Raw genomic sequence first — 54,067 nt, 5'->3', positions numbered from 1 at the left:
GGAGCCCCGTACGACTGAGCCCCAGGGCCGGGAGGCGGCATGGTCGCACCGGGCGGCGCACTCGGCGCGGCCGGCGGCTCAGGAGCGGGAGGCGGAACGGGCGCCCCGGGGACGTCGGGCTGTGCAGCGGCTTGCGCCTCGGGCGAAGTCGGCGCGTCGGAGCCTGCCTGCTGCGGCCGCTCGTCCGGATCCGGCGTGAGCGGCGGGGGAACGTTCGACATGATTGTGGCCTCCTCGGTGATGGGCTCAGTAGCTCGACATGGCCGCACCGGCCAGGATGAACGGCAGGAACGCCAGTACCAGGATGACGCTGAGCACGATGCCTGCATAGCCGATGATGGTTCCGGCCAGCGCGAGACCCCGGCCGTTCTCGCCGGTGCGCTTGATCTGCGAGAGCGCGATGTGACCAGTGATCACGCCGATGAGCGACATGCCGATGATCGAGGTGACGAGGGAGACGATCGCGAGCACGTTCGTCTTCTGTTGCTGCGCAGGAGCCGAGTAGTACGGCGTGGGCTGCGGGGCAGGCGTGGTCATACGAGGAATGGGTCCTTCCGGGGATTATTGAGCCGAAGTCGGCAAGGGCAATGCAACCAGTGCTGCTTTCAGGTGTCAATCAGCATCGAAAGTCGGCCAGTCACCAGGACGCCGCCTCGGAGCGGGTTTCCCTCCCCGGAGACAGCAGGAACTCTGGCCCAGGTGGCGAACCGGGAGTGGGCGCGTCGGCGGGAGCCGCAACCCGGGGTGGCTGCCGGCCGGCCTGGCGAGAAATGCCGAGCTGTGGCCCGGGTAGAACACCGCAAGGTGTTCGAGTGCCTCGTCCCTAGCACTGGAGAGGGAGGGCGGTCACCTCAACGGGATGCCGAACTCAGCAAGCAGCCTTGCGAACTTCGGCGCCGCGATGGCATCAGCCCAGGTCCAGCGGTGGAACGCGGCGACTCGGCGTCGCAGCGCGTCTTCCCGCCGCTTCTCCCGCACCACCACGTCAGCGGCGGTTCTCCCCTCGAGTTCCAGCGAGCGCGAGTACTTGACCATCCCGTCGAACTCGCCGATCGCACGGAGGCCCTCCCAGTAGAAGTCCACGATCGCGCTTCCGCCCTCGATGTCGCCGAAGCGCACCTGCAGCTGCGGTATGACGAACCCCAGTTCGATCATTCGACCGCGGCTCAGCGATTCACCGGCGCTCTCGGCCAGCGGGTCCCCGGCTTCGACAGCGCGCAGAGCACGCTGAGTTCCCAATCTCCGTGACGAGGTCGCAAGCTCGGCCAGAAGCTCCGCGCGGGAAACCGGTCTCCGCGGCGGCGCGGCACCCGCGAGCACGCCGCGAGCACTGTTGCCGCGATCGCCCCGGAGCGCCGCGTCGACCACGGCGAGCGCCGACGCGAATGGCAGAATCCGTGCGAGGTCGACCACTGTTCGTGACAGCGGCGTTGCGAGCATCCCGTCGATGTCAACGGGTTCGACTTCTTCGCCCGCTCGGTGCGTGACCCGGCCGGGCCATCCACTGCCTCCGCGGGCGCCGAAGTCGGCCACATGCACAGCATCGGGCCACCCGTCGATGATTGGAAGTCCGTGCAGCGCCGCCGCAGTGAGGTGCGAAGCGACCGGGGCCGACCTCATCGACAGAGCTTCCGCCCGGAAGCGCAGGACGTGGCGCTCGCGCGAGTCGAGCTGCGAGAACGTCGCGAAGTCGGCGAAGACGCCTCTGCGCACCCTGGCCAGCACCTTGTTGGCCACGCAGCGTTCGATGTCGCGGTCGGTCAAGCCGAAGTCGTGAAGCCGGCGCGTGGTGGTGAGCCCACGGCCCGCCGTGAGCAGCGCTGTGAGTGCCATCGCATCGTGAGTCATGCCGCATCCGACCATGTGAAGGCGAGTCGAAACCGCCGAGGGGTCGCACCCTGAGGCCGATCCTCGGCATGGCCCACCTGTGAAGGAACCGCGCGGTTTCGCGAGCGCCACCTCGGGCCGCCCGGTTCCACCCACCGGAGAGAGTCAGCCACGCCGGGCCCGGGTTCCCGCGCAGGCTCGGCTTCGCGGCCCGGGCCCGGCTGGCCGCGCGGGCCAGAGTTCGCGACGCTGGCCAGAGCAACAACTCTGGCCCAGGCGGACAACAGCACCCCGAACCGACGAAGAGCCGACTGCGCGACGGGGTTCATCCACTGCGGCGAGAGTTGGCCACGCCGGCCAGAGCAGCAACTCTGGCCGAGGCGGGTAACGGTCACCGGAGACGGGTGAGGTCCGGCCTGAGCGGTAGAGGGGCGGCGAGAGGCAGGGGAACAGGCGGCGGTGGGCGACGACCGCCGGTTGGGGTCAGGCCTGGATGTCGGTGACCGGCAGTGTGGAGTCGGCGGCGAAACCGAGGCCTGACGGCGGGCGCCCTCCCGCGACCAGTTGGGCCCCGAGCGCGGCGATCATCGCGCCGTTGTCGGTGCAGAGCGACAGGGGCGGAATCCGCAGCGCGATGCCGGCGGCATCCGCTCGTTGCTCCGCGAGCGCTCGCACTCGAGCGTTGGCCACCACCCCGCCGCCGAGCAGCAGCCTCGGCACTCCGAGATCGTTGCAAGCGGCGATGGCCTTGGTGACCAGCACGTCGGCGACCGCTTCGCGGAAGCTCGCGGCGACATCGGCCACGGGCACCGGTTCACCGGCATCCTGTCGCTGCTCGACCCACCTCGCGACGGCGGTCTTGAGTCCTGAGAACGAGAAGTCGTAGCGGTGCTCCGCCATGTCCTTCGGCAGGCTGAGCCCGCGCGGGAAGCGGATCGCGGTGGGGTCTCCGGATGCCGCGGCCGCGTCGATCTGCGGACCGCCCGGGTACGGCAGCCCGAGCAGCCGAGCCACCTTGTCGAATGCCTCGCCGGCAGCGTCGTCGATGGTCTCGCCGAGCAACTCGACATCGGAGATGAGGTCGCGCACGAGCAGCAGCGAGGTGTGCCCTCCTGACACCAGCAGGGCGATGGTCGGATACTCGACCTCAGCGCCGCCATCGTCGCCGGTGCTCAGCACATCGGCGCCCACATGTCCGACCAGGTGGTTCACGGCGTAAAGGGGCTTGCCGGTGGCGACGGCGAGCGCTTTCGCAGCTCCCACGCCCACCATGAGCGCGCCCGAGAGCCCCGGTCCGCTCGTCACCGCGATCGCATCCAGCTCATCGAGCGTCACCCCGGCTTCGTCGAGCGCCGTCGTCAGCGTCGGCGTGAGCGCTTCGAGATGCGCGCGAGCCGCGACCTCGGGCACTACGCCGCCGTACCGCGCGTGCTGCTCCATCGAGCTGGCGATCACGTTCGCAAGCAGTCTCGTGCCGCGGACGACGCCCACTCCGGTCTCGTCGCAACTCGTCTCGATGCCGAGCACGAGTGGGGCTGCCTCGGTCATGCCTCGCTCCTCTCCGCCCGGGGGTCTTGTTGCGCGCGATCACTCGCGGAATCAACGACGGCACTGCGCTCTGTGAACTCCATGCGCGCCTCGGGGAGCTGGAGTCGCATGACGATCGCGTCGACGCCGTCGGGCTGGTAGTAGCGCGGACGAACGCCGACCTGCGCGAAGCCCAGCGCGTCATACAGGTGGCGGGCCGGCGGATTGTCAGCGCGCACCTCGAGGAAGAGCTCGCGGATGCCGCGCCTGCGCGCTTCAGCGATGAGCGCGTGCATGAGCAGCCGTCCCAGCCCCTTGCCCCGCGCGCGCTCCTCGACCGCGATGGTCTGGATGTCGCCCTGCGCCGCACCGGGTGGTGCGAGCAGACCCGCGTAGGCGTCGACGACCTCGGTCGAGGCTCGGGGCTCGGCGGAGGCGTTGGTCTCGCTCGTGGCGGGAGTGCCGCCGGCATCCGTCGCGATGGCGACCAAGTAGTAGCGGTGCGCTCCCACGAGCTCGGCGTGCATGCCCTCGCGCGACCATGCATCGGTCGGGAAGGTGCGCTGCTCGATGCCCATGATGGCGTCGAGATCGTCGACCGAGGCGCGGCGCAGCAGCCAAGGTCCGCGGGCGCGCGGCGACCCGGCGTCGGTGTGCTCCGTCATCCGGTCACCCGCTTTGGGGCCTTGGCGAGCGTCACGTCGGGTGAGCGCAGGTACAGCGGCTCGGATGCCGCGAACTCTCGGCCGTGCGGGTGCATCGTCTCGGCGAGCATGCCGAGCGCACCCGCTGACACCTCGGATGCGTCGACTCGGCGGTACTCGTCGAGCCGGGTGACGGCGTCTTCGAGGCCATCGGGACGGGTCAGTGCCGGACCTTGCACACGCTTCGGAAGACCTTCGGAATCGGGCGCGGCATAGGTCGACCAGTACACCTCGCGCCGACGCGCGTCGCTCACGACCAGCACCGGATCGCGCCGGCCCGCTCGGAGCTCGGCGAACGCGACCGCGTCGTGGCTCACGACGCGCACGACCGGGCGGCCGATGCCGAAGGCGAAGGCGTTGGCGGCGGCGATGCCGACCCGCAGCCCCGTGAAGGGTCCGGGCCCCATGCCGATCGCGACGGCTGAGAGAGCGGATGCCGCCACCTGCGCTTCGCCGAGGCACTCGTCGATGTACGCGCCGATCACTTCGGCGTGCGAGCGAGTGTCCGAAGTCGCGCGTTCGGCGAGCACGCCGCGGTCGCGATCGACCACTGCGACGCTCGTTCCTATGGAGGTGTCGATGGCCAGCAGCACGGCATTCAGCCTACGCGCGGCTGCGGCCGCCGAATTCGGCCAGGAAACCGAGATCGCGCCAGCGTGGGCCGTGGCCGGTGACGGTGACGACCCTCGGCCGCGGAGCGTCGAGCTCGCCCTCATCGCTCATCGGCCTGTTCACGAGCCCAGGTGGCATCTCGGGCCCCGAACGATCAGCGGGGCGCTCAGCGGGGCGCTCGTGGGCGTCCGGGTCGCCCACCAAGGCATCTTCGTCGTCTTCGTCGTGCTCGTCGGCGGCCTCGCCTGCGGCGGCATCGCCCCAGCGCGCATTGCTGTCGAGTTCGAGCGAGGCTTCGACGGCCTCACCACGGCGGCTATCCCCGGCATCCGCACCGCCCATCGGCCGCACGATGTCGAGTTCGAGCCAGGAGTCGCTGATGCCGTCGAGCATGCCGGCGCCCCACTCGACCACGACGATCGATGATTCGAAGTCGATGTCGAGGTCGTCGAGTTCGACCGCGCTGCTCAATCGATACGCGTCGACATGCACGAGCGGAGGGCCGCCGTCGCCTCGCGGGTGGGTGCGCGCGAGCACGAACGTCGGGCTCGTGACGGTGCCACGCACTCCGAGTGCGGCACCGAGCCCCCGGGTGAGCGTGGTCTTGCCAGCGCCGAGCTCGCCGTTCAGCGCCACCAGGTCGCCTGCCCGCAATCGACGCGCGAGTGCGGCGCCGAGCTGCTGCATGCGCTCGGGCGTCTCGACCGTGAAACGCGTGATCACCGCTTCGCCCGTCACTGCACGAAGCTCCGCCGGGTGCGACCGCCGATGCGGGTGACGATCTCGTAGTTGATGGTCTCGCAAGCCTCCGCCCATTCCTCGACCGGTGGGTCGCCCGCGTTCTGGTCGCCGAACAGCACGGCGCGATCCCCGACGCGCACGGGGTGATCACCCATATCGACGACGAACTGGTCCATCGCAACCATCCCGGAGATGGTTGCGCGGTAGCCGTTGATCGATACCGGCGCGCGATTGCCGGCTGCCCTCGGGATGCCGTCGGCGTACCCGAGCGGTACCAGCGCGAGAGTCGTCGGCTGCTGGGTGCGATAGCTGTAGCCGTACGAGACACCGTGACCGGCGGGCACGGTCTTCGTCGCGACGACCTCTGCTGAGAGCCGCATGGCCGGTCGGAGTCCGAGCTCCGCCGAGGTCACGCCTTCCAGCGGCGAGAGCCCGTAGATCGTGATGCCGAGGCGCACCATGGTGCACTCGCCGAGCGGCATGCGCAGCGCACCCGCGGAGGCGTGCAGATGCACGAGCTCGGGATCGAGGCCGAACGAGCGCGCGGCGGCGAGATGCTTGGAGAACCGAGCGGCCTGGTCGGCGTCATCGGCGTCGCTCGTGCCCGACAGGTGGCTGAACAAGCCCCGCACACGCAGGCGGCCGAGTCGCTCGAGCTCGGCGGCGCGCGAGAACACCCGCTCGGCGCGTTCGGCAGGAATGCCGTTGCGACCGAGACCGGTGTCGACCTTCAGGTGAACGTTCGCGACAGCGCGCGCGGTCCCCGCGGCGGCCGCCTGCTCGAGCTGGTCGAGCGAGTTGATGCCGAGATCGATGCCCGCCTCGATCGCCGGCGTGAAGTTCACGTCCGGCGCGTGCAGCCAGGTGAGCACCGGATGCCGCAGCCCCGCGTCGCGCAGTTCGAACGCCTCGTCGAGATCGACCACGCCGAGCCAGTCCGCGCCGCCGTCGATCGCCGCCCGGGCGCTCTGGATCGCGCCGTGCCCGTACGCCTGCGCCTTGACCACGGCCATCACGTGGTCGGCACCGACGCGCTGCCGCATCGCGCTCGTGTTCGCGCTGATCGACCCGAGGTCGATGCGCGCCTCGCGAAGGCTCACGACTCCGCCACCACGTAGGCGATGGCCACACCGGCGTCATGCGCCATGGAGAGGTGCGTCGCGCGGATGCCGCGGTCTTTGGCGATCTCGGCCGCGCGCCCGCTGAGCTCGAGCCCCGGGTTGCGCTCGGCATCCGAGACGACCCGCATGTCGTGCCAGCGGATGCCGTCGGTCTCCCCCAGCGCCTTCATGAGCGCCTCTTTCGCGGCGAAGCGGGCCGCCAGTGAGCGCAACGGGAGCGTGCGTTCGCTCTCAGCGAACAGCCTCTCCACGAGGCCCGGAGTACGGCTCGTCGCGCGCTCGAATCGCGCGAGGTCGACGATGTCGACACCGACTCCCACGATCACGCGCGCGCTCTCTCCACTGCAGCCTTCTTCACGGGGTCTCTTCCCGGCCTCATCCATCACAACCCAGTCTGACGGGCCGGGGCCCGGAACGGACTACTCGACAGTGACCGACTTCGCCAGGTTGCGAGGCTGGTCGACGTCGAGGCCCTTCGCGGTCGCGAGGTCGCGAGCGAAGATGTGCAACGGCACGACGGCCAGCATCGGCTCGAAGAACGGTCCGGCGAGCGGGATCTGGATGACCTCGTCGGCGAACGGGAGCACGGCGGCATCCCCCTGCTCGGCGATCGCGATCACGCGCGCACCGCGTGCGCGGATCTCCTGGATGTTCGAGACGACCTTGGCGTGCAGCGATCGCTCGTCACGCGGGCTCGGCACGACCACGAAGACGATCTGACCGGGCTCGATGAGCGCGATCGGGCCATGCTTCAGCTCGCCCGCGGCGAATCCCTCTGCATGGATGTACGCCAGCTCCTTGAGCTTCAGCGCGCCTTCAAGAGCGACCGGGTACCCGACGTGGCGACCGAGGAAGAGCACCGATCGGGTGTCTGCCATCCAGTGCGCGAGCTCGCTGATGCGCTCGCTCGTATCGAGCACGAGATCGATCTTCGCCGGAACGTCCGTCAGCTCGGTCACCAGGTCGCGGTGGGCACGTTCGTCGAGCGAAGCGCGGAGCCGTGCGAGGTGCAGACCGAAGAGGTACAGCGCGGTGATCTGCGCGACGAAGGCCTTCGTCGAGGCGACTGCGACTTCAGGGCCGGCGTGCGTGTAGAGCACGGCATCCGACTCGCGGGGAATCGTGGCACCCTGCGTGTTGCAGATCGACAGCGTCTTCGCACCGTGCTCGGCCGCGTACTTCACCGCCATGAGGGTGTCCATGGTCTCGCCGGACTGGCTGATCGACACGACGAGAGTGCGTTCGCTCAGCACCGGCTCGCGGTAGCGGAACTCGTGGGCGAGCTCGACCTCGACTGGCACCCGCGCCCACTGCTCGACGGCGTACTTGCCGACCATGCCGGCATAGGCGGCGGTTCCGCAGGCGACGATGGTCACGCGGTCGATATCGCGCAGCGTCTGATCGAGTTCGGCGAGCTCGTCGAGTTGCACGAGCCCGTCGGTCACGCGACCGAGCAGCGTGTTCGCGACCGCTTCGGGCTCCTCGCTGATCTCCTTCGACATGAAGTTCGGCCAGCCGCCCTTTTCGGATGCGGAGGCGTCCCACGCGACCTCGAAGGGCTCGAACTCGGCCACGTTGCCGTGGAAGTCGGTGATGGTGACCTCGTCGGGGCGGATGGTCACGAGCTGGTCCTGGCCGATCGCGACGGCCCGGCGAGTGTGCTCGATGAAGGCCGCGACATCGGAGCCGAGGAAGTTCTCGCCCTCTCCCAGGCCGACGATGAGCGGAGAGTTGCGGCGGGCACCCACGACGACGCCCGGCTGGTCGCGGTGGATCGCGAGCAGCGTGAAGGCGCCGTCGAGCCGGTTCACCACCTGCTGCATGGCGGCTGTGAGGTCGCCCGTCTCGCGATAGGCGCGGCCTACCAGCAGCGCCGCGACTTCGCTGTCGGTCTCGCTGGTGAAGGTCTCGCCCGCGTCGAGCAACTCCTGCTTGAGCGCGGCGAAGTTCTCGATGATGCCGTTGTGGATGAGGGCGAGCTTGCCGTCGTCGCCGAGGTGCGGGTGCGCGTTCTCATCGGTCGGACCGCCGTGGGTCGCCCAGCGGGTGTGACCGATTCCGGTGCCGCCGTTGTCGAGGGGGTGGCGCTTGAGGTCGTCGGCAAGCACCTTGAGCTTGCCCGACCGCTTGCGGGAACCGAGGTCGCCGTCGCCGTCGATGACCGCGACTCCCGCCGAGTCGTAGCCACGGTACTCGAGCCGGCGCAGGCCGCCCATGAGCACTTCGATGCTCCGGTCACTGCCGACATAGCCCACGATTCCACACATGCGCTCGATTCTAGGGGGCGCTTTCCGTGCTGTTTCCGAGCGGATGCCGGGGCGGCGGCGCTCCGCCGCATGGCCCGGCCCGCGGGCGGTTCGCGCCACCGCGGCGCGGTGTGCCCGGACCGCACCGCGGATCGCGGCATCCGAAGTTCTTCTCGTATTAACTACGCTGACTGGAATGGGTTCCGCGAACGCCTCGAACGGCCAGCTCACCCCGTTCGTCGAGATCGGGCGTGATCGCTGGTCCGAACTCGCGCCCGCCGCCGCGATGCCGCTCACGGAGTACGAGCTCGTGCAGCTGCAGGGCCTCGGCGATGTCATCGACATGCGCGAGGTCGAAGAGGTCTACATCCCGCTCAGTCGGCTGTTGAACCTGTACGCCGCGGGCGCGCGTCGCCTGCACCGCGACGTCAGCGCGTTCCTCGGAGAAAAGGCCGGCACCACGCCGTTCGTGATCGGCGTCGCCGGATCGGTGGCGGTGGGCAAGTCGACCATCGCGCGCCTGTTGCGCGAACTCCTCGCGCGCTGGGATGACACCCCTCGCGTCGAGCTCGTGACGACCGACGGGTTCCTGTACCCGAACGCCGAACTCGAACGGCGGGGGCTGATGGAGCGCAAGGGGTTCCCGGAGAGCTACAACCGGCGGGCGCTGCTGCGGTTCGTGTCGCAGGTGAAGAGCGGCGCCCCAGAGGTGCGTGCCCCGTTCTACTCGCATTTGAGCTACGACATCGTGCCGGATGCCGAGGTCGTGGTGCGGCGCCCCGACATCCTGATCGTGGAGGGGCTCAATGTGCTGCAGCCGCCCACGCCAGGAGCGCGACTCGCTGTGAGCGACCTGTTCGACTTCACCGTGTACGTCGATGCGCGAACGGGCGACATCGCCGAGTGGTACACGCGCCGGTTCTTGAAGCTTCAGCGCGGAGCCTTCGCCGATCCGAAGTCGTACTTCCACCGGTATGCCACGCTCACCGAAGAGGAGGCGCGAGCGCGCGCCAAGCGGTTCTGGACCGAGATCAACGAGCCGAACCTGCTGCAGAACGTGCTGCCGACACGAGCACGCGCCTCACTCGTGCTGCGCAAGGCGAGCGATCACACCGTGTCGAGCGTCTTGCTTCGCAAGATCTAGCGGCGCCCTCGCCCGCGCTTCACTGCGGGGCGTCGGCCCGCGCGAGGATGCGGTTCGCGTGGGCGAGCACCGGGGCGTCGACCATTGCGTCGCGGAAGCGGAAGGCACCCGGCTCCCCCTCTGCCGCGACCAGCACGGCCCGCGCCCACTCGACCTCGTGCGCAGCGGGCCGATACGCCTGCCTGATCACCGGGACCTGGCTCGGGTGGATGCACGCCGACGCCGCGAAGCCCGACGCCGCGGCATCCTCCGCTTCTGCCGCGAGCCCGCCCAGATCCGCGAGGTCGACGTACACGGCGTCGATCGCGGCACGACCGTGCGCCGCCGCAGCGAGCAGCACCGTCGACCGCGCGTGCCGCGCCACGTCGCGGTAGCGCCCGTCAGCTCGACGGCTCGAGGTGCCGCCGGCGGTCGCCACGAGATCCTCGGCTCCCCAAGCAAGCCCGACGGTGTTGTGCACCGCCGCGAGCTCCGGCGCAGCGAGCACCCCTCGCGCCGTCTCGCACATCGCGATGACGGCATACTCCGAGAGCCACGCCACCTGCTCGACCGACTCGGCCTTGGCGAGCATGACGGTACGGTAGGCGGTCTGCGCGAGCAGTTCCAGGTCGGCTTCGAACGCGCCGCTGCTGCCGCCGTTGACGCGCACGATGGTGCGGTCTGGATCGAGCGGATGCCGGAGAACCGCATCGCGAGCCGCGGGCTTGTCGGCCGGGGCGACGGCATCCTCGAGGTCGAGGATCACCGCATCGGCCCGCGCGGCCGCCTTCTCGTAGCGATCCGGTCGATCGGCCGGGCAGAAGAGCAGCGCTGGCCCCATGGAGAACGACACGCTGCGAGCCTAGCGCCGCCCCGACCGACGATCAGGCCGGTCGCTCGACGAGCGGAGCGGGCTCGACGAGTGGAGCAGCCTCGACAAGCCGAGCCCGAGCCGCCTCGACGAGCCGAGCAGCGGGGTGCGCTCGTGCGCGCGTCAGTCGCGCATGGCGCACGCACGAGCAGTCATCAGGGCGCCGCGGAGTCAGCCGGCACCCGGGAGCCTCAGACCGCCGCGGCCTGCCGGGTCGCGGCGATCTCAGTGAGGGCCGCGTCGATGCCTGCCCCGATGTCGACCTGCATGCCGAGATCCCGCAGCCCCTGCCCCATCGCCGCAAGGCCGACGATCGGGTACATGCCCCGCGCCGAGGGGCCCATGTGCGCCAGACGCAGCAGGTTGCCGGCACCTTGGCCGCTCGAGAGCATGACGCCGTAGTTGTTGCGGATGTGCGTGCGCGCCTCGACATGGTCGACAGAGTCGGGCAGCCTCACCGACGTGACGCAGTCGGCCGCGATCTCGTCGGATGCCGCCCACAGCTCCAGCCCCATCGCGCGCACCCCCGCCCGCGTGGCACGCGCAGCGGCGGCATGGCGGGCGATCGCCTGCTCGAGCCCTTCTTCGAGCACCTGGTCGAGCACCGACTCGACGCCGTGCACATCAGAGACCGAGGGCGTGTACGGGAAGGCCTCGTTCTGCTTCCACTTGAGCTTCCAGTCGACCAGGGAGACGTACGAGTCACGCGGGGAGTTCGGGTTGTCGAGAATGCGCTCCCAAGCCCGATCGCTGATCGCGAGCAGTGCGATCCCTGGAGGGCCTCCGAGGCATTTCTGAGCACCGGTGACGACCACGTCGATCTGCCACTCATCGGTCTCGAACTCGAGCCCGCCGATCGACGACACCGCATCGATCAGGGTCATTGCGCCGTACTTGGCAGCGATCGGGCCGATCTTCGAGCAGTCGGTGACGGTACCCGATGGCGTCTCGGAGTGCACCGCGGTCACGAGTTCGATACCCGGGTTCTGCTGAAGGTATTCCTCCACCGCTTGGGGCGAGACGGCCTCGTTGTAGGGCACCTCGATCTCATGCAGTTCGGCGCCGAAGCTCGTGAGCCAGTAGCCCATGCCCTTGCCGAAGACGCCCTGCGCCAGGTTCAGGACTTTCATCCCGGGACGGGTCATCGCGCGCGCTGCGGCTTCGAGACCGACGATCGCCTCGCCCTGCATGAGCACGATGTCGTTGGTCGTCTTGAAGACCTTCGCGGCTTTCTCCTCCGCACGGTGGAAGGTGGCGATGAATTCGGGGTCGTAGTGGTACACGATCGGCGACCCGAGCGCCGCAAGCGTTCGCGGCGTCGCCATCGTGGGGCCGGCTGAGAGGGTGAAATCGAGTGGTGCTGTCGACACAGTGACTCCTTAAATCGGTGCTTCGATGCCGGGGTGGCTCAGCGAGCGCCTCGAGTGTACGGAACCGCCAGCGCCGGCGGGATGTACGCGCTGCGGGCGAACACGATGAGCGTGATCATCACGATGATGAACGGCAGCATCTTGATGACGTCGTTCGGCAGGTTGATGTTCGTCAGCTGGATGGCTGTGCCCACTGCGACCGAGGCCCCGTAGACGAGCGAGGCCACGACCACCCAGGAGATGCGACCGCGGGCGAGCATCGTGACGACGATCGCGATGTACCCCAGTCCGTGCGTCATGAAGGGCGTGAACGCCCCGGTCGAGAGCAGCGCGAGATACGCGCCACCGAGACCGGAGAAGGCTCCGCCTGCCAGCACCGCGAGCGAGCGGGTTCGCAGCACGCTTCCGCCGGCGGCATCCAGGGAGGCGGGTTTCTGTCCGGCCGCTCGGAGCCGGAGTCCGGGGTTCGTCTTGTGCAGCCACCAGGCGACCGCCGCCGCGATGAGCAGCGCCACGGTGAACATGCCCGGTTGCGAGAAGATGCTCGGGCCCACGACGGGGATGTCGCTGAGGAACGGGATCTTCCAGGGCGTGTCGAGACCGAGTCGCGGGTTGGTCGAGCCGTAGTTCTGGGTGTGCAGCACGCTCGTGATGCCGGATCCCGCGAGCGTGATCGCGATACCGACCACGATCTGGTTCAGCCCCAGCCACACGCTCAGCACGAGCATGATGAGCGAGCTCGCCACGCCGGCGAGCGTACCCACAAGGAGACCGAGCCAGAACGACTGCGTCATGAGCACTGCGACGAAGCCGAAGTAGCCTCCGATGAGCATGATTCCCTCGATACCGAGGTTCAGCACGCCAGACTGCTCGCCGATCGTCTCGCCCAGCGCCGCGAGCATGAGCGGCATGCCGGCGGCGATCGTGCCGATGAGGAATGCGACGAGGATCGCCTCGGTCATTGCTTCTTCCTTCCAACCGAGCCCAGACGAAGCGACTGGCGGAGCCCCTGTGGCAGGTAGCTCTGGCCGAGATCGCGCTTCATGCCGATGTACTCGATGATCGTCATGAACATCAGGATCAGCGCGACGATCACCAAGAGGAAGTCGACTGACAAGTTGCTCGCCTGCGCGGCGATCGTTCCACCGGTGGCCAGCACCGCGTAGAACGCGACGAGCGGGATCGATGCGAGCGGGTTGAGCCGGGCGAGGAACACGAACGGCAGGATCTTGTCGCCGTACGCAGGGTTCCAGTTGGTGCGCAGGTAGCCCCACAGGCCCATGATGTCGATGGCCGCGGCGAGCGCGATCATCGCGCCGCTGAGCACGAAGATGACGATCGTCATCCTGCGCGCGTCGATGCCCACGTGCTTCGCCGACTTCGTGCTCGCGCCGAACACGTCGAGCCGCAGGCCGAACGAGGTGCGCTTGAGGATGAAGTGGAAGGCGAGCACCATCAGGATCGCGATGATGAACCCGATGTGCACCTTCGTGCCCGGGATGTACGGCAGCATGCCGTCGAACGGCAGTTCACGCGTCTGCGGCACCGCCACACTCGCGTCTTGGAACGGCCCCTTCACCAGGATGTTGGTGACCGAGACGCCAATGAACGACATCATCAGCGTAGTGATGATCTCGTTCGTGCCGTACTTCGCTTTGAGCAGCGCGGGGATGATCGTCCACGCGGCGCCCACGACGATGGCCATGATGGCGAGCAGCGGGATGCCGATCGCCAGCGGGAACGAGACCAGGATGTCGGGACCGAAGCCCGCGACGATGGCCGCGCCGAGCAGGTACTGGCCGTTGTAGCCGAGGTTCCACAGCTTGCCGCGGAAGGCGATGATGAGGCCCAGTGCGATGAGCAGCAGCGGCGCCATCGCGATCATGCTGTTCTGCCAACCGTTGCCGGCGAGGCCGTAGTAGACGATGTCGCCGTAGAACTGCAGCGGGTCCTTGCCCAGCATGAGCAGCACCAGTGCACCGGCGAGCAGCGCGAGCACCACCGGGGTGATGGTGCGCACGAGCACGTCGACTGCGGCGCGGCCTCGGCCTCGTTGCTTGGGCTGCGGGACCGCATCCGTGGAGGGAGCGGGTTGCGGCGCACCGGTGGAGGGTGCGAGTTGCATATTCGTGGTCATGGATGGTCCTTGGGTCGCGGACTCAGGCGAGCGAGGGCTCGCGGGTCGAACCGGTCATGAGCTCGCCGACTCGCTCGCTCGTTCCCGACGAGTCGTTCGCGACCTCTCCGACGATGCGGCCCTTCGAGATGACGGCGATGCGGTCGGAGAGCTCCACGAGCTCGTCGAGGTCGGTCGAGATGAGGAGCGCGGCCCCGCCTTCCGCTGCGAAGCGGCGCACGGCCTCGCGAACACGGTGCACGGTCTTGAGGTCGAGACCGTACGTCGGCTTGTGGAACACGACGACCTTCGGGTCGTGCGACAGCTCGCGCGCGAGCAGGATCTTCTGGATGTTTCCGCCGGAGAGCGTACCGGCGCGCGTGTCCGCTCCCGGCGTGCGGATCTCGTACTCCGCGATCCGCTCGGCCGCTTCGGCCTGAACCGCCGAGCGGTTGATCTGCCCCCGCTTCCAGAAGGGTGCTTGGCCGATGCGCTTGAGCACGAGATTCACCGCGACCGAGAGGTCGCCCACGATGCCCTCGTGCAGCCGGTCGTCGGTGACGTACCGCAGTCCCAGCCGCTGGCGGGCGCGAACGCCGAGCTTGGTCACCTCGCGGCCCTCGAAGAGCACGGCGCCCTTCTGCGCCGAGCGCTGACCTGCGATGGTCTCGGCGAGCGCGCTCTGGCCGTGGCCGTCGATGCCTGCGATGCCGAGCACTTCGCCCGCGTGCACGGCGATTGAGACGTCTTCGATGCCGATCTCCATGCGGCCGGCGTGGCTCGAGACTCCGCGGAGTTCGAGGACGACAGGGCGGGATGCCGCGGCATCCGCGTCATGGTCCTGCCCGGCGCGCGTCGCACCGGCGAGCTCCTCCGCCTGGTCGGCGCTGACGTTGTCGATGTCGTCGCCGAACATCGCCTCGAGGATGCGCTTCTTCGCGGCCTCTTCGTCGTACTGGCTCAGCTCTTCAGGACTGATGTACGCGGCCATGCGGCCGCCACGAAGCACAGTCACGCAGTCGCCGATCGCGTATGCCTCGCGCAGCTTGTGCGTGATGAAGATCACGGCGAGCCCCTCGGCCTTGAGGCGGTTGACGCTCTCTTCGAGCTCGGCGATCGCCTGCGGTGTCAGCATCGAGGTGGGCTCGTCGAGGATGAGCACCTTCGATCCTTGCCACATCGCCTTGGCGATCTCGACCTGCTGCTGCTGCCCGAGACCGAGGTCGCCGGCGAGAGCATTGGGGTTGATGTCGGCGCCGAGCTTGGCGCTGACCTCCTTGAGCCGCTTCATCGCGCCCTTGCGATCCAGCGGGAGTCTGCCGGTGTCGCCGAGCATCAGATTCTCGAGCACCGTGAGGGTGGGGATGAGGGTCGTGTGCTGATAGACGACCCCGATGCCGTGGTCCATGGCGACGCGCGGAGAGCTGATCGCGACGCGCGCGCCGTTGATCTCGATGTGGCCGCTGTCGGGTTGCTGCATGCCGGCCAGGATGCTGATGAGCGTCGACTTGCCCGCGCCGTTCTCGCCGAGCAGGCAGTGCACCTGCCCGCGGCGCACCTCCAGGCTGATGTCGTCGTTCGCGACGACCCCTGGGAACACCTTGCCGATGCCCTCGAGCCTGACGAGGACCTCGTTCTGCGCGCCTTCCACCGGAGCGTGAAGGTCTGCACGATTCATGACTTGCTTCTCTCTCTGGAGCCGCGTCCCTGTTCGGAAACGACGTCGTCTCCTGATGTCGGGCGGCGTCCCGGGGAAGGCGTCTGAGCGCCCGCCCCGGGACGACCCGGTGTCGAGTGTTGCTGCGCGCGAGCGGCTTCGCGCCGATCAATCGGTGTCGATCGGCGCGGGCCGGCCGCGCTCGATGGATCAGTGGGCGTCGATGACGGCCTGGACCGCGTCCTTCGTCGTGGTCTTCTCGACCTTGACCGAGCCGTCGATGATGCCCTTCTTGGCCTCTTCGACCGCGGCGAGGATCTCGTCGGTGAGCTGGTCGCTCTCCTGCAGCGTGAGACCGCCGTTCTCGACCGTGAGCGAGTACGACTTCTCACCGAAGGTGCCGGCCTCGATGTCGGCGATCGCCTGCTTGTACGCGTCGGCGAAGTTCCAGAGCACCGAGGTGAGCACGATGCTCGGGTCGGTCACGGCCTCGGTCACGTCGCCGATGGTGGCGATGTAGCGCACCGGGTAGCCGGTGTTGGCGGTCTCGATCGCCTGCAGGTAGCCGACGGTCGCGCCGTCGCCCATGCCGAAGATGACGTCGGCGCCGGCCGCGATCACCTGAGCGGCCACGTTGCGTCCACCGGCCGAGTCGCCGTACTCAGCGGGGCCGATGTAGGCGAGCACGACGCTGATGGACGGGTCGACGCTGTAGACGCCCTGCGCGAAGCCACCCGACATGGTGAACCAGTTGAGGTCCTCCGCCGAGACCACGACGCCGACGGTCTTGGTCGTGGTGCTCATCGCAGCCGCGACGCCGGCGAGGTATGCGCCCTCCTGCGCTTCGGTCATGACGGTCGCGACCTTGCCGGGAACGTTCTGGTCGTAGTCGACCACGAGCACGGGAACACCGGTGCTCTGTCCGACGCGGGCACCGGCGGTGTTGAACCCGCTGGCGTGGGCGATGATGAAGTCGTTGCCCTTCTCGGCCACCTGGCTCAGGATCGTCTCGGTGTTGTCGTAACCGACGTTCGAGTTGTCATCGAGCTTGATGCCGAGTTCGTCGGCCACCTGCTGAGCAGCCCAGATGCCCTGCTGGTTCCAACCGTGGTCGGATTCCTTCTCGGGCGTGACGATGGCGAATTGCTCGACCTTCGTGCCTTCGGCCTTGCCGTTGTCACCGGTATCACCGGTGTCACCGCCTCGAGCAGTGCAGCCCGCCGTAGCGAGAAGAGCTGCTCCCAGCACCGCGGCGAGACCGACCTTGGCGAGCCTCCTGGGAAGAACTGTGGAACGTGACATAACGCGGAAGTATCCCTTCGTGTCAAGGACGTCGCGACTCCCTCGTCGCGCCGCAACTGCGGACTTTTTCTCAAAGCCTGCAGTTAGAGTGTCAACATATAAGAGCAGCGCCGGGGGTGTCAACAAGTTTGAATGCCGGTTTTCGTGCCCCTTTTCGCGGGGCGCGAAGGCTCCTCTGCCAATGCGCGAGCACGACGGAAAGCCGCGTGTGCACCTCGTTCGAAGTGCGCCTCACGCGGCAGCGTACTGCCGGTCCAGGGCAGGTTTCTCAGCGGCCCGGAGTTCGTTTCCGGACCGTGACCAAGGTGGCCGAGCGGATCGCTGGCTGGTCGGGTCGTTGCGCGATCACGCCTCTTCGCGTCGAATGGCGGCCTCTACCTCACGAGCAGCGGCCTGCACCGTCGCGACGAGCTCTTCGCGCCGCGCCTCGCCGATGCGGAACGACGGGCCGGCGATGCTGATCGTCGCCACGACGGTGTTCTCGACGTTCACGGCCGCGGCCACAGCCCAGATACCGTCGTCCACCTCGGAGTCGGAGATCGCGAGGCCGGCCTTCGCAATGGCTCGCAGTTCATCGCGGAACCCGTCGATCCGCGCGGGGCTGGACTCGTGCATGACCCGGCTCAGATACGACTCGCGTCGCGATCGCGGCATCGACGCGAGCAGCACCTTCGGCCCGGCGCCTCGATGCAGAGGCATGAGGTGGCCGGGCCGAAACGAGATGCCGAGCGTCAGGTCGGGCTGCGACGAGACCACGCAGACCGCACTGTCGCCGATGCGGCGCATGGCCAGCGCGGTCTCACCCGTCTGCGCGACGAGTCGGTCGACCACGGGCTGGGCGGCCGCTGCCACGTCGATGCTGGCCTCCGCAGCGGCTGTCAGCCGCAGCACCTGCGGCGACAGCACGTAGGTGCCACGGTTGCGCTCCTCGACGAGATACAGCTCGCGCAACAGCGCGATATAGCGGTATGCGCTGGGGATCGAGATGTTGTGCTGCGCGGCGACCTCTTCGATCGTGACTTCGGGCTTCGACTCGCCGAATTGCAGCAGGATCTGCAGCACGCGGCGTGCGCTGTCGACGCCCTTCGTCTTGTTCTGCGCCGCAGCGCCCGCGCCCTGCGTCGTGTTGCCCTGCGTCGTGTTGCCCTGCGTCGACGTCGACTGCATCGCCAACTCTCTCCTTTGCCGGACCGCTATCGGCCGCCCTCGCCAATCGGGCTGATCAGCGCTCGTACGTGCCGACCGTGCGGTTCTGCTCGATGATATTGTCCGCGTACTTGGCCAGGAACTCCTCGCGAGTCGGCTCGCCTTCCACCTTCGTGTCGAGCGCGTACACCCAGAAGTAGTAGTGGTGGGTGCCGTGACCGTGCGGCGGCTGCGGTCCGGTGTACGCCTTCTCGCCGATGCCGTTCGGTCCGGTGCGCCCCACGGCAGCGTCACCGCCGAGTTCGGTGGTGGACGGGTCGATGCCGTATACCGTCCAGTGCGTGAACCCGTTCGCCAGCGGCGCGTCGGGGTCGTGCAGGATCAGCGCGAGCTCCACGGCCTCGGCCGGCGCACCCGAGATCTGCACCCGCGGCACCTGGTTGCCCGTCTCGGCTGCGAACCGGTCGTCGATCTTCTCGAGCGTTCCGATGTCGGGGCTGGTGACCTTGAGGTCCTTGATGTTGAGTGGCATGTCGTGCCTTCCTTTCGGCCGGTCAGAGCCCGGCGATGAACGAACGGATGCTGTCCGCGATCGCTCGCGGTTGCTCCTCTGGAACATAGTGGTCAGCGTCGTCGACCAGCTGGTAGCCGAGGTCGGGACGCAGGCGCCTGGTGGCTTCGAACGCGGCCTGGGTGACCAGCGTGCTCTCCGCGCCGCGGATGTACAGCGCGGGCCGGGCGACGTCTTCGGTGAATGGTGCGAGGTCTGCTCGGAGCCCCGTGACAGTCTGCGCCATGGCTTCGGGCGAGGCGAGCGGGCGGAGTCCATCACCGTCGCGCACGTAGCCATAGTCAGCGCGGCGCACGATCGCCTCGCGCGGGATCTTCTGGTACCGGTTCTGCAAGTACTCGATGACCGCATCGCGATCAGCGAAGTGCTGGTCTCCACCGTTGACCCTGGCCTCGAGAGAATCGAAGACCTCTGTCTCGATGAACGGCGTGAAGTCGATGCCGACGAAGCCGTCGATGAGATCTGGGCGCCGGGCGGTCGCGACCGTCGCGTTGCGCGACCCGAGCGAGTGGCCGACTACGACGTCCTTGCCGCCATTGCCGCCCAATTGCTCGACCAGAGCGATGACATCGTTGCTGTAGTCGGTATGCGTGTATCCACTGGCAGGCTTGTCGCTTCGCCCGTGCCCGCGCTGATCGACCGCCACCACGGTGAATTGCGCTGCGAGATCCTCGGCGATCGGGCGCCACACATCAAGGTTGGCGGTGACGCCGTGGAACAGGAACACCGTGGTGTCGCCTGTTCCACGCACGCGCACCTGCAGCTCGATGTCACCGGTGTTGACCCGGCGATCCTCGAACCCGCCTGCCTGCACGCCTTGCTGCATGTCTTGCGATTCGACAGCCATCGACGGATCAGACCGGGTTGTCGCTCAGAGGGGCCGGCATGGCCTTACGAACAGCAGTGAGCTGGCGCACGATCTCGCCGCGCAGCGCAGCTACATCGCCCTCGCCGTACTCGAAGATGCCGCCGCCCGACTTGAAGCCCAGCTTGCCGGACGCAACGCGGTCGCTGATGAAGGCGGGCACCCCGTCGGTGTTCGACAGGTCGCGGTTGAGGTAGCCCGCGACGCTCGTGTAGATATCGAGCCCCGCCATGTCGAGCAGGCGCATCGGTCCGACGACCGCGAGCTTGTACCCGATCCCCCAGCGCACCGCGGTGTCGAGGTCGCGCTCAGAGATGACGCCTTCGTCGACGAGCGCGAGGCACTCGCGCATGATCGCGTACAGGACCCGGTTCTCGACGAAGCCGGGCACCTCGCGCTCGAGCACCGCCTCGTAGCCGAACGCGTTGACGATCTCGATGAGACGGTCGCGCACGGCGTCCGAGGTCTGCTCGCCCGGCACGACCTCGATCATGGGGATCAGGTGCGGCGGGTTCGACCAGTGCATGCCGATGAAGCGCGCAGGCGCGTTGAGCGCCTCGCCGAGTTTGGTGATCGGGATGCCGGACGTGTTCGACGCGATGATCGTCTCGTCGCTCACCTCGGCCTCGATCTGGGCGAGCACGCTCTTCTTGAGGTCCTCGCGCTCGGGAACGGCCTCGAGCACGAACTCGGTGCCGCGCAGGGCCTCGGCGATGTCGGTCGTGTACGACACGCTGCCGCCATCCACCTTGTTGCTGCCGAGGTTGTCGAGCACGCCCTCGCACATCGCGACGGCCTGCTCGGCACGGGTCAGGGCTTCGGCGACGACGTCGTAGACGCGCACCTGCGCACCGGCGCGAGCGAAGACGGCCGCGATGCCCGGGCCCATCGTGCCCGAACCTACGACCGTGACTACTGCTGGGATCGACATGGCATTCTCCTTCGAATGATCAGGGTGGGTTTCTCGAACTACATCGGCTGGGGCTCGCGCCCCTCGAGGCGGTCGAGCTTGCGGTTGAAGTACCACCAGTAGTTGTTGCGGGCGGCTTCGGGGTAAATGCGCCGGTTCTTCTCGACCGTCTCGTCGGCATCCGGGAACTCGAAGTCGTTGCCGCTGGCCTCGAGATCGATCTGGAACTTGGCCGACCACTCGAGGAAGATGCCGCACAGCGTGAGCGACTTCACGTCGGAGCCGACGAATGCGATGCCGTGGTTGGCGAGCAGCACGGCTTCGGCGTCACCGAGCGTGCGGGCGACCGCCTTGCCGAGTTCGACCGTGGTGATGATGTGGCTGGTCTCGTCGAAGCGGGGAACCCCGCCGTTCGCGAACCACACGCCGTGGTTGTTCACCGGGCCGAGTGTGCCCTTGCCTGCTCCGTAGACCGTCGCGAAGTGAGCGTGCGAGTGGCCGACGAAGTTGACGTCATCGCGCGCCTTCATGATCTCGGCGTGCAGCGGCCACTCGAGGTGGCGCAGCCCCTCGCCCTGCAGCACGTTCCCGTCGAAGTCGATCAGGATGTAGTCGTCGGGCTGCACCTCGCTCAGCGCCAGGTTGCCGCGCTTGAGCCACAGTCCGCGGCCTTCCGGGTCGCGGTACGACAAGTGCCCCATGGACATGTCACCGTGCCCCTCCATCTCGAGGATGCGGTGCGAGCGCGACAGATCGTCGAGCACCGACATGATCTCGGGCGGAGCGTTCAGAGGTCCAGGCTTCTTCATAGGTCGTGGATTCCTTTCAATCAGGATGCTGGTGAAGGCGGTGCTCAGGAGAACTGAGCGAGCGCCTCTTGCTTCGTCATGCCGCCGACCCGCGCGTGCGGGCGTGGGCCGCTCGCCACTGCGACGCAGATGAGGAGCTCATCCGGGCGCGGGCCGTCGGGGATGTGCAGCGTGATGCCGTCGTAGTAGTCGCGTACGTAGACCTCGTCCTTGAACGCGAGCGGGATGTCGATGGAGACGCCCGGGGCGGCGACCTTGGTCACCGAGGAGATCCAGGCGCGACCGCCGCCGACGGCATCCCGGAATCCGTTGCCGAACACCGTGGTGACGCAGGCCACAACGTGCTCCTGCTCGCCGTTGATCCCCGCGACTCCGCCCTTGCCGTAGCCCTCGACGGGACGCCCGCCGAGCAGCGCCGCGGCGCGCTTGCCGAGCTGGATGCCGAGTTCGCGACTCGGATCGGTGAGCGAGCTCAAATCCTGCTGGAACGGCTTCCCGGCGAAGGGGTTGCGGATGGCGACGCCGACGGCGGCCTTGACGAGGGGCTGTTCGAGCTCGTTCCCCGCCTCTCGAACTATCTCCTCGACCGCCGAGTACCAGGTGCGGACCTCATAGCCCGGCAGCGACTCAACCGACACTGATCATCTCCCTCGTCGTGGGGTCGTACCGCGCTGTCTCCAGCATCTGCGGTGTGAACTGGTTTCCCTTGGCCATGCTGCGGGTCTCGGCGAACCACGCCGAGCGCTCCTGGCACTCATCGGTGATCTGGCGTTCGCGGGCCTCCCAGTCGACGAGCGCCTGGGGCAGGTCGGCATTGGCCGCCTCGGTCGCTGCGACTGCGACGGTGTACGCGTTCGACATCGCTGTGCCGGCACCCTGCGCCAGCGCCGGGCACATGGCGTGGCCGGCGTCGCCGATGAGCGCGATGCGACCCTTCGTCCACTGCTTCAGCACGGTGGTCTGGTACCCGTCGTAACGGCCGTGGATTTTCGCGGCCTCCTCGAGCACCGGGGCGAGGTAGGGGTGGCTCTCGACCCAGACGTCGTAGTTGATCGGCACGGCCGACCCTTCCTTGTCTTCGATCGGTGCCATGAGCGCCAGGTACAACTCGTCGTCGTTGCACGGCACGTAGAGCACGCGGAGCACGCGCGGCTCGAGGTTCCAGAAGTCGATGACGTTGTCCCACTCGCCGGGGCCGAGGTCTTCCTTGCGGCGGGGGACGATGAGGCGGGTGATGCCGTCGCGGGATTTCGTGCGCTCGAGTTCGAAGTGGTTCGAGTCGCGCACCTTCGATGCCACGCCGTCAGCGCCGATGACCAGATCGGCCTTGCGCACTTCGCCAGAGGCGAGGGTCACCGAGCCGGCCGGATCGGCCGAGACGACCTCCGAGGCGACGCGGATGTCGACACCGCTGTTGCGAGCGGCATCGACGAGGGTCTCATGCAGGTCCTGGCGCGTCATCGTGCGCCACTCGAGACCCCAGAAGTCCTCCTTCGACTGCGTCACATTGTGCATGCGCGTCTCGTAGAACGGCGGCACCATCGACTTCGGCAGGAGCGGCTCGTATGCACCGATGGCCTTGAGCACCTCAAGGCTGTTGTGCCACAGCACGATGCCCGCGCCGAACGCACGCAGTTCGTCGCCCTTCTCGTGGAGCGTGACGCTCCACCCACGTTGTGCGAGCGCGGTGGCCACGGTGAGGCCGGCGAAACCGCCGCCGGCCACCTCTGCGTGGCGACCATTCGATTCGCTCATCTGGTCCTCCGGAATCTTTTGTCCTAAATCTCGCATAGCGAGACTCTCGTATTAGCTTCTAATAATTGAAGTGAATTGGCAAGAGAATGCCCGTCACAGCATCACGTGAGTGTCGTGACGGGCGGATGATTGCGCGTCGCGCGGGCGGTTCCGGGCGAATCACCCGCGCGACGCACGCTTGTGGGTCAGTTGCGAGTGTGACCGCCGTCGACCACGAGCGTCTGGCCCGTGACCCAGCCGGCCTCCTCGGAGACGAGGAAGGCCACCGCGGGCGCGATGTCGTCGGGCTGGCCCTTGCGGTTGAACGCCTGCATCGGGACCACATAATCGAAGCCCGAAGCGTGGGGGCCTGCCATGACGCCTTCGCTGGCGGTCAAGCCGGGGGCGATGGCGTTGATCGTGATTCCGTACTTTCCGAGCTCGCCCGCGAGTGCGCGCGTGAAGCCGATCGACGCACCCTTGGTGGCGACATAGTGGGCGCAGTTCGGCGTGCCTGCGACGAACGTGTTCGAGGCGATGTTCACGATGCGGCCGTACCCGGCCTCCTGCATCTGGTTCGACACGGCCTTGGTCATGAGGAACAGGCCGTCCATGTTGACCGCCATCACGCGACGCCACTCGTCGAAGGTGATGTCCTCCCAGGCGACCTGCGGCACGAGGGCTGCGTCGTTCACGAGGATGTCGACACGGCCGTACTTCTCCATCACCGCATCCACGAGTTCCTTGACGGACTGCTCGTTGCTCACGTCGACCTTGTGGGCGTAGCCCCCGATGGATGCTGCAACCTCGTTGGCCTTGTCGATGTTGATGTCGGCGACGACGACGGTGACACCGTCCTTCGCGATCCGGCGGGCGATAGCCGCGCCGATCCCCTGGGCAGCTCCCGTCACGATGGCGACGCGCTGTGCAGCCTGCTCAGCGTTTCCCATTGCTCACACTCCTTCGTATGGTTCGATCGCCGCGACGGATGCCGCGGCGTGCTGAATGCGGCGGACTAGTTGCCGCCGTAGTACTCGGGGGCCTTCTTCCAAGTGAGGAACGGCTCCATTTCGTGCGACGGGTAGAGGTCGGCGTTCTTCGCGCGGGCCAGGTACCGGAGGCGGCGCAGCGAATCCACCGAGTCGACCGGGTCGAGGTGGAAGCCACCGATGACCTCGCGCTCGATGCTCTCGTAGGTGTATGCGGCGTCGCCGCAGAACAGCATCGACTTCTCGTTCTGCATCTCGACGAAGAGCGAGTAGTGCCCCGCTGTGTGCCCGGGCGTCTCATAGATCCAGATCCCCGGAAGGATCTCGTGGTCGCCCGAGATCATCTCGTACTTCACGCCTTCGTAGTCGAAGGAGAGGTCGGAGTAGCCCAGACGCTCGAAGGGCTCGGGGACACGGGCGTGGCGCAGTTCCTCCTTGTGCACGAGCACGCGCGCGTTCTTGAGGTACTTATTGCCGCCGACGTGATCGAAGTGGAAGTGCGAGTTGATGACGATGTCGACGTCTTCAGGCTTGTAGCCGCACAGCTCGAGCTGCGCCGGGATGCTCTGCTCGGGAGTCTGCTCCGGCAGTTCGAAGGGAAGGACCCGCTGGGTGTGCTCGAGGTCGTAACCGGTGTCGTACATGAGCAGACCGTCTTTGTGCTCGACGAGCACGCTGTAGACGGGGAAGCGAACCGGCGTCCCGATGTCGTGGTGCCAGAAGACCTGGGAGCGGTCGATGACCAGGCTCCCTCCATCAAGCAGGTACACCTTGGGATCGGTCATTGACTACTCCTCCTTGAGTATCGATGCGGCACGTGGCGGGTGTGGCGCTCGCGCTGGCGGCCCAGCGCAGCTCTAGAACAATCTTCTTAGATGATCTGAGATTGATCGCACTCTATGAGAAACCGGAGCGGAGTGTCAACCCTTGTGGGAGAGGTCGAGCCTGACGGCATCCGAATCGTCGAACGACGGCATATCGGTGTAGTACGCCCAGTCATAGCAGTAATCGAGCGGCGGGTCATCATCGAAGGCGCCGATGCAGATCATGTCGCGCTGACGCTGCTCTCCTGCCTCGTCGAACGCGACCCTGCAGAGCACTTTGAAGTGGCTGGGCTCTCCGTCGATGGCGTGATCGGACGGCACCCAGCAGTCCACGAAGCGCGTATGCTCGGCCGCCGCGTCGCGCGCGGCAATCGGGGCGATCTGCGACAGCATCCGCTGGTCATCGGCGCCGAGGTCGTCGATCGCGCGAGCCGGCGCCGAGGGTGCTGAGCACGCCGAGAGCAGCCCTGCCACGGCAACGGCGACCGCAAACGCGCGGAAGGCCGCGCTCTGCCGCACGCCCGATCGGCAAGGACTCCTGCGGGCAATAACTTGGCTCATATTCGCACCATCTGATCCAGCTTTCGCGCCATGTACGATTCCGACATACTTTAGTGAGCGGGCGTTCACGCCTGCCTCAACGACGAGGAACAGGGAGCACAGACCCATGCCGCCAATCTCAGCGAACCGCGCCGGCGTCATTCTCGCGGTAGACGATGTCGCCGCGCTGACTGATTTCTACACCACCCACCTCGGCTTCACGGTCGAGGCGCAGTACGAGAGCCCCGCATACACGACGCTCGTCAACGGTGCCACCCGCCTCTCGCTCGCCGAGCAGGGCCACCCGGCGAACGATCTCCCCGGCTTCACCATGACGGTGCTGCCTCAGGGGCCGACCCCGAATCACTGCCTCGTGCTCGAGGTCGATGACTGCGACGCCGCGTACGAGCAGCTCCGCTCGGCCGGCGTGGAGGTTCGCTCGGAGGTGTTCCGCCCGCCGTGGGGCGGCGCACGCTTCTTCTTGACCGATCCTGAAGGAAACCTCATCGAATTGGAGACCCTGGCATGAAGGTCGTCCGCCTCGTCGGCAAAGAGCAGATCCGGGTCGAGGATGCACCCGACGCGCAACTGCAATCGGATGACGACGCCATCGTCCGCGTCACCCACAGCGCGATCTGCGGCGCCGATCTGCTCCCGTACCACGGCTACACGCCAGGATTCGAGTTCGGCACCATCCCCGGCCACGAGTTCGTCGGTGAGATCGTGGCGGTCGGCGATCGGGTGACCGCGGTGAAGCCGGGTATGCGCGTGGTGAACACGAGCATGACCTCCGACGGCACGTGCCGACACTGCCGGGCGGGCCGCCCGACCCAGTGCGAGAACCGGTCACTGTTCGGATACTCCGGCGTCTACCCTCGCCTGGACGGCGGGCAGGCTGAACTCGTGCGTGTGCCGTTCGCCAACCGTTCGCTCTTCGAGGTTCCCGAAGGGGTCACGAACGAGCAGGCGGTGTTCATCGCCGACATCCTGCCGACCGGGTTCGCCGGTGTGCGGCGTGCGGGCGTCGGCTTCGGCGACGTCGTGGTCGTGCTGGGCTGCGGACCGGTGGGGCTCATGTCGATCATCAGCTCTGCGGGCACCGCACGCACGGTGATCGCCGTCGATGGTGTCGCTGAGCGACGCGAACTCGCCGAGCAGCTGGGCGCGACCGCCGTGTCACCGGATGACGCGCCAGCCGCCGTCGAGCGGGCGACCGCTGGGCTCGGCGCGGATGTCGTCATCGAGGCGTCGGGCAGCGTCCCGGCCATGAAGGGCGCGTTCGATCTCGCGCGGCCTCAGGGAGTGGTGTCGGTCATCGGCGCCCACTTCGAGCCCGACTTCCCCCTGAACAACGGCACCATGTTCGAGAAGGAGTTGACGCTCGTGTTCTCGGTCGGCGACCCGTCGCGCGACCGAGAGCGCTTGCTCGCCGGCATCCAGGCCGGATCGATCGACCCCTCGCCGGTGCTCACGCACTCCATGCCGCTCGACGAGGCGCAGGAGGCATACCGCGCGTTCGACGCCAAGGAGATGACGAAGGTCGTTCTGACCACGGCTTGATCACCACATGCGGTGAGGCGTTGCGCCGGCGAGGACTGTCTCGCCGGCGCACCGCTTTTCGGCGCCGGAGCGTGCCAGGGCGATGACGCCCGCACGGCTGTTCAGGCGTATCCGAGTTCGCGGGCAGCGGCCTGGACGTGCCGGGCCAGTTCGAGATCGAGGTCGGTCACGCCGCCGGCCTCGTGCGAGGTGAGCCGCAGGTCGAGACGGCCGTAGCCCAGCTCGACGTCGGGGTGATGGTTGAGGGATTCGGCGGAATCCGCGACCGCGTTCAGCAGTCGCATCGCACCGGCGAAGTCCTTGGTGTCGAAATGCGCGACCAGCGCATCGCCCTCGTGGGTGAAGGCGGTGCCCTCCAAGGCGTCGGACGTTGCGCCGGAATCGAGCGTGCTCGTCACCAGGTGCTCCTTCGAACCGGTCACGGCGGATGCCGAGACTCGCCTCGGAGGGTACGTCTGCTGGTGCCCGGCGACAAGCATCGCCGTCTGGCCGTTAGACGGCGAGGCGCTCCCGGACGACATCCGCGAGCCCGTCGGCGGTCTGCTGGGCCGTGGCCTGATCCGCGGCTTCGACCATGACACGCACCATGGGCTCGGTTCCCGACGGGCGCAGCAGCACGCGTCCTGTGTCGCCGAGCCGGGCCTCTGCGGCTCGAACAGCTTCGGCGATGCCCTCGTCTTCGCTCATCCGCAGATGGTCGACGCCGCGCACATTGACGAGCACCTGCGGCATGACCGTCATGACCGAGGCAAGTTCGGCGATCGACTTGCCGGTGCGAGCCATCTCGGCGACGAGGTGCAGGCCTGTGAGCACGCCATCGCCAGTCGTGGCGAACTCGGTCATGATCACGTGACCCGACTGCTCACCGCCCAGCGAGAGACCGCGCTCGTTGAGCGCCTCGAGCACATAGCGGTCGCCCACCTTCGTCTCGACGAGCGAGATGCCATGAGCTGCCATGGCCCGGCGCAGGCCGAGATTGCTCATGACGGTGACCGCGAGAGTCTGTTCGGCGAGCTTGCCGCGTTCGGCCATTGAGAGCGCGAGGATCGCCATGATCTGGTCGCCATCGATGATCTTGCCGTCGCGATCGACGGCGAGGCACCGGTCGGCGTCGCCATCATGGGCGATTCCCACGTCGGCGCCCAGCGAGACGACCGCTTCTGCGAGCTTGTCGAGGTGCGTCGAACCGACGCCGTCGTTGATGTTGAGGCCGTCGGGATCTGCACCGATGACCGTGACATCGGCGCCGGCATCCGCGAATGCCTGTGGCGATACGCCCGCTGCGGCTCCGTGGGCGCAGTCGAGCACGACCTTGATGCCGCCGAGCCGGTTGGGGAGCGTGCCGAGCAGGTGCACGACGTAGCGGTCTTCGGCATCCGCGAAGCGGCGGATGCGGCCGACGCCTGCGCCGGTGGGTGCGAGCTTCGGCGCCGCGAGCGCGGCTTCGATGCGGTCTTCAACCTCATCAGGAAGCTTCTGACCACCGCGCGCGAAGAACTTGATGCCGTTGTCAGGCGCGGGGTTGTGGGATGCCGACACCATCACACCGAAGTCGGCGTCGATGTCGGCGATGAGGAACGCAGCGGCCGGGGTCGGGATGACGCCAGCGTCGAGCACGTCGATGCCGGAGCTCGCGAGCCCTGCGGCGACCGCCGAGGAGATGAACTCCCCCGACACGCGAGGGTCGCGCGCGAGCACGGCGACGGGCCGACGCCCGTAGCGCCGGCGTTCGGCAGCGTGCCGTCCCTGGGTCAGGACGACCGCGGCCGCCTGGGCGAGGCCCAGGGCCAGGTCAGCGGTGAGTGCACCGTTGGCCAGGCCCCGGACCCCGTCAGTGCCGAATAGTCGAGGCATGACGTCCCTGGATGCGCGGGACGATCAGCGCTTCGAGAACTGCGAGGCCTTGCGGGCCTTCTTCAGACCGGCCTTCTTGCGCTCGATGATGCGTGCGTCGCGCGTGAGGAAGCCGGCCTTCTTGAGGGTCGGGCGGTTATTCTCACGGTCGATCTCGTTGAGCGCACGGGCAACGGCGAGGCGCAGCGCGCCGGCCTGGCCCGAGGGGCCGCCGCCGGTGATGCGCGCGGTGAGGTCGTAGCTGCCGAGCAGGTCGAGCACCTTGAAGGGGTCGTTGATCAGCTGCTGGTGGAGCTTGTTGGGGAAGTACTCTTCGAGCGCACGGCCGTTGACCGTGGCCTTGCCGCTGCCCGGCACGAGGCGCACGCGAGCGATGGCCTCCTTGCGGCGGCCCACTGCGGCACCCGACACGTTGAGCACGGGGCGGGGGGTCGAGGCGGCGGCAGCGGCCGGCGTCTCGGTCGTGAAGCTCTCGGGAGCCTGGTCGATGGAGTCTGCGATCTTCGCCATGGGAGTCTCTCTGGTCCTATCCGGCGCGCTTACTGGGCGACCTGGTCAAGGGTGTACGGCGTGGGCTGCTGCGCGGCGTGAGGGTGCTCGGCACCCGCGTACACCTTCAGCTTCTTGATCTGAGCGCGGCCCAGCGAGTTCTTCGGGAGCATGCCGCGCACAGCCTTCTCGACGGCGCGAACGGGGTGCTTCTCGAGCAGCTCCGCGTAGGTGGTGGCAGTGAGGCCGCCCGGGTAACCCGAGTGGCGGTACGCCTTCTTCTTCTCGAGCTTGGCGCCGGTCAGGGCGACCTTCTCGGCGTTGATGATGATGACGAAGTCGCCCATGTCGATGTGCGGGGCGAAGGTCGCCTTGTGCTTGCCACGCAGCAGGGCTGCGGTGTGGCTTGCGAGACGACCGAGCACAACGTCGGTGGCGTCGATGACGACCCAGTCGCGCTGGATGTCAGCGGGCGTGGGGGTGAACGTGCGCGTCACAGTGCTACGGCTTTCTTGTCGAGGTGTTCGTGAATCCCGCTCCGGTCGGGCGTTCTGCAGCGGATCGCTGTGAACGCTCGGGTGGAGGGCTCAACCGGATGCCTGCCGACGGCAGACACCAACGGGAAAGTCTAGCATTCCCGCAGCACTGGCAATACCGCGCCGGTGCCGACCCCTACAGCGCGCCCGGTCTTGCTTCAGCACCGAGGCCCGGGTCAGCGCCAGCGGGCCCGGAGCGCCGAGTTCACTCCGAACGCCGCGCGCGCGTCTGCTCTGCGCGAGCGGCCAGCTGGTCGTCGGGCGGGTACCCCACCTGGGTGAGCGTCAGACCCTTCGCCGGCATCACATGGAATCGGTTCGTGCGCTCGCGTGCCTGCAGGATGCCCGGCACTTCGTCCAGGCCGATGCGCCCCTCCCCCACCGCGACGCACGCGCCGACCAGCGCGCGCACCATGCTGTGGCAGAACGCGTCGGCCTGCACCTCGGCGACGAGCACCCCCGCTGCGTCGCGGTGCCAGCCGAACGACTGCAGCGTGCGGATCGTCGTCGCGCCGTCGCGCGGCTTGCAGAAGCTCGCGAAATCGTGCAGGCCGAGCAGCGACCTGGCTGCGGCATCCATGGCTTCCACATCGAGCCGACCGCTGACCCAGACGGTGGAATGGCGCTGGAGGGGATCACGGATGCCGAGATCATCCGCCACGCGGTACTGGTACCGCCGCCACACCGCCGAGAACCGCGCGTCGAACCCCTCTGGCGCGCGGTCGATGGTCGAGACGATGAGGTCGTCAGCGTGCCCGGCGAGCCCGTTGATCCTGCGACGGAGCGCCTCCTCGGGAGCGAGCGGGCGCGCGTGCGAGCGGCTGCGCTGCTTGGCGAGCACCGCGAGCTCATCAGGTGTCAGGTCGAGGTGCGCGAGCTGCCCGGTTGCGTGCACCCCGGCATCCGTCCGCCCTGCGACCGTCAAGCGGTGGTGGCGTCCAGGAAGCACCGTGTCGAGCGCGCGCTCCAACTCGCCCTGCACGGTACGCAGGCGAGGCTGCCTGGCCCAGCCGGCGAAGTCGGTGCCGTCGTAGGCGATGGAGAGGCGCAAGCGCACTTCACCGAGCGTCGCGTTCGCCGTCGCGCCTTCCTGACCGTTCATCGTCCCGAAGTCTAGAACGCGCGCCGCCCAGCGGCGGTTCTCAGCGACGCCCGCCTAGGCTGGTTGCCGCCTCGCTCGAGCCCAGGTCTCCCATGCCCGAAGTCCACGCCGCCCAGTCTCCCAACCTCAACGCCGCTCAGACGGCTGGACCGTCGACCGCTCGAAACGCCGGGCGGCTGCTGGGACTGGACGGTATGCGCGCCGTTGCCGTCACCGCAGTGCTGGCGTTCCATCTGCTGCCCGGGGTGCTGCCGGGCGGGTTCCTGGGCGTCGACCTGTTCTTCGTCATCAGCGGGTTCCTGATCACCACGCTGCTGCTGCGCGAGCACGCGCGCTCGGGGCGCATCGACCTCGTCGATTTCTGGCGGCGCCGCGCCCGCCGCTTGCTGCCGGCGATCGGGCTCCTCGTCGTCGTCACGGCGAGTGCGGCGCTCGCCATCGGCGGCGACGCGCTGCACAAGCTCGGCTGGCAGGTGCTCGGCACTGCGACGTTCAGCTACAACTGGCTCGCGATCGCCGACGGCAACTCGTACTTCGACTCCACCTCGCCGGAACTGCTCCGCAACCTCTGGTCGCTCGCTGTGGAGGAGCAGTTCTACCTGGCATGGCCGCTGGTGCTGCTCGCGCTGCTGGTGGTTCGCCGACGCTGGGTTCGGGTAGCGCTCGTCGCCGCTGCAGCGGCAGCATCCGCCGTCGCCATGGGGCTGCTCGTGGACCCGGCCGACCCGACCCGGGTCTACTTCGGCACCGACACCCACAGCTTCGGGCTCACCATCGGCATCATCGTGGCGCTGCTGATGGGAGGCTGGCCGGATGCCGTCGGGCGCTGGCCGCGCGCCGTGCGCCCGCTGCTCATGCCCGCCGCGTCGGTCGCGATCATGGGAATCGTCGCGGCGTTCGTATGGCTCGACGGTGACGCCCTCTTCGCCTATCGCGGTGGGCTTGTTGCCGTGTCGCTGCTCACCGCTCTCGTGCTGGCCGCCGCCGTCGCACCCGGCTCCGCTCTCGGCCGAGCGCTCGAGTGGGCGCCGTTCCGCTGGATCGGCACGCGGAGCTACGGCCTCTACCTCTGGCATTGGCCCGTGTACGTGCTGCTGCTCGACGCGCTGCCCACCTGGCAGGGAGCGGAGTTCATGTGGCAGCTCGCTGCACTGTCACTCGCCATCACGGTGGTGGCCGCCGAACTGTCGTATCGCTTCGTCGAGCAGCCAGTGCGGCGCCTGGGCTTCCGCGCGACGCTCAGCGCGTACCGGCGAGCCTGGGATGCCCCGCGCAGTCGCATCGCCGCGGCCGCTATCACGGCGGTGGTGGCAGCCGCGGGCACTGCAACCGTCGTGGCGATCGCGCTCGATCCCGGCACGAGCAGTGCGCAATCGCAGATCGCGCGCGGTCAAGCTGCGCTCGACGACACGGCATCCTCGGGGCCGCGCGGTGGCGACGCACAGCGGGACGATGGGTCAGAAGCAGGGGCTGGCGAAGCCGGGGCCGGCTCGACCTCTCCGGTAGACCGTGCAGATTCAGCGGCGCTCCCGAGCGGCGACCAGATCACCGCCATCGGCGACTCGGTCATGCTGGCGGTCGTGCCTCAACTGCAGGCGCAGTTCCCCGGCATCCGGGTCGACGCCGTCGTCTCACGCCAGATGCGACAGGCACCGGAGCTGTTGCAGCAGGAGAAGGACGCCGGCACGCTCCGCGACACGATCGTCGTCGGTCTCGGCACGAACGGCTCGATCGGTATGGACACGCTCGAGCAGGTGCGAGAGATCGCCGGCCCGGAGCGGCGCATCGTGCTCGTCAATGTGCAGGCGCCGCGGGGCTGGACGCCCGAGGTGAACGCCGCGCTCAGCGAGTTCGCGCAGCGCTATCGCAACGTGGAGCTCGCCAACTGGCGCGATGCGATCGCCCCCAGGCTCGATCTCCTGGCGCGCGATCAGATCCATGCGGGAGGGGATGCCGCCGGCGCCGTGTACGCGTCGGCGCTCCGCGACGCGCTGCAGCGCCTCGCGCTGCTGCCGCCGGTACTCGACCGGCACGACTACTGGCTCGGCGACTTGCCCCAGTAGGCGAATCAGCACGCGCACGAGGCGAACTCCGGGAGCGGCACTGCGCGCCGACATCAGTGCCCCGGACAGCGAAAGACCCCGCTCCATCAGGGGCGGGGCCTTCTGCAGTACTGCGGGGCGCTGGGCTACTTGGCCTCGTCGGCGCCTTCTTCGGCGTCGGCCGGAGCTTCCTCAGCGGCGGGCGCGTCAGCAGCGGGCGCGTCAGCAGCATCCGTCGTCTCGGTCTCCGTCGCGTCAGCAGCGGTCTCGTCGGCCGCTTCCTCAACTACGGTCTCGTCGGCAGCCGGCTCGTCGGCGGCAGGCGCCTCAGCAGCGGGCGCGTCGGCCTTCTTCGCCGCGGCCTTCTTCTTCACGACCGGCTCGAGCACGAGCTCGATCTGCGCCATCGAAGCGTTGTCGCCCTTGCGGAAGCCGAGCTTGGTGATGCGGGTGTAGCCGCCCTCACGCTCTTCGACCAGCGGCGCGATCTGCGTGAACAGCTCGTGCACGACGCTCTTGTCGGTGATCACCTGGAGCACACGACGGCGCGAGTGCAGGTCGCCGCGCTTGGCGAAGGTGATGAGGCGCTCGGCGTAGGGGCGCAGCCGCTTCGCCTTGGTCTCGGTGGTCTTGATGCTCTTGTGGGTGAAGAGCTGCGCGGCGAGGTTCGCCAGCAGCAGGCGCTCGTGCGCCGGTCCGCCACCGAGGCGGGGTCCCTTGTTGGGCTTAGGCATTTCTTGGTTTCTCCGTTGTCAGAAAGTCGTCGGCGTCACGACGACGTGATCAGTTGTTCTCGTCGTCGTAGCCGCCGTAGAAGTGGGCCCCGTCGAAACCGGGAACCGCATCCTTCAGCGACAGGCCGAGCTCGACAAGCTTGTCCTTGACCTCATCCACCGACTTCTGCCCGAAGTTGCGGATGTTCATCAGCTGGGCCTCCGAGAGGGCGACGAGCTCGCTCACCGAGTTGATGCCCTCACGCTTCAGGCAGTTGTAGCTGCGCACCGAGAGGTCGAGGTCTTCGATCGGCATGCTGAGCTCGTTCGACATGACGACGTCGACCGGAGCAGGCCCGATCTCGATGCCCTCAGCAGCAGTGTTCAGCTCGCGGGCGAGGCCGAAGAGCTCCACCAGCGTCTTGCCGGCCGACGCGATCGCGTCGCGCGGGCTGATCGCGGGCTTGGTCTCGACGTCGACGACGAGGCGGTCGAAGTCGGTGCGCTCACCGGCACGAGTGGCCTCGACCTTGTAGGTGACCTTGAGGACCGGCGAGTAGATCGAGTCGACCGGAATCTGACCGGCCTCGCTGAACTCGCTGCGGTTCTGGGTCGCCGACACATAGCCGCGACCGCGCTCGATGGTCAACTCGAGCTCGAACTTGGCCTTGTCATTGAGCGTCGCGATGACGAGCTCAGGGTTGTGGATCTCCACACCGGCGGGAGCCGAGATGTCGGCGGCGGTCACCTGGCCGGCACCCTGCTTGCGCAGGTAGGCGGTGATCGGCTCGTCGTGCTCGCTGGAGACGACCAGCTGCTTGATGTTCAGGATGATCTCGGTGACGTCTTCCTTCACACCCTCGACGGTCGTGAACTCGTGGAGCACGCCATCGATGCGGATGCTGGTGACTGCCGCGCCCGGGATGGACGAGAGCAGCGTGCGACGCAGCGAGTTGCCGAGGGTGTAGCCGAAGCCCGGCTCGAGCGGCTCGATGACGAACCGCGAGCGGAACTCCGAGATGTTCTCTTCCGTGAGAGTGGGGCGCTGTGCAATGAGCACTACTTGTTCCTTTCGGCAAGGTGTCCGCTATATGACACCTGTGAGGAGGGTTTGCCGGGCGACGAGCCGGTCGGTTGTGTTGAGTTGTATCGCGACGCACGGTGGCCGGAGTCGTTGCCGCTCCGGCCACCGTGCATCACGGGAGACTGGTGCTCAGACGCGACGGCGCTTGGGCGGGCGGCATCCGTTGTGCGCCTGCGGGGTGACGTCGTTGATCGAGCCGACCTCGAGGCCCGCTGCCTGCAGCGAGCGGATGGCGGTCTCGCGGCCCGAGCCCGGGCCCTTCACGAAGACGTCGACCTTCTTCATGCCGTGCTCCTGCGCCTGACGCGCAGCCGACTCGGCGGCCATCTGCGCGGCGTAGGGCGTCGACTTGCGCGAGCCCTTGAAGCCCACGCCGCCCGACGATGCCCAGCTGATGACTGCGCCGCTCGGGTCGGTGATCGAGACGATGGTGTTGTTGAACGTGCTCTTGATGTGCGCCTGGCCCATCGCGACGTTCTTCTTGTCCTTGCGGCGGGGCTTGCGCGCGGCCGACTTCGGTGTTGCCATAGGTGTCTTCTACTCCTGGAGTCCTTGGAGCGCGGGCCGGGGCCTAGCGCGCCTTCTTCTTGCCGGCGACGGTGCGCTTCGGGCCCTTGCGGGTACGCGCGTTGGTCTTGGTGCGCTGACCGCGCACGGGCAGGCCCTTGCGGTGGCGGAGGCCCTCGTAGCTGCCGATCTCGACCTTGCGGCGGATGTCGGCGGCGACCTCGCGGCGGAGATCACCCTCGACCTTGAAGTTGCCTTCGATGTAATCGCGAAGGGCGACGAGCTGATCGTCAGACAGATCCTTCACGCGGGTGTTGCCGTCGATCCCGGTGTCAGCGAGGGTCTTCAGCGAGCGGGTACGGCCGACACCGTAGATATACGTCAGTGCGACTTCCACGCGCTTCTCGCGCGGGATGTCGACGCCGGCAAGACGTGCCATATTGGCTTCTCCTGGGAGTGAGTGGAGGTATGGGACAGCACCGGTGCCCGGGCCTCCGCCCCGGGGTGTCCACGCGAGCGTCCGCGGACGCCCTCGCTTTGTGGTGTTGCCTGGTTGCTATTGAGTTGTGAGTCTCTGCGCGAGCGCAGTGCGTCCGCTGCGCGGCAGATGCCGGTCGTCGGGCCGTCGAGGCCCGTCCGATCAGCCCTGACGCTGCTTGTGGCGGGGGTTCTCGCAGATCACCATGACGTTGCCGTGGCGACGGATCACCTTGCACTTGTCGCAGATCGGCTTGACGCTGGGGTTGACCTTCATATTGGTTCCTTGGATCGCTGGCCTCGTACCCAGACGGTGGCCTGGGCCGTTCCTTTCCAGCAGACGATTACTTGTAGCGGTAGACGATGCGACCGCGGGTGAGGTCGTAGGGGCTCAGTTCGACGATGACCCGATCCTCAGGAAGGATGCGGATGTAGTGCTGGCGCATCTTGCCCGAGATGTGAGCGAGCACCTTGTGCCCGTTGGTCAGTTCCACCCGGAACATCGCGTTGGGAAGTGCTTCGAGCACCGACCCCTCGATCTCGATGACGCCGTCTTTTTTGGCCATAGCCTCACTGTCGCTAAGAATTCGTACTGCTGGTCATGCGTTCGGTGTTTTGGCAAGGCTCACGCCACGCCCGACACCAACGCTCAAGCTTACGTGATTTCCCACGTAATCGCCACTTGCGGGCTATACTTCCCCGACCGCACCTCCCCGGCGCGCGGGGCGTCGGGGTGTCGGAGCGGGAGTCGCTCAGGGGATCGGCACAGGTGCGACGCCGAACTCGGCGAGCCCGGCCGCTCCCCCGTCTTCGGCGGTGAGCACCCAGATGCCGTCCGCGTGCACGGCGACCGAGTGCTCCCAGTGCGAGCTCGCCGAACCGTCGGCGGTCACGACCGTCCACTCGTCGTCGAGCACCCGGGTGTCGATTCCGCCGAGCGTGACCATGGGCTCGATCGCGACGACGAGACCCGGCTTGACGGCGGGGCCCTTGCCGCTCACGGCGTAGTTGAACACGGGCGGATCTTCGTGCATCGATCGCCCGATGCCGTGCCCGATGTACTCCTCGAGGATGCCGTACTGGCCCTCGCGTCGGATATCGGCCTCGATCGCGGCGCCCACCTCGTTCAGGTGCTTGGCGCTCGCCAGTGCCGCGATACCGGCCCAGAGTGAATGCTCGGTGACCTTCGAGAGCCGCTGCCGCTCCTCGACGAGCGCGGGGCGGTCGGCATCCGGCAGCACTACAGTGATGGCCGAGTCGCCGTTCCAGCCGTCGACGAGGGCGCCGCTGTCGATGGAGATGATGTCGCCCGGCTCGAGGCGGCGCTCGTCGGGGATGCCGTGCACGACCGCCTCATTGACCGAAGCGCACACCGTGTGCGAGTAGCCGGGAACGAGCGCGAAGTTGGGTTGGCCGCCCAGCGAGCGGATTGTCTGCTCGGCGATGCGGTCGAGCTCGAGCGTGGTGACGTCCGGCCGGATCGCCTCGCGCACCGCGGCGAGCGACGCGGCCGTGACCTCGCCCGGACGCACCATGGCTCGCAACTCGTCGGGCGTCTTGTAGATGCCCCGACCTCGGAAACGAACCATCAGGCGGTGACGGCGATGCCCCGGGCAGCGAGGGCTTCGAGAATGCGAGCCGTGACGTCTTCGACACTGCCCAGGCCGTCGACCTCGCCGACGAGTCCGCGCTTCGCGTAGACCTCGATGAGCGGCGCCGTCTGCTCGGCGTACACCTCGAGGCGACGACGGATCACGTCTTCGGTGTCGTCGGCGCGCCCCTGCTCGACCGCGCGCTTGAGGAGTCGCGCGACGACCTCGTCGGTGTCGGCGGTCAGCAGCACTACCGCGTCGAGCTGGGCGCCCTCGGCTTCAAGGATGCGGTCGAGCTCGACCACCTGGTCGAGCGTGCGGGGGTACCCGTCGAGCAGGAAGCCGCTCGCAGCGTCATCCCAGGTGAGCCGGTCGGCGACGATCGCGTTCGTGAGTGAATCGGGCACGTACTCGCCGCGATCCATGTACGACTTCGCCTCGATGCCGAGGGGTGTCTGGGCGCTGACATTCGCGCGGAAGATGTCGCCGGTCGAGATCGCCGGGATGCCGAACGACTCGCTGAGCCGCGCGGCCTGCGTGCCCTTGCCTGCCCCAGGAGGACCGATGATGAGCAGGCGCACGCCGGAGGCGCTTGAGGGGTGTGCGTCGGTCATCGGAGGAGCCCTTCGTAGTGTCGCTGCTGCAGCTGCGCGTCGATCTGCTTCACCGTCTCGAGGCCTACGCCGACGATGATCAGGATGCTTGCGCCGCCGAACGGGAAGTTCTGGTTCGCCCCGACGGTGGCGAGCGCGATCAGCGGGATCAGCGCCACGATGCCGAGGTAGATGGAGCCCGGCAGCGTCACGCGCGTGAGCACGTAGTCGAGGTACTCGGCCGTGGGACGGCCGGCGCGGATGCCGGGGATGAAGCCGCCGTACTTCTTCATGTTCTCGGCGACCTCTTCGGGGTTGAAGGTGATCGCGACGTAGAAGTACGTGAAGCCGATGATGAGCAGGAAGTAGACCGCCATGTAGAGCGGGTTGTCGCCCGAGGTGAAGTTGTTCTGGATCCAGACGACCCACTCGGCAGGGCTCTGCCCTGACGCGGGCTGATTGAACTGGGCGATCAGCGCAGGCAGGTACAGCAGCGACGAGGCGAAGATGACCGGGATGACGCCGGCCATGTTGACCTTGATGGGGATGTAGGTGTTGTTGCCGCCGTAAGTGCGACGCCCGACCATCCGCTTCGCGTACTGCACGGGAACGCGGCGCTGCGACTGCTCCACGAACACGACCGCGGTCATGATGACAAGCCCGATCGCGATCACGACGAGGAAGATCTCGAACGACTCGGCCACGGCGATCGACCAGAGCGCGCTCGGGAAGGTCGCTGCGATCGAGGTGAAGATGAGCAGCGACATGCCGTTGCCGATGCCGCGCTCGGTGATGAGCTCGCCCATCCACATGATGAGGCCGGTGCCCGCGGTCATGGTGATGACCATGAGCAGGGTCGCGTACCACGACGGGTCGCTGATGAGCTGGCTGCACTCGGCGACGCCCGAGGCGCCGAACAGGGCGCCGCTGCGCGTCACCGTGATGAGCGTGGTCGACTGCAGCACGCCGAGCGCGATGGTGAGGTAGCGCGTGTACTGCGTCAGCTTGGCCTGACCGGCCTGACCCTCCTTGTAGAGGGTCTCGAAGTGAGGGATGACCACGCGCAGCAGCTGCACGATGATCGACGCGGTGATGTACGGCATGATGCCGAGCGCGAACACCGAGAGCTGGAGGAGCGCGCCACCGCTGAAGAGATTGACGAGCTCATAGAGCCCGGAGGTGCCGGCGTTGCCGGCAAGACAGGTCTGAACGTTCGCATAGTCGACGAACGGCGCGGGGATGAACGAGCCGAGCCGGAAGAGGGCGACGATGCCGAGCGTGAACCCGATCTTCCTGCGAAGGTCGGGAGTACGGAAAATCCGCGCTACAGCACGAAACACGGGGCCTCCAGGGTGGCGAACGTCGTTATGGGGGCGGCTCAGATGTGAGCCGCCCCCACGGAACGACTACTTGACGGTGCCGCCGGCCGCGACGATCTTCTGCTCAGCCGAGCTGGAGACCTTGTCGACAGCAACATTCAGCTTAACCGTAATGTCGCCCTGGCCGAGAACCTTGACCTTCTCGTTCTTGCGAACGACGCCCTTGGCGATCAGGTCGCCGATGGTGACGTCGCCACCGTTGGGGTAGAGCTCAGCGAGCTTCTCGAGGTTGACCGCCTGGTACTCCACGCGGAACGGGTTCTTGAACCCGCGCAGCTTGGGAGCGCGCATCACCATGTTGAGCTGGCCGCCCTGGAAGCCGGGCTTCACCTGGTAGCGGGCCTTGGTGCCCTTGGTGCCGCGACCCGCGGTCTTACCCTTCGAGCCCTCACCGCGACCAACGCGGGTGCGCTCCTTCTTCGCGCCCGCGGCGGGGCGAAGGTGGTGCACCTTCAGCACCTGCGGGCGAGGCTCGACGGCATCCGTCTTCTCAGCCTTCTTCGCAGGAGCCTTCTTGGTCTCGTCTGCCTTGGCAGCGTCGGCCTTCTTGGCGGGCGCCTTCTTCTCGGCGGTGGCCTTCTCAGCCGGGGCCTTGGCGGCCTTCTCGGCCGGGGCCTTCTTCTTGGCTTCTTCGTCAGCCATCAGTCAATCTCCTCGACCTTCACCAGGTGAGCGACGGTGCGCACATACCCACGGTTCTGTGCGTTGTCCTCGCGTACCACCACATCGCCGATGCGCTTCAGCCCAAGGCTGCGCAGCGTGTCGCGCTGGTACTGCTTCTCACTGATCTTGCCCTTGATCTGCGTGATCTTGAGGCGAGCGGCCATCATGCACCTGCCTTCGCTTCGGCCTCGGCGCGCACCAGGCGGGCCGGGGCGACCTCGTCGAACTCGAGGCCGCGGCGCGCTGCGACCGCGCGGGGCTCCTCGAGCTGCTTGAGGGCCTCAACAGTCGCGTGAACGATGTTGATGGTGTTCGACGAACCGAGCGACTTGCTCAGCACATCGTGGATGCCGGCGCACTCGAGCACCGCGCGCACCGGACCGCCGGCGATAACACCGGTACCGGCGGCTGCGGGGCGCAGCAGCACCACGCCCGCCGCCGCCTCGCCCTGCACGGGGTGAGGGATGGTGGCACGCACGCGAGGCACGCGGAAGAAGTTCTTCTTCGCCTCTTCGACGCCCTTCGAGATCGCCGTCGGCACCTCACGGGCCTTGCCGTAACCGACGCCGACGAGACCGTTGCCATCGCCCACGACGACTAGCGCGGTGAAGCTGAAGCGACGACCGCCCTTCACGACCTTCGACACGCGGTTGATCGTGACGACGCGCTCGAGGAACTGGCTCTTCTCGGCGTCGCGGCTGCCGCGCTCACGGTTGGGGTTGCGCTCGCGGCTGCCACGACGGGCCTCACGAGGCTCGTTGGTCGGCTCGGAAGACGCTGCCGTCTCCACGGGTGCCTCTGCAACCACTTCTTGCTCCTTGTTGTTCTCGCTCACAGGTTCAGTCCACCCTCTCGAGCTCCCTCGGCGACCGCGGCCACGCGACCCGCGTAGCGGCTGCCTCCACGGTCGAAGACGACCGATTCGATGCCGGCATCCTTCGCACGACCGGCCACCAGCTCACCGACACGGCGTGCCTTGGCGGTCTTGTCGCCGTCGAGTGCGCGCAGGTCGGCTTCCATGGTCGAAGCCGACGCCAGCGTCACACCCTTGGTGTCGTCGACGACCTGCACGAACACGTGCCGCGACGAGCGGGTGACGACCAGGCGCGGACGCTCGGCCGAACCCGCGATCTTCTTGCGCAGACGCGCGTGGCGACGGTCCTTCGCGGCGGACTTGCTCTTGCCTCGCGTTCCGATTGCCATTACTTACCAGCCTTTCCGGCCTTGCGGCGCACGACCTCGCCGGCGTAGCGCACGCCCTTGCCCTTGTACGGCTCGGGCTTGCGGATCTTGCGGATGTTCGCTGCAACCTCACCGACGGCCTGCTTGTCGATGCCGCTGACGGTGATCTTGTTGTTGCCCTCGACGGCGAACGTGATGCCCGCCGGCGGCTCAACCGTGACCGGGTGCGAGAAGCCGAGCGCGAACTCGATGGCCGCACCCTTCTGCTGCACGCGGTAGCCGGTGCCGACGACCTCGAGGCCCTTGGAGTAGCCCTCGGTCACACCGATGATCTGGTTGTTGATGAGCGTGCGGGTCAGGCCGTGCAGCGAGCGCGACTCGCGCTCGTCGTCGGGACGGGTGACGAGCACCTGGCCCTCTTCGACCTTGACCTCGATGGGGCTGGCGACGGCGAGCTTCAGCTCACCCTTCGGGCCCTTGACGGTGACGTCCGAGCCGTCGACCGAGATGGTGACGCCGGCGGGGACGGGAATGGGAAGACGTCCAATACGTGACATGGCCGATCACCACACGTAGGCGAGGACTTCCCCACCCACGCCCTTCTTGCTCGCCTCGCGGTCGGTGAGGAGCCCCGAGGAGGTCGACAGGATGGCGATGCCGAGGCCACCCATGACGGTGGGGATCTCGGTCGAGCGCGCGTACACGCGGAGGCCGGGCTTCGACACGCGCTTGATGCCCGAGATCGAGCGCTCACGGTTCTGGCCGTACTTGAGGTCCAACGTCAGGGTCTGACCGACGCGGGCGTCTTCGACCTTCCAGTCGGCGATGTATCCCTCACGCTTGAGGATCTGGGCGATGTTGGACTTCAGCTTGCTGCTGGGAAGCGACACCGACTCGTGGTGAGCCGAGTTCGCGTTGCGCAGTCTGGTCAGCATGTCTGCGACCGGATCTGTCATGGTCATGAGGGAAGGTTCTCTCTCTCGTCTGGTATCGACACCCGTTCCGCGGATGCCGACCTGGGCGGATTGCTATTCGGTTGTAGTGCTCAGCTCGCGTCGTCGGCCTTGAAGGGGAATCCGAGCGCCCGGAGGAGCGCACGACCTTCTTCGTCCGTCTTGGCAGTGGTCACGACCGTGATGTCGAAGCCGCGCACGCGGTCGATCTTGTCCTGGTCGATCTCGTGGAACACCGACTGCTCCTGCAAGCCGAAGGTGTAGTTGCCGTTGCCGTCGAACTGCTTCGGCGACAGGCCGCGGAAGTCGCGGATGCGAGGCAGGGCCAGCGAGAGCAGGCGGTCGAGGAACTCCCACGCGCGGTCACCGCGAAGGGTGGTGTGCGCGCCGATCGGCATGCCGTCACGCAGCTTGAACTGCGCGATCGACTTGCGGGCCTTGGTCACCTGCGGCTTCTGGCCGGTGATCGCGGCGAGGTCGCGCACGGCGCCCTCGATCACCTTGCTGTCGCGAGCCGCCTCACCGACACCGGTGTTGACGACGATCTTCACAAGACCCGGCACCTGGTTCACGTTCGAGTAGCCGAACTGCTCAGTCAGCTGCGCGATGATCTCGCTGCGGTACTTCTGCTTGAGGCGCGGCTGGATTTTGCCAGCCACAGCGGCAGTGTTGCTCATCAGAGGGTCTCACCTGACTTCTTGGAGTAGCGGACGCGAACGGTCTTGGTGACACCGTTCTTCTCCACCGTCTCGGTACGGAAGCCCACGCGGGTCGGCTTCTTGGTCTTGGGGTCGACCAGCGCGACGTTCGACACGTGGATCGGCGCCTCGTGCGTCTCGATGCCACCGGTCTTGGTGCCGCGCTGGGTCTGGCCCACGCGAACGTGCTTGGTGACGAGGTTGATGCCCTCGACGACCACGCGGTTCTTCTCGGGGATCACCGAGATGACGCGACCCTGCTTGCCACGGTCACCGCCGCGGGCCTGCGTGGCGCCGCTGATGACCTGCACGAGGTCACCCTTCTTGATGTTTGCCATGACTAAATGACCTCCGGGGCCAGCGAGACGATCTTCATGAACTTCTTGTCGCGAAGCTCACGGCCGACCGGTCCGAAGATGCGGGTGCCGCGCGGCTCCCCGTCGTTCTTCAGGATCACGGCGGCGTTCTCGTCGAACTTGATGTACGACCCGTCGGGACGGCGGGTGTTCTTCTTGGACCGCACGATGACCGCCTTGACGACATCGCCCTTCTTGACGTTGCCGCCGGGGATGGCATCCTTCACGGTCGCCACGATGATGTCGCCGAGGCCGGCGTAGCGGCGGCCAGACCCTCCGAGCACACGGATGGTCAGCAGCTCCTTCGCGCCGGTGTTGTCGGCGACCTTGAGCCTGGATTCCTGCTGAATCACGTTCTGAACTCCTTATCGAAGCAAGCCCAGGGGCTTACTTGGCCTTCTCGACGATCTCGACCAGGCGCCAGCGCTTGGTAGCGCTCAAGGGACGGGTCTCAGCGATGACCACGAGGTCGCCGATGCCGGCGGTGTTGTTCTCGTCGTGCACATTGCGCTTCGACGTACGACGCATGACCTTGCCGTACAGCGGGTGCTTCTTGCGGTCCTCGACCTCGACGACGATAGTCTTGTCCATCTTGTCGCTGACGACGTAGCCGCGCTGCGTCTTGCGGTAGCCGCGCACGAGATCCTCGGCGGCGACCTTCTTCTCGGCCTCAGCCATTACTTGGTCTCCTCGGTCTCAGCGGCCTCGGGAGCGGCCGACTCAGCGGCATCCTTCTTGGCCTTGCTCTTCTTCTCGGCCTTGGCGGGAGCCTCGACCGGGGCGGGGGTGGCACGAATACCGAGCTCGCGCTCACGGATCACCGTGTAGATGCGAGCGATGTCGCGCTTGACCGCACGGAGGCGGCCGTGGTTCTCCAGCTGGCCGGTCGCCGCCTGGAAGCGAAGGTTGAAGAGCTCTTCCCTCGACTTCTTCAGGGCGTCAGCCAGCCGGTCGTCTTCGAACGTGTCGAGCTCGGCGGGTGCGAACTCCTTGGAACCGATCGCCATTACGCGTCGCCCTCCTCGCGCTTGATGATGCGTGCCTTGAGGGGCAGCTTGTGGATAGCACGGGTCAGGGCCTCGCGAGCGAGTTCCTCGTTCACACCGGCGACCTCGAACAGGACGCGACCCGGCTTGACGTTCGCGACCCACCACTCGGGCGAGCCCTTACCCGAACCCATGCGGGTCTCGGCGGGCTTCTTGGTCAGCGGACGGTCGGGGTAGATGTTGATCCACACCTTTCCACCACGCTTGATGTGACGGGTCATCGCGATACGAGCGGCCTCGATCTGACGGTTGGTCACGTAGGCGGGGGTGAGGGCCTGGATGCCGAAGTCACCGAACGTGACCTTGGTGCCACCCGAGGCCTGACCGCTGCGGCCCGGGTGGTGCTGCTTGCGGTACTTGACTCGACGGGGAATAAGCATGGTTACGCCTCAACTCCTGCAGCGGCGGGCTGCTCGGCGCGGGGGCCACGGCGTCCGCCATCACGACGCTCGCGCGAAGGCTTCTGGTTGGCCTGCTCGCGGGCAAGTTCCTTGTTGGTGATGTCGCCCTTGTAGATCCAGACCTTCACGCCGATGCGGCCGAAGGTGGTGCGGGCCTCGTAGAAGCCGTAGTCGATGTTCGCGCGGAGCGTGTGCAGCGGCACCCGGCCCTCGCGGTAGAACTCCGAACGGCTCATCTCGGCGCCGCCGAGACGACCCGACACCTGGATGCGGACACCCTTGGCGCCGGCGCGCTGCGCGCCCTGCAGACCCTTGCGCATCGCGCGGCGGAAGGCCACGCGGGCGCTGAGCTGCTCGGCGATGCCCTGGGCGACCAGCTGTGCGTCGGCCTCGGGGTTCTTCACCTCGAGGATGTTGAGCTGGATCTGCTTGCCGGTGAGCTTCTCGAGGTCGGCGCGGATGCGCTCGGCCTCGGCGCCGCGGCGGCCGATGACGATACCCGGGCGAGCGGTGTGGATGTCCACACGCACGCGGTCACGGGTGCGCTCGATCTCGATGCGGGACACGCCCGCGCGGTCGAGGTCCTTCGTCAGCATCCGGCGGATCCTGACGTCTTCCTCAACGTAGTCGGCGTAGCGCTGGCCGGCCTTGGTGCTGTCGGAGAACCACCGCGACACGTGGTCGGTGGTGATACCGAGCCGGAAGCCGTACGGGTTTACTTTCTGGCCCATTTACTTCGTACCCTCCTCAGGCGTGGCGAGCACAACAGTGATGTGGCTGGTGCGCTTGTTGATACGGAAGGCACGACCCTGCGCGCGCGGCTGGAAACGCTTGAGGGTGGTGCCCTCGTCGACGAATGCCTTCGCGATGTACAGGTCTTGCTCGTCCAGGTAGGCGCCGGCGGCATCCGCCTTGACCCGTGCGTTGGCGATCGCCGAGGCGACCAGCTTGTACACGGGCTCGCTCGCGCCCTGGGGGGCGAACTTCAGGATGGCCAGGGCCTCGGAGGCCTGCTTGCCGCGGATCATGTTGACGACGCGGCGGGCCTTCTGAGGCGTAACGCGGATGTGTCGCACGCGTGCGATCGACTCCACCATGTTTCTTTCCTCCTCACGTCACCGCGTCAGCGGCGACGGCCCTTCTTGTCGTCCTTCACGTGTCCACGGAAGGTGCGGGTGGGCGCGAACTCGCCGAGCTTGTGCCCGACCATGGTCTCGGTGACGAACACCGGGATGTGCTTGCGACCGTCGTGCACGGCGATGGTGTGACCGAGCATCGAGGGCACGATCATCGACCGGCGCGACCAGGTCTTGATGACGTTCTTGGTGTTGGCCTCGTTCTGCGTGACGACCTTGCGAAGCAGGTGCTCGTCGACGAAGGGGCCCTTCTTCAGACTGCGTGGCATCTTCTACAACTCCTACTTGCGCTTCTTACCGACGGTGCGACGACGAACGATGAGCTTGTCGCTCTCGAGGTTCGGCTTGCGGGTGCGGCCCTCAGGCTGACCCCACGGGCTTACCGGGTGGCGACCACCGGAGGTCTTGCCCTCACCACCACCGTGCGGGTGGTCGATCGGGTTCATCGCGACACCGCGCACGGTCGGGCGGACGCCCTTCCAGCGCATACGGCCGGCCTTGCCCCAGTTGATGTTCGCCTGCTCGGCGTTACCGACCTCGCCGACGGTCGCGCGGCAGCGCGCGTCGACGTTGCGGATCTCGCCCGAGGGCATGCGCAGCTGGGCGTACGGGCCTTCCTTCGCCACGAGACGAACGGATGCCCCGGCGGAACGCGCGATCTTGGCACCGCCACCGGGCTTCAGCTCGATTGCGTGAACGACCGTACCGACCGGGATGTTCTTCAGCGGCAGGTTGTTGCCGGGCTTGATGTCAGCCGACGGACCCGACTCGACGATGTCGCCCTGCTTGAGCTTGTTCGGCGCGATGATGTAGCGCTTGGTGCCGTCCACGAAGTGCAGCAGCGCGATGCGCGCAGTGCGGTTCGGGTCGTACTCGATGTGCGCGACCTTGGCGTTCACGCCGTCCTTGTCATTGCGACGGAAGTCGATGACGCGGTACTGACGCTTGTGGCCGCCACCGATGTGACGCGTGGTGATGCGGCCCTGGTTGTTGCGGCCACCGGTCTTGGCGAGCGGGCGCAGCAGCGACTTCTCGGGGGTCGAACGGGTGACCTCGGCGAAGTCCGCGACCGACGAACCGCGACGACCAGGGGTCGTGGGCTTGTACTTGCGAATAGACATGTCTTGTTCCTCTGGTCCCTTATCCGACAGCCGTGAAGATGTCGATGGAGCCCGACTTCAGGGTCACGATCGCGCGCTTGGTGTCCTTGCGCTTGCCGATGCCGAAGCGGGTGCGGCGGGTCTTGCCGGCGCGGTTCAGCGTGTTCACCGAGGCGACCTTCACGCCGAAGATCTTCTCGACCGCGAGCTTGATCTCGGTCTTGTTCGAGCGCGGGTCCACGATGAACGTGTACTTGCCCTCGTCGATCAGGCCGTAGCTCTTCTCGCTGACGACCGGGGCGATGATGATCTCGCGGGGGTCCTTGTTGAGAGCGGCCATTATGCGCTGACCTCTTCCTTCTTGGTCTTCGACGCGACGAACGCTTCGAACGCAGCCTTGGTGAAGACGATGTCGTCGCTCACGAGCACGTCGTAGGCGTTCAGCTGGTCGGCCGGCAGCACGTGCACGGTGGGCAGGTTGCGCACGCTGAGGTACGCGTTGTCGTCGTCGCGCTCGAGCACGATGAGGACGTGCTTCGACTGGGCGACATTCGACAGGAGCGAGAGCGCGCCCTTGGTTGAAGGACCCTCGGGGGTGATCGCCTCGACCACGTGCACGCGTCCACCGCGAGCGCGGTCGGACAGGGCGCCGAGCAGTGCGGCGGCGATCATCTTCTTGGGGGTGCGCTGCGAGTAGTCGCGCGGCTGCGGGCCGTGCACCACGCCACCGCCGGTCATCTGCGGGGCACGGATCGAACCCTGGCGGGCGCGGCCGGTGCCCTTCTGCTTGAACGGCTTGCGGCCGGCGCCGGAGACCTCACCACGACGCTTGGTCTTGTGAGTGCCCTGGCGCGCTGCGGCGAGCTGCGCCACGACGACCTGGTGGATGAGCGGGACGTTGGTCTGGACGTCGAACAGCTCGGCGGGCAGCTCGACGGAGCCGGCCTTCTTGCCGTTGGCGTCGAGGACGTCGATCGAGGTAGCCATGAGAACTACGCTCCCTTCACGGCGTTGCGAACGAACACGAGCCGGCCGCGCGCGCCGGGAACGGCGCCCTTGACCAGCAGCAGGCCCTTCTCGGCGTCGACCGAGTGCACCTTGAGGTTGAGCACCGTCACGCGGTCGCCGCCCATGCGGCCCGCCATGCGCTGGCCCTTGAACACGCGGCCGGGGGTGGCCGAGGCGCCGATCGAACCGGGCTTGCGGTGGTTGCGGTGAGCACCGTGCGAGGCGCTCACACCAGCGAAGTTGTGGCGCTTCATCACACCGGCGAAGCCCTTGCCCTTGCTGGTGCCGACGACGTCGACCAGCTGACCGGCCTCGAAGATGTCGACGGTGAGCTCCTGGCCGACTGAGTACTCAGCGGCATCCGACGTGCGGAGCTCCGTGAGGTGACGGCGAGGGGTCACACCGGCCTTGGTGAAGTGGCCGGTGGCGGGCTTGTTGACCTTGCGGGGGTCGATCTGACCGGCAGCGATCTGAACCGCGCTGTAGCCGTCGACCTCTTCCGAGCGGATCTGGGTGACGACGTTGGGGCTGATCTCGACCACAGTCACGGGCACGAGCTTGTTGTTCTCGTCCCAGACCTGGGTCATGCCGAGCTTCTTGCCAAGGAGGCCCTTGGTGGTCTTCTTCGCAGCAGACACTGGTTCCTCCTTAGAGCTTGATCTCGATGTTGACGTCTGCGGGCAGGTCGAGGCGCATCAGCGAGTCGACAGCCTTGGGCGTCGGGTCGATGATGTCGATGAGGCGCTTGTGGGTGCGCTTCTCGAAGTGCTCTCGGCTGTCCTTGTACTTGTGAGGCGAACGGATCACGACGACCACGTTCTTCTCAGTGGGAAGGGGCACCGGGCCTACAACGGTCGCGCCTGCACGGGTCACCGTGTCGACGATCTTGCGCGCCGAGGTGTCGATGACCTCATGGTCATACGACTTCAGTCGAATGCGGATCTTCTGTCCCGCCATCTCTGACTCTCTCTCCTGTCAAGGCGTCGTACATCCCGGGGGCTGCATTGGACGCCGTAGTAGCACTACTGCTGTCGCACCACTGTTTTTCTGTCAAATCTCACCGACTCCGCCCCCGGCGCGCACACGCCAGGCTCGCGCCAGGCACACACGTCTCCCCGATGAACGGAGGAAGTCGATTCAAGTCGTGTTCTGCTGCCCGCGGCCTAGACTCAGCGCGCCTGAGGCGCGGGTCTATGCACTGCCCTGACAGTGATCCACGCGTAGCGCGCGGAATGTTGAACTAGACGAGTTTAGCGGCATGGTTCGCATTGCTGCAAACCCGGGCGTGTCGCGCGCGGTTCCGCGGAATCGTGCGGGAGTCGCGGGCGGGGCACGGATGCCGTGGGGCGGGGTTCACGGCATCCTCGCAGCCTGTTGCATCTTGGGGCACTTCCGTACCTCGTCGGGCGCCGTTGCGCGTGTGGCCACTGGCGCGAGGGTTTGCTGCAGTCGCGGGGGTTGGAACCCGCGCAGGTGCACTGAACCCTCGTGACAGCGGGTGGGGACTGTGGCACCGGATGCCTGTGGCCAAAGAGGCGATGTGGACCGCGTGAACACGTACCGTCGCGCTCTGTCGCGAGGGTTTGCTGCACGCGCGGGGGTTGGGCCCCGCGCAGGCGCACTGAACCCTCGCGCCACCGGGTCGGAAACGATGGTCCGGATGCCTGCGGCCCAAGAGTGGTGTGCACCGCGTGAGCACGCACCCCGACGGATGCGCTCGGGTTTGCTGCAGTCGGGGCTCTCGCGAGGGTTGCTGCAGTGGCGCTCTCGCGAGGGTTCGCTTCAGTCGCGCGGGTTGGAACCGTCGCGGGTGCAGCAAACCCTCGCGACGGCGGGTGGACACCCGGTGCAGCCGCGGGCCGATGTGCAGGCAGGCAGGCAGGCAGGCAGGTAAGCGAAAGGGGCCGGACCCGAAGGTCCGACCCCTGACGTTGCAGCGAGTGCTACTTGAGGATCTTGGTCACCGTACCGGCGCCCACGGTGCGGCCACCCTCACGGATGGCGAAGCCGAGGCCCTCCTCCATGGCGATCGGCTGGATGAGCTCAACCGTCATGTCGGTGGTGTCGCCGGGCATGACCATCTCGGTGCCCTCGGGCAGCGTGATGACGCCGGTGACGTCGGTGGTGCGGAAGTAGAACTGCGGGCGGTAGTTGCCGTAGAACGGGTTGTGACGGCCACCCTCATCCTTCGACAGGATGTAGGCGGTGCCCTCAAACTGCGTGTGAGGGGTGACCGAACCCGGCTTCACGACGACCTGGCCGCGCTCGACGTCCTCGCGCTTGGTGCCGCGGAGGAGCAGACCACAGTTCTCGCCGGCCCATGCCTCGTCGAGCTGCTTGTGGAACATCTCGATACCGGTGACGGTGGTCTTCTGCGTCGGGCGGATGCCGACGATCTCGACCTCGGAGTTGATGGCGAGGGTGCCGCGCTCCGCACGACCGGTGACGACGGTTCCACGACCGGTGATCGTGAAGACGTCTTCGATCGGCATGAGGAACGGCTTGTCGCGGTCACGCACCGGGTCGGGGATGTTGTCGTCAGCGGCCTGCATGAGGTCGAGGATCGACTGCGTCCACTTCTCGTCGCCCTCGAGCGCCTTCAGCGCCGAGACGCGAACCACCGGAGCGTCGTCGCCGGGGAAGCCCTGGCTCGACAGCAGCTCGCGAACCTCGAGCTCGACGAGCTCCAGGATCTCCTCGTCGTCGACCATGTCGGACTTGTTGAGGGCCACCATGAGGTACGGAACGCCGACCTGCTTCGCGAGCAGCACGTGCTCACGGGTCTGAGCCATCGGGCCGTCGGTCGCCGCGACCACGAGGATCGCGCCGTCCATCTGAGCGGCACCGGTGATCATGTTCTTGATGTAGTCGGCGTGACCCGGGGCGTCAACGTGCGCGTAGTGGCGCTTCGGCGTCTCGTACTCGATGTGCGAGATGTTGATGGTGATACCACGCTGGCGCTCTTCAGGAGCGGAGTCGATCGTCGCGAAGTCGCGCTGAACGTTGGTCGCCGACGGGTACTTGTCAGCAAGCACCTTCGAGATCGCGGCAGACAGCGTGGTCTTGCCGTGGTCGACGTGACCGATCGTTCCGATGTTGACGTGCGGCTTGGTCCGCTCGAACTTGGCCTTAGCCACTGTGGGTCCTCCTCAGGACTCTCTCGTGTCGGCGCCCGGCCTGGATGGTCGAGGCGTTCACTGGTTGGTGTGTATTTATGTTACTCGGGCTCGGCGAGCCCTCGCGCGGTGGGCTACTCGCCCTTGTGCTTCTGGACGATCTCGTCGGCGACAGCCTTCGGGACCTCCGCGTAGGACTCGAAGCTCATCGAGTACACGGCGCGACCCGAGGTCTTCGACCGAAGGTCGCCCACGTATCCGAACATCTCCGACAGCGGCACGCTCGCACGCACCACCTTGACGCCGGTGGCGTCCTCCATCGACTGGATCTGACCGCGCCGCGAGTTCAGGTCGCCGATGACGTCACCCATGTACTCCTCAGGGGTGCGCACCTCGACGGCCATCAACGGCTCGAGCAGAACCGGGTTCGCCTTCCGAGCGGCCTCCTTGTAGGCCATCGAACCGGCGATCTTGAACGCCATCTCCGAGGAGTCGACGTCGTGGTAAGCACCATCCACCAGGATGGCCTTCACACCCACGGTGGGGAAGCCCGCAAGCACGCCGGTGTTCATGGCGTCACGGATGCCGGCATCCACCGAAGGAATGTACTCGCGAGGCACGCGGCCACCCGTGACCTGGCTCTCGAACTCGTAGATCTTGTCACCCTCGACCGCCATGGGCTCGAGGGAGATCTGGACCTTCGCGAACTGACCGGAGCCACCAGTCTGCTTCTTGTGGGTGTAGTCGTACTTCTCGACCGTCTTCTTGAGGGTCTCGCGGTACGCAACCTGCGGCTTGCCGACGTTCGCCTCGACCTTGAACTCGCGCTTCATGCGGTCGACGAGGATGTCGAGGTGCAGCTCGCCCATGCCCTTGATGACGGTCTGGCCGGTCTCGGGGTTGAGCTCGACGCGGAACGTCGGGTCTTCTTCAGCGAGCTTCTGGATCGCGGTGCCCAGCTTCTCCTGGTCGGCCTTGGTGTTCGGCTCGATGGCGACCTCGATCACCGGCTCCGGGAACGTCATCGACTCGAGCACGACCTGGTTGTTCGGGTCACAGAGGGTGTCACCGGTGGTAGTGTCCTTCAGGCCGATGACCGCGTAGATGTGCCCGGCGGTGATGCTGTCGACCGGGTTCTCCTTGTTGGCGTGCATCTGGAAGATCTTGCCGATGCGCTCCTTCTTGCCCTTGGTCGAGTTGACGACCTGGGCACCGGAGTCGGCACGACCCGAGTAGACGCGCACATAGGTGAGGCGACCGAAGAACGGGTGCACGGCGACCTTGAACGCGAGTGCCGCGAAGGGCTCGCTCGCGTCGGGACGACGCTCGACGACCTTTTCCTCGTCGCGCACGTCGTGGGCCTCGACGGCCTCGACGTCGAGCGGGCTGGGGAGGTAGTCGACGACCGCGTCGAGCATGGGCTGCACGCCGCGGTTCTTGAACGCCGAGCCGCAGAGCACCGGGTAGATCTCGCTGTTGATCACGAGCTTGCGAATCGCAGCCTTGATCTCGGGGATGGTGATCTCTTCGCCGCCGAAGAACTTCTCGAGCAGCGCGTCGTCGGTCTCGGCGACGGTCTCGAGGAGCTGCTGGTGGTACTCCTCAGCCTTCTCCTTGAGCTCGGCGGGGATCTCGGTCGTCTCGTACGAGGCGCCCATGGTCACATCGCCCTTGGCGTCGCCGGGCCACACGAGGGCCTTCATCTCGACCAGGTCGACCACGCCGACGAAGTCGCTCTCCGAGCCGATGGGCAGCTGCAGCACGAGCGGCTTCGCGCCGAGGCGCTTGATGATGGTGTCGACCGTGAAGTAGAAGTCGGCGCCGAGCTTGTCCATCTTGTTGACGAAGCAGATGCGCGGAACGTTGTACTTGTCGGCCTGACGCCACACCGTCTCGGACTGCGGCTCAACACCTTCCTTGCCGTCGAACACGGCGACGGCACCGTCGAGCACGCGGAGCGAGCGCTCCACCTCGACGGTGAAGTCGACGTGGCCCGGCGTGTCGATGATGTTGATCTGGGTGCCGTTCCAGAAGCAGGTCGTGGCGGCCGACGTGATCGTGATGCCGCGCTCCTGCTCCTGCGCCATCCAGTCCATGGTCGCGGCACCGTCGTGCGACTCACCGATCTTGTGGTTCACACCCGTGTAGAACAGGATGCGCTCGGTGGTGGTGGTCTTTCCGGCATCGATGTGCGCCATGATGCCGATGTTGCGGACCTTATTCAGGTCGGTGAGCACGTCGAGTGCCACGGGGTTCCTCCGTTGTGGGGTTGGAGCGATTTCGTTGCCGGATGCCGCAAGCCTCCGTCGTGCGGTGGCCGCGGCATCCGGCACTGGTTCTTACCAGCGGTAGTGCGCGAACGCCTTGTTGGACTCGGCCATCTTGTGAGTGTCCTCACGACGCTTGACCGCGGCGCCGAGGCCGTTCGAAGCGTCGAGGATCTCGTTGGTGAGGCGGTCGGTCATCGTCTTCTCACGACGAGCCTTGGCGTAGCTCGTGAGCCAGCGGAGGGCGAGCGTGTTCGCACGGTGAGGCTTGACCTCGACCGGCACCTGGTAGGTCGAGCCACCGACGCGGCGGCTGCGGACCTCGAGGGTGGGGCGCACGTTGTCGAGCGCCTTCTTGAGCACGGTCACGGCATCCTGGCCCGACTTGTTGGCCACGTTCTCGAGCGCGCCGTAGACGATGCGCTCTGCGAGGCCCTTCTTGCCGTCGAGCAAAATCTTGTTCACCAGCTGGCTGACGATGGGCGCGTTGTAGACCGGGTCGGCGACGACCGGGCGCTTCGGAGCAGGTCCCTTGCGAGGCATTACTTCTTCTCCATCTTCGCGCCGTAGCGGCTGCGGGCCTGCTTGCGGTTCTTCACGGCCTGGGT

General features: G+C 67.1%; 67 protein-coding genes and 1 pseudogene (1 of these 68 running past the window's edge). 4 read left to right on the top strand and 64 right to left on the bottom strand.

What is annotated here, in order from left to right:
* From QF206_RS06550 to glmS, 10 genes are all read right to left on the bottom strand, one after another.
* Positions 1 to 221 carry the 5' portion of a DUF4190 domain-containing protein gene (locus QF206_RS06550; protein WP_281488407.1) on the bottom strand. It extends 400 nt beyond the left edge of the window, so the window shows 221 of its 621 coding nt (coding positions 1-221); it begins with the start codon at positions 219 to 221; its stop codon lies off the left edge, out of view.
* A gap of 25 nt (positions 222 to 246) precedes the next feature.
* On the bottom strand, positions 247 to 537 hold the full coding sequence (locus QF206_RS06545) for a DUF4190 domain-containing protein (protein ID WP_281488406.1): 291 nt from the start codon (positions 535 to 537) through the stop codon (positions 247 to 249).
* A gap of 309 nt (positions 538 to 846) precedes the next feature.
* Positions 847 to 1,848, bottom strand: coding sequence for a hypothetical protein (locus QF206_RS06540; protein ID WP_281488405.1), 1,002 nt, complete (start codon positions 1,846 to 1,848; stop codon positions 847 to 849).
* A 462-nt stretch (positions 1,849 to 2,310) separates the two neighbouring features.
* The gene (gene tsaD, locus QF206_RS06535; RefSeq protein ID WP_281488404.1) at positions 2,311 to 3,375 is read right to left on the bottom strand and encodes a tRNA (adenosine(37)-N6)-threonylcarbamoyltransferase complex transferase subunit TsaD; all 1,065 of its coding nucleotides are present in this window, start codon (positions 3,373 to 3,375) and stop codon (positions 2,311 to 2,313) included.
* The gene (locus tag QF206_RS06530) at positions 3,372 to 4,019 is read right to left on the bottom strand and encodes a GNAT family N-acetyltransferase (RefSeq protein WP_281488403.1); all 648 of its coding nucleotides are present in this window, start codon (positions 4,017 to 4,019) and stop codon (positions 3,372 to 3,374) included. The genes tsaD and QF206_RS06530 overlap by 4 nt, the downstream gene beginning before the upstream one ends.
* Positions 4,016 to 4,651, bottom strand: a complete 636-nt coding sequence (gene tsaB, locus QF206_RS06525) for a tRNA (adenosine(37)-N6)-threonylcarbamoyltransferase complex dimerization subunit type 1 TsaB (protein ID WP_281488402.1) — start codon at positions 4,649 to 4,651, stop codon at positions 4,016 to 4,018. Before tsaB ends, QF206_RS06530 begins: the two co-directional genes overlap by 4 nt.
* A gap of 10 nt (positions 4,652 to 4,661) precedes the next feature.
* The gene (gene tsaE, locus QF206_RS12475) at positions 4,662 to 5,408 is read right to left on the bottom strand and encodes a tRNA (adenosine(37)-N6)-threonylcarbamoyltransferase complex ATPase subunit type 1 TsaE (RefSeq protein ID WP_422785365.1); all 747 of its coding nucleotides are present in this window, start codon (positions 5,406 to 5,408) and stop codon (positions 4,662 to 4,664) included.
* The gene (gene alr, locus QF206_RS06515) at positions 5,405 to 6,511 is read right to left on the bottom strand and encodes an alanine racemase (RefSeq protein ID WP_281488401.1); all 1,107 of its coding nucleotides are present in this window, start codon (positions 6,509 to 6,511) and stop codon (positions 5,405 to 5,407) included. Before alr ends, tsaE begins: the two co-directional genes overlap by 4 nt.
* Positions 6,508 to 6,858, bottom strand: coding sequence for a holo-ACP synthase (locus tag QF206_RS06510; protein ID WP_281488597.1), 351 nt, complete (start codon positions 6,856 to 6,858; stop codon positions 6,508 to 6,510). Before QF206_RS06510 ends, alr begins: the two co-directional genes overlap by 4 nt.
* Before the next feature lie 93 nt (positions 6,859 to 6,951).
* On the bottom strand, positions 6,952 to 8,799 hold the full coding sequence (gene glmS, locus QF206_RS06505; protein WP_281488400.1) for a glutamine--fructose-6-phosphate transaminase (isomerizing): 1,848 nt from the start codon (positions 8,797 to 8,799) through the stop codon (positions 6,952 to 6,954).
* Between the two features lie 175 nt (positions 8,800 to 8,974).
* On the opposite strand from glmS, the gene coaA reads away from it, so the two are divergent.
* A complete protein-coding gene (coaA, locus tag QF206_RS06500) occupies positions 8,975 to 9,922 on the top strand; it encodes a type I pantothenate kinase (protein WP_281488399.1) in 948 nt (315 codons plus the stop codon).
* A 19-nt stretch (positions 9,923 to 9,941) separates the two neighbouring features.
* On the opposite strand, the gene QF206_RS06495 is transcribed toward coaA, so the two are convergent.
* From QF206_RS06495 to QF206_RS06420, 16 genes are all read right to left on the bottom strand, one after another.
* On the bottom strand, positions 9,942 to 10,754 hold the full coding sequence (locus QF206_RS06495; protein ID WP_281488398.1) for an HpcH/HpaI aldolase/citrate lyase family protein: 813 nt from the start codon (positions 10,752 to 10,754) through the stop codon (positions 9,942 to 9,944).
* Between the two features lie 209 nt (positions 10,755 to 10,963).
* The gene (locus tag QF206_RS06490) at positions 10,964 to 12,142 is read right to left on the bottom strand and encodes a pyridoxal-phosphate-dependent aminotransferase family protein (RefSeq protein ID WP_281488397.1); all 1,179 of its coding nucleotides are present in this window, start codon (positions 12,140 to 12,142) and stop codon (positions 10,964 to 10,966) included.
* A gap of 38 nt (positions 12,143 to 12,180) precedes the next feature.
* Positions 12,181 to 13,104 carry an ABC transporter permease gene (locus QF206_RS06485; protein ID WP_281488396.1) on the bottom strand — a complete coding sequence of 308 codons (924 nt, stop codon included), beginning with the start codon at positions 13,102 to 13,104 and terminating at the stop codon, positions 12,181 to 12,183.
* The gene (locus QF206_RS06480; RefSeq protein WP_281488395.1) at positions 13,101 to 14,279 is read right to left on the bottom strand and encodes a putative B6 ABC transporter permease subunit 2; all 1,179 of its coding nucleotides are present in this window, start codon (positions 14,277 to 14,279) and stop codon (positions 13,101 to 13,103) included. The genes QF206_RS06485 and QF206_RS06480 overlap by 4 nt, the downstream gene beginning before the upstream one ends.
* Positions 14,280 to 14,301: 22 nt before the next feature.
* Positions 14,302 to 15,936 (bottom strand): putative B6 ABC transporter ATP-binding protein, encoded by a 1,635-nt coding sequence (locus QF206_RS06475; protein WP_281488394.1) that lies wholly within the window; start codon positions 15,934 to 15,936, stop codon positions 14,302 to 14,304.
* Positions 15,937 to 16,125: 189 nt separating this feature from the next.
* Entirely contained in the window at positions 16,126 to 17,217 is a 1,092-nt protein-coding gene (locus QF206_RS06470; protein WP_281488393.1) for a putative B6 ABC transporter substrate-binding protein, read from the bottom strand.
* 345 nt (positions 17,218 to 17,562) lie between these two features.
* Positions 17,563 to 18,384, bottom strand: coding sequence for an IclR family transcriptional regulator (locus QF206_RS06465; RefSeq protein ID WP_281488392.1), 822 nt, complete (start codon positions 18,382 to 18,384; stop codon positions 17,563 to 17,565).
* A gap of 55 nt (positions 18,385 to 18,439) precedes the next feature.
* Positions 18,440 to 18,895, bottom strand: coding sequence for a YbhB/YbcL family Raf kinase inhibitor-like protein (locus tag QF206_RS06460; RefSeq protein ID WP_281488391.1), 456 nt, complete (start codon positions 18,893 to 18,895; stop codon positions 18,440 to 18,442).
* A 22-nt stretch (positions 18,896 to 18,917) separates the two neighbouring features.
* Complete coding sequence (locus QF206_RS06455) at positions 18,918 to 19,781, bottom strand: alpha/beta fold hydrolase (RefSeq protein WP_281488390.1); 864 nt, start codon at positions 19,779 to 19,781, stop codon at positions 18,918 to 18,920.
* 7 nt (positions 19,782 to 19,788) lie between these two features.
* Complete coding sequence (locus tag QF206_RS06450) at positions 19,789 to 20,730, bottom strand: 3-hydroxyacyl-CoA dehydrogenase NAD-binding domain-containing protein (protein ID WP_281488389.1); 942 nt, start codon at positions 20,728 to 20,730, stop codon at positions 19,789 to 19,791.
* Positions 20,731 to 20,768: 38 nt separating this feature from the next.
* Positions 20,769 to 21,518: a class II aldolase/adducin family protein gene (locus QF206_RS06445; RefSeq protein WP_281488388.1), complete on the bottom strand. Its 750-nt coding sequence runs from the start codon at positions 21,516 to 21,518 to the stop codon at positions 20,769 to 20,771.
* Between the two features lie 44 nt (positions 21,519 to 21,562).
* Positions 21,563 to 22,156, bottom strand: a complete 594-nt coding sequence (locus QF206_RS06440; RefSeq protein WP_281488387.1) for an amino acid synthesis family protein — start codon at positions 22,154 to 22,156, stop codon at positions 21,563 to 21,565.
* Positions 22,146 to 23,273, bottom strand: coding sequence for an FAD-dependent oxidoreductase (locus tag QF206_RS06435; protein ID WP_281488386.1), 1,128 nt, complete (start codon positions 23,271 to 23,273; stop codon positions 22,146 to 22,148). Before QF206_RS06435 ends, QF206_RS06440 begins: the two co-directional genes overlap by 11 nt.
* 185 nt (positions 23,274 to 23,458) lie before the next feature.
* On the bottom strand, positions 23,459 to 24,202 hold the full coding sequence (gene pldH, locus QF206_RS06430) for a pyridoxal 4-dehydrogenase, SDR-type (RefSeq protein ID WP_281488385.1): 744 nt from the start codon (positions 24,200 to 24,202) through the stop codon (positions 23,459 to 23,461).
* Positions 24,203 to 24,267: 65 nt separating this feature from the next.
* A complete protein-coding gene (gene pldA / locus QF206_RS06425) occupies positions 24,268 to 25,026 on the bottom strand; it encodes a 4-pyridoxolactonase (protein WP_281488384.1) in 759 nt (252 codons plus the stop codon).
* A 135-nt stretch (positions 25,027 to 25,161) separates the two neighbouring features.
* Positions 25,162 to 25,695 carry a hypothetical protein gene (locus QF206_RS06420; protein ID WP_281488383.1) on the bottom strand — a complete coding sequence of 178 codons (534 nt, stop codon included), beginning with the start codon at positions 25,693 to 25,695 and terminating at the stop codon, positions 25,162 to 25,164.
* A gap of 37 nt (positions 25,696 to 25,732) precedes the next feature.
* Here QF206_RS06420 and QF206_RS06415 point away from each other — a divergent pair, with 37 nt between their 5' ends.
* Positions 25,733 to 26,134, top strand: a complete 402-nt coding sequence (locus QF206_RS06415; RefSeq protein ID WP_281488382.1) for a VOC family protein — start codon at positions 25,733 to 25,735, stop codon at positions 26,132 to 26,134.
* The gene (locus QF206_RS06410; RefSeq protein ID WP_281488381.1) at positions 26,131 to 27,165 is read left to right on the top strand and encodes an alcohol dehydrogenase catalytic domain-containing protein; all 1,035 of its coding nucleotides are present in this window, start codon (positions 26,131 to 26,133) and stop codon (positions 27,163 to 27,165) included. Before QF206_RS06415 ends, QF206_RS06410 begins: the two co-directional genes overlap by 4 nt.
* 101 nt (positions 27,166 to 27,266) lie before the next feature.
* Here QF206_RS06410 and QF206_RS06405 read toward each other — a convergent pair whose 3' ends face one another.
* The 5 genes from QF206_RS06405 to truA all read right to left on the bottom strand — a co-directional run bounded on the left by QF206_RS06405 (position 27,267) and on the right by truA (position 31,146).
* Positions 27,267 to 27,563 carry a 4a-hydroxytetrahydrobiopterin dehydratase gene (locus QF206_RS06405; RefSeq protein ID WP_281488380.1) on the bottom strand — a complete coding sequence of 99 codons (297 nt, stop codon included), beginning with the start codon at positions 27,561 to 27,563 and terminating at the stop codon, positions 27,267 to 27,269.
* Positions 27,564 to 27,657: 94 nt separating this feature from the next.
* Complete coding sequence (gene glmM / locus QF206_RS06400; RefSeq protein ID WP_281488379.1) at positions 27,658 to 29,019, bottom strand: phosphoglucosamine mutase; 1,362 nt, start codon at positions 29,017 to 29,019, stop codon at positions 27,658 to 27,660.
* Positions 29,020 to 29,043: 24 nt separating this feature from the next.
* Positions 29,044 to 29,529 (bottom strand): 30S ribosomal protein S9, encoded by a 486-nt coding sequence (gene rpsI, locus QF206_RS06395; protein WP_281488378.1) that lies wholly within the window; start codon positions 29,527 to 29,529, stop codon positions 29,044 to 29,046.
* Positions 29,530 to 29,558: 29 nt separating this feature from the next.
* Complete coding sequence (gene rplM / locus QF206_RS06390) at positions 29,559 to 30,005, bottom strand: 50S ribosomal protein L13 (RefSeq protein WP_281488377.1); 447 nt, start codon at positions 30,003 to 30,005, stop codon at positions 29,559 to 29,561.
* A 244-nt stretch (positions 30,006 to 30,249) separates the two neighbouring features.
* Entirely contained in the window at positions 30,250 to 31,146 is an 897-nt protein-coding gene (gene truA / locus QF206_RS06385; RefSeq protein WP_281488376.1) for a tRNA pseudouridine(38-40) synthase TruA, read from the bottom strand.
* Between the two features lie 92 nt (positions 31,147 to 31,238).
* Between truA and QF206_RS06380 the strand changes: the two genes are divergently transcribed.
* Complete coding sequence (locus tag QF206_RS06380; RefSeq protein ID WP_281488375.1) at positions 31,239 to 33,209, top strand: acyltransferase family protein; 1,971 nt, start codon at positions 31,239 to 31,241, stop codon at positions 33,207 to 33,209.
* A 125-nt stretch (positions 33,210 to 33,334) separates the two neighbouring features.
* Here the strand turns inward: QF206_RS06380 and rplQ are convergent, their stop codons facing one another.
* The 33 genes and pseudogenes from rplQ to QF206_RS06215 form a co-directional block, all read right to left on the bottom strand.
* Complete coding sequence (gene rplQ, locus QF206_RS06375; protein WP_281488374.1) at positions 33,335 to 33,922, bottom strand: 50S ribosomal protein L17; 588 nt, start codon at positions 33,920 to 33,922, stop codon at positions 33,335 to 33,337.
* A 49-nt stretch (positions 33,923 to 33,971) separates the two neighbouring features.
* Positions 33,972 to 34,961 carry a DNA-directed RNA polymerase subunit alpha gene (locus tag QF206_RS06370; protein ID WP_281488373.1) on the bottom strand — a complete coding sequence of 330 codons (990 nt, stop codon included), beginning with the start codon at positions 34,959 to 34,961 and terminating at the stop codon, positions 33,972 to 33,974.
* Between the two features lie 153 nt (positions 34,962 to 35,114).
* Positions 35,115 to 35,513 (bottom strand): 30S ribosomal protein S11, encoded by a 399-nt coding sequence (rpsK, locus tag QF206_RS06365; RefSeq protein WP_281488372.1) that lies wholly within the window; start codon positions 35,511 to 35,513, stop codon positions 35,115 to 35,117.
* Between the two features lie 43 nt (positions 35,514 to 35,556).
* Positions 35,557 to 35,931 (bottom strand): 30S ribosomal protein S13, encoded by a 375-nt coding sequence (gene rpsM / locus QF206_RS06360; RefSeq protein ID WP_281488371.1) that lies wholly within the window; start codon positions 35,929 to 35,931, stop codon positions 35,557 to 35,559.
* Between the two features lie 201 nt (positions 35,932 to 36,132).
* Complete coding sequence (gene rpmJ, locus QF206_RS06355; RefSeq protein ID WP_047561540.1) at positions 36,133 to 36,246, bottom strand: 50S ribosomal protein L36; 114 nt, start codon at positions 36,244 to 36,246, stop codon at positions 36,133 to 36,135.
* 67 nt (positions 36,247 to 36,313) lie between these two features.
* Positions 36,314 to 36,535, bottom strand: coding sequence for a translation initiation factor IF-1 (gene infA / locus QF206_RS06350; RefSeq protein WP_017885509.1), 222 nt, complete (start codon positions 36,533 to 36,535; stop codon positions 36,314 to 36,316).
* Between the two features lie 186 nt (positions 36,536 to 36,721).
* Entirely contained in the window at positions 36,722 to 37,558 is an 837-nt protein-coding gene (gene map / locus QF206_RS06345) for a type I methionyl aminopeptidase (protein WP_281488370.1), read from the bottom strand.
* Positions 37,558 to 38,175: an adenylate kinase gene (locus QF206_RS06340; protein WP_281488369.1), complete on the bottom strand. Its 618-nt coding sequence runs from the start codon at positions 38,173 to 38,175 to the stop codon at positions 37,558 to 37,560. Before QF206_RS06340 ends, map begins: the two co-directional genes overlap by 1 nt.
* Positions 38,172 to 39,494 carry a preprotein translocase subunit SecY gene (gene secY / locus QF206_RS06335; protein ID WP_281488368.1) on the bottom strand — a complete coding sequence of 441 codons (1,323 nt, stop codon included), beginning with the start codon at positions 39,492 to 39,494 and terminating at the stop codon, positions 38,172 to 38,174. The genes QF206_RS06340 and secY overlap by 4 nt, the downstream gene beginning before the upstream one ends.
* A 66-nt stretch (positions 39,495 to 39,560) precedes the next feature.
* Entirely contained in the window at positions 39,561 to 40,175 is a 615-nt protein-coding gene (rplO, locus tag QF206_RS06330) for a 50S ribosomal protein L15 (RefSeq protein ID WP_281488367.1), read from the bottom strand.
* Positions 40,175 to 40,360: a 50S ribosomal protein L30 gene (gene rpmD, locus QF206_RS06325; RefSeq protein WP_281488366.1), complete on the bottom strand. Its 186-nt coding sequence runs from the start codon at positions 40,358 to 40,360 to the stop codon at positions 40,175 to 40,177. The genes rplO and rpmD overlap by 1 nt, the downstream gene beginning before the upstream one ends.
* Entirely contained in the window at positions 40,360 to 41,031 is a 672-nt protein-coding gene (rpsE, locus tag QF206_RS06320; protein WP_281488365.1) for a 30S ribosomal protein S5, read from the bottom strand. The genes rpmD and rpsE overlap by 1 nt, the downstream gene beginning before the upstream one ends.
* Positions 41,028 to 41,399, bottom strand: a complete 372-nt coding sequence (gene rplR, locus QF206_RS06315; RefSeq protein ID WP_281488364.1) for a 50S ribosomal protein L18 — start codon at positions 41,397 to 41,399, stop codon at positions 41,028 to 41,030. The genes rpsE and rplR overlap by 4 nt, the downstream gene beginning before the upstream one ends.
* A complete protein-coding gene (rplF, locus tag QF206_RS06310) occupies positions 41,399 to 41,935 on the bottom strand; it encodes a 50S ribosomal protein L6 (protein ID WP_281488363.1) in 537 nt (178 codons plus the stop codon). The genes rplR and rplF overlap by 1 nt, the downstream gene beginning before the upstream one ends.
* Positions 41,936 to 41,941: 6 nt before the next feature.
* Positions 41,942 to 42,340: a 30S ribosomal protein S8 gene (gene rpsH / locus QF206_RS06305; protein WP_281488362.1), complete on the bottom strand. Its 399-nt coding sequence runs from the start codon at positions 42,338 to 42,340 to the stop codon at positions 41,942 to 41,944.
* An 83-nt stretch (positions 42,341 to 42,423) separates the two neighbouring features.
* Positions 42,424 to 43,008 (bottom strand): 50S ribosomal protein L5, encoded by a 585-nt coding sequence (gene rplE / locus QF206_RS06300; protein WP_281488361.1) that lies wholly within the window; start codon positions 43,006 to 43,008, stop codon positions 42,424 to 42,426.
* Positions 43,008 to 43,367 (bottom strand): 50S ribosomal protein L24, encoded by a 360-nt coding sequence (gene rplX, locus QF206_RS06295; protein ID WP_281488360.1) that lies wholly within the window; start codon positions 43,365 to 43,367, stop codon positions 43,008 to 43,010. The genes rplE and rplX overlap by 1 nt, the downstream gene beginning before the upstream one ends.
* A 2-nt stretch (positions 43,368 to 43,369) precedes the next feature.
* Entirely contained in the window at positions 43,370 to 43,738 is a 369-nt protein-coding gene (gene rplN / locus QF206_RS06290) for a 50S ribosomal protein L14 (protein WP_281488359.1), read from the bottom strand.
* A 34-nt stretch (positions 43,739 to 43,772) separates the two neighbouring features.
* Positions 43,773 to 44,063 (bottom strand): 30S ribosomal protein S17, encoded by a 291-nt coding sequence (gene rpsQ / locus QF206_RS06285; RefSeq protein ID WP_281488358.1) that lies wholly within the window; start codon positions 44,061 to 44,063, stop codon positions 43,773 to 43,775.
* Positions 44,063 to 44,392, bottom strand: coding sequence for a 50S ribosomal protein L29 (gene rpmC / locus QF206_RS06280; protein WP_281488357.1), 330 nt, complete (start codon positions 44,390 to 44,392; stop codon positions 44,063 to 44,065). The genes rpsQ and rpmC overlap by 1 nt, the downstream gene beginning before the upstream one ends.
* Positions 44,392 to 44,811 (bottom strand): 50S ribosomal protein L16, encoded by a 420-nt coding sequence (gene rplP, locus QF206_RS06275; RefSeq protein ID WP_281488356.1) that lies wholly within the window; start codon positions 44,809 to 44,811, stop codon positions 44,392 to 44,394. The genes rpmC and rplP overlap by 1 nt, the downstream gene beginning before the upstream one ends.
* Before the next feature lie 2 nt (positions 44,812 to 44,813).
* Positions 44,814 to 45,563 (bottom strand): 30S ribosomal protein S3, encoded by a 750-nt coding sequence (gene rpsC / locus QF206_RS06270; RefSeq protein WP_281488355.1) that lies wholly within the window; start codon positions 45,561 to 45,563, stop codon positions 44,814 to 44,816.
* The gene (rplV, locus tag QF206_RS06265) at positions 45,564 to 45,929 is read right to left on the bottom strand and encodes a 50S ribosomal protein L22 (RefSeq protein WP_281488354.1); all 366 of its coding nucleotides are present in this window, start codon (positions 45,927 to 45,929) and stop codon (positions 45,564 to 45,566) included.
* Between the two features lie 26 nt (positions 45,930 to 45,955).
* Positions 45,956 to 46,237: a 30S ribosomal protein S19 gene (gene rpsS / locus QF206_RS06260; RefSeq protein ID WP_281488353.1), complete on the bottom strand. Its 282-nt coding sequence runs from the start codon at positions 46,235 to 46,237 to the stop codon at positions 45,956 to 45,958.
* 12 nt (positions 46,238 to 46,249) lie between these two features.
* Positions 46,250 to 47,089 (bottom strand): 50S ribosomal protein L2, encoded by an 840-nt coding sequence (gene rplB, locus QF206_RS06255; RefSeq protein ID WP_281488352.1) that lies wholly within the window; start codon positions 47,087 to 47,089, stop codon positions 46,250 to 46,252.
* A gap of 19 nt (positions 47,090 to 47,108) precedes the next feature.
* The gene (gene rplW / locus QF206_RS06250; protein ID WP_281488351.1) at positions 47,109 to 47,408 is read right to left on the bottom strand and encodes a 50S ribosomal protein L23; all 300 of its coding nucleotides are present in this window, start codon (positions 47,406 to 47,408) and stop codon (positions 47,109 to 47,111) included.
* Positions 47,408 to 48,055, bottom strand: coding sequence for a 50S ribosomal protein L4 (rplD, locus tag QF206_RS06245; RefSeq protein WP_281488350.1), 648 nt, complete (start codon positions 48,053 to 48,055; stop codon positions 47,408 to 47,410). Before rplD ends, rplW begins: the two co-directional genes overlap by 1 nt.
* Before the next feature lie 5 nt (positions 48,056 to 48,060).
* Positions 48,061 to 48,714 (bottom strand): 50S ribosomal protein L3, encoded by a 654-nt coding sequence (gene rplC / locus QF206_RS06240; RefSeq protein WP_281488349.1) that lies wholly within the window; start codon positions 48,712 to 48,714, stop codon positions 48,061 to 48,063.
* A gap of 10 nt (positions 48,715 to 48,724) precedes the next feature.
* The gene (gene rpsJ / locus QF206_RS06235; RefSeq protein WP_027479364.1) at positions 48,725 to 49,033 is read right to left on the bottom strand and encodes a 30S ribosomal protein S10; all 309 of its coding nucleotides are present in this window, start codon (positions 49,031 to 49,033) and stop codon (positions 48,725 to 48,727) included.
* Between the two features lie 986 nt (positions 49,034 to 50,019).
* A complete protein-coding gene (tuf, locus tag QF206_RS06230) occupies positions 50,020 to 51,213 on the bottom strand; it encodes an elongation factor Tu (RefSeq protein WP_281488348.1) in 1,194 nt (397 codons plus the stop codon).
* A gap of 113 nt (positions 51,214 to 51,326) precedes the next feature.
* Positions 51,327 to 53,441: an elongation factor G gene (gene fusA / locus QF206_RS06225; RefSeq protein WP_281488347.1), complete on the bottom strand. Its 2,115-nt coding sequence runs from the start codon at positions 53,439 to 53,441 to the stop codon at positions 51,327 to 51,329.
* Between the two features lie 90 nt (positions 53,442 to 53,531).
* Complete coding sequence (gene rpsG, locus QF206_RS06220; protein ID WP_281488346.1) at positions 53,532 to 54,002, bottom strand: 30S ribosomal protein S7; 471 nt, start codon at positions 54,000 to 54,002, stop codon at positions 53,532 to 53,534.
* Positions 54,002 to 54,067, bottom strand: a pseudogene (locus QF206_RS06215) (30S ribosomal protein S12); the annotation flags it as partial. The gene rpsG and the pseudogene QF206_RS06215, both read right to left, overlap by 1 nt.

This window comes from Ruicaihuangia caeni (genome assembly GCF_029952955.1).
Classification (GTDB): domain Bacteria; phylum Actinomycetota; class Actinomycetes; order Actinomycetales; family Microbacteriaceae; genus Ruicaihuangia; species Ruicaihuangia caeni.
The sequence above is the reverse complement of the archived record's forward strand: the minus strand, read 5'-3'. Positions and strand labels throughout refer to the sequence as shown.

Bases quoted from the DNA above. Each gene is read 5' to 3' on its own strand.
- QF206_RS06545 (WP_281488406.1), bottom strand. From the start codon at position 537: ATGACCACGCCTGCCCCGCAGCCCACGCCGTACTACTCGGCTCCTGCG.
- QF206_RS06540 (WP_281488405.1), bottom strand. From the start codon at position 1,848: ATGACTCACGATGCGATGGCACTCACAGCGCTGCTCACGGCGGGCCGT.
- tsaD (WP_281488404.1), bottom strand. From the start codon at position 3,375: ATGACCGAGGCAGCCCCACTCGTGCTCGGCATCGAGACGAGTTGCGAC.
- QF206_RS06530 (WP_281488403.1), bottom strand. From the start codon at position 4,019: ATGACGGAGCACACCGACGCCGGGTCGCCGCGCGCCCGCGGACCTTGG.
- glmS (WP_281488400.1), bottom strand. From the start codon at position 8,799: ATGTGTGGAATCGTGGGCTATGTCGGCAGTGACCGGAGCATCGAAGTG.
- coaA (WP_281488399.1), top strand. From the start codon at position 8,975: ATGGGTTCCGCGAACGCCTCGAACGGCCAGCTCACCCCGTTCGTCGAG.
- QF206_RS06485 (WP_281488396.1), bottom strand. From the start codon at position 13,104: ATGACCGAGGCGATCCTCGTCGCATTCCTCATCGGCACGATCGCCGCC.
- QF206_RS06480 (WP_281488395.1), bottom strand. From the start codon at position 14,279: ATGACCACGAATATGCAACTCGCACCCTCCACCGGTGCGCCGCAACCC.
- QF206_RS06475 (WP_281488394.1), bottom strand. From the start codon at position 15,936: ATGAATCGTGCAGACCTTCACGCTCCGGTGGAAGGCGCGCAGAACGAG.
- QF206_RS06470 (WP_281488393.1), bottom strand. From the start codon at position 17,217: ATGTCACGTTCCACAGTTCTTCCCAGGAGGCTCGCCAAGGTCGGTCTC.
- QF206_RS06465 (WP_281488392.1), bottom strand. From the start codon at position 18,384: ATGCAGTCGACGTCGACGCAGGGCAACACGACGCAGGGCAACACGACG.
- QF206_RS06460 (WP_281488391.1), bottom strand. From the start codon at position 18,895: ATGCCACTCAACATCAAGGACCTCAAGGTCACCAGCCCCGACATCGGA.
- QF206_RS06455 (WP_281488390.1), bottom strand. From the start codon at position 19,781: ATGGCTGTCGAATCGCAAGACATGCAGCAAGGCGTGCAGGCAGGCGGG.
- QF206_RS06450 (WP_281488389.1), bottom strand. From the start codon at position 20,730: ATGTCGATCCCAGCAGTAGTCACGGTCGTAGGTTCGGGCACGATGGGC.
- QF206_RS06445 (WP_281488388.1), bottom strand. From the start codon at position 21,518: ATGAAGAAGCCTGGACCTCTGAACGCTCCGCCCGAGATCATGTCGGTG.
- QF206_RS06435 (WP_281488386.1), bottom strand. From the start codon at position 23,273: ATGAGCGAATCGAATGGTCGCCACGCAGAGGTGGCCGGCGGCGGTTTC.
- pldH (WP_281488385.1), bottom strand. From the start codon at position 24,202: ATGGGAAACGCTGAGCAGGCTGCACAGCGCGTCGCCATCGTGACGGGA.
- pldA (WP_281488384.1), bottom strand. From the start codon at position 25,026: ATGACCGATCCCAAGGTGTACCTGCTTGATGGAGGGAGCCTGGTCATC.
- QF206_RS06415 (WP_281488382.1), top strand. From the start codon at position 25,733: ATGCCGCCAATCTCAGCGAACCGCGCCGGCGTCATTCTCGCGGTAGAC.
- QF206_RS06410 (WP_281488381.1), top strand. From the start codon at position 26,131: ATGAAGGTCGTCCGCCTCGTCGGCAAAGAGCAGATCCGGGTCGAGGAT.
- glmM (WP_281488379.1), bottom strand. From the start codon at position 29,019: ATGCCTCGACTATTCGGCACTGACGGGGTCCGGGGCCTGGCCAACGGT.
- rpsI (WP_281488378.1), bottom strand. From the start codon at position 29,529: ATGGCGAAGATCGCAGACTCCATCGACCAGGCTCCCGAGAGCTTCACG.
- truA (WP_281488376.1), bottom strand. From the start codon at position 31,146: ATGAACGGTCAGGAAGGCGCGACGGCGAACGCGACGCTCGGTGAAGTG.
- QF206_RS06380 (WP_281488375.1), top strand. From the start codon at position 31,239: ATGCCCGAAGTCCACGCCGCCCAGTCTCCCAACCTCAACGCCGCTCAG.
- rplQ (WP_281488374.1), bottom strand. From the start codon at position 33,922: ATGCCTAAGCCCAACAAGGGACCCCGCCTCGGTGGCGGACCGGCGCAC.
- rpsK (WP_281488372.1), bottom strand. From the start codon at position 35,513: ATGGCAACACCGAAGTCGGCCGCGCGCAAGCCCCGCCGCAAGGACAAG.
- rpsM (WP_281488371.1), bottom strand. From the start codon at position 35,931: ATGGCACGTCTTGCCGGCGTCGACATCCCGCGCGAGAAGCGCGTGGAA.
- rpmJ (WP_047561540.1), bottom strand. From the start codon at position 36,246: ATGAAGGTCAACCCCAGCGTCAAGCCGATCTGCGACAAGTGCAAGGTG.
- infA (WP_017885509.1), bottom strand. From the start codon at position 36,535: ATGGCCAAAAAAGACGGCGTCATCGAGATCGAGGGGTCGGTGCTCGAA.
- map (WP_281488370.1), bottom strand. From the start codon at position 37,558: ATGGTTCGTTTCCGAGGTCGGGGCATCTACAAGACGCCCGACGAGTTG.
- QF206_RS06340 (WP_281488369.1), bottom strand. From the start codon at position 38,175: ATGACCGACGCACACCCCTCAAGCGCCTCCGGCGTGCGCCTGCTCATC.
- rplO (WP_281488367.1), bottom strand. From the start codon at position 40,175: ATGGCTGACGAAGAAGCCAAGAAGAAGGCCCCGGCCGAGAAGGCCGCC.
- rpmD (WP_281488366.1), bottom strand. From the start codon at position 40,360: ATGGCCGCTCGCCTCAAGATCACGCAGATCAAGGGCAAGATCAGTGAG.
- rplR (WP_281488364.1), bottom strand. From the start codon at position 41,399: ATGGCAATCGGAACGCGAGGCAAGAGCAAGTCCGCCGCGAAGGACCGT.
- rplF (WP_281488363.1), bottom strand. From the start codon at position 41,935: ATGTCACGTATTGGACGTCTTCCCATTCCCGTCCCCGCCGGCGTCACC.
- rpsH (WP_281488362.1), bottom strand. From the start codon at position 42,340: ATGACCATGACAGATCCGGTCGCAGACATGCTGACCAGACTGCGCAAC.
- rplE (WP_281488361.1), bottom strand. From the start codon at position 43,008: ATGAGCAACACTGCCGCTGTGGCTGGCAAAATCCAGCCGCGCCTCAAG.
- rplX (WP_281488360.1), bottom strand. From the start codon at position 43,367: ATGGCAAACATCAAGAAGGGTGACCTCGTGCAGGTCATCAGCGGCGCC.
- rpsQ (WP_281488358.1), bottom strand. From the start codon at position 44,063: ATGGCTGAGGCCGAGAAGAAGGTCGCCGCCGAGGATCTCGTGCGCGGC.
- rpmC (WP_281488357.1), bottom strand. From the start codon at position 44,392: ATGGCGATCGGTTCCAAGGAGTTCGCACCCGCCGAGCTCGACACGTTC.
- rplP (WP_281488356.1), bottom strand. From the start codon at position 44,811: ATGCTTATTCCCCGTCGAGTCAAGTACCGCAAGCAGCACCACCCGGGC.
- rpsC (WP_281488355.1), bottom strand. From the start codon at position 45,563: ATGGGCCAGAAAGTAAACCCGTACGGCTTCCGGCTCGGTATCACCACC.
- rplV (WP_281488354.1), bottom strand. From the start codon at position 45,929: ATGGTGGAGTCGATCGCACGCGTGCGACACATCCGCGTTACGCCTCAG.
- rpsS (WP_281488353.1), bottom strand. From the start codon at position 46,237: ATGCCACGCAGTCTGAAGAAGGGCCCCTTCGTCGACGAGCACCTGCTT.
- rplB (WP_281488352.1), bottom strand. From the start codon at position 47,089: ATGTCTATTCGCAAGTACAAGCCCACGACCCCTGGTCGTCGCGGTTCG.
- rplW (WP_281488351.1), bottom strand. From the start codon at position 47,408: ATGGCCGCTCTCAACAAGGACCCCCGCGAGATCATCATCGCCCCGGTC.
- rplD (WP_281488350.1), bottom strand. From the start codon at position 48,055: ATGGCTACCTCGATCGACGTCCTCGACGCCAACGGCAAGAAGGCCGGC.
- rpsJ (WP_027479364.1), bottom strand. From the start codon at position 49,033: ATGGCGGGACAGAAGATCCGCATTCGACTGAAGTCGTATGACCATGAG.
- rpsG (WP_281488346.1), bottom strand. From the start codon at position 54,002: ATGCCTCGCAAGGGACCTGCTCCGAAGCGCCCGGTCGTCGCCGACCCG.